This window comes from Hyalangium ruber (assembly GCF_034259325.1).
GTDB lineage: Bacteria > Myxococcota > Myxococcia > Myxococcales > Myxococcaceae > Hyalangium_A > Hyalangium_A rubrum.
In genome coordinates this window covers 283,371-341,041 of sequence record NZ_JAXIVS010000005.1, presented here as the reverse complement: position 1 = coordinate 341,041, position 57,671 = coordinate 283,371, and the positions used below count along the sequence as shown (strand labels likewise).

The following is a 57,671-nucleotide window of genomic DNA, read 5'->3' as shown; positions in this document are numbered from 1 at the left end:
CCACCGGCGGCGATCGGGAGCATTACAGCTCCAGCGGGCTCTTGTGGTGGAAGCTGCTCGGCTTGATCTCGAAGTGCATCCACTCGATGGGCATGTTGACCTGATCCTCGTCACGCGGCTTGTGCAGGTGCCGGTTGACGTACCAGAGCACCACGTCCTGCCCGTCCACGGACTGCCCGTTGACCATCGCGCTCACGTGGGAGGGCACCGAGGTACACGAGGGGGCGATGTGGGGCGGGACGTTGCCCACCGCGAGGCTCTCGCACCCAGCGAAGCGGGTGACGAACATCTCGTGAGAGGACCAGGGCTCCGACCCGGCCGTCATGCCGCTCCACACGCCGTGGACGTCGGGGACGATCTCATAGCCAATCTTCCGGCCGTCGCTGTTGTTGATGAGCTTGTCGTAGACGCGCCAGCTCGTGTAGGCGGTGGGGACGAAGTCCTGCGCCGCCTCGGTGAGGATGGGCGTCACCACGTTGACGGCGCACTGCCCGGGCGTGGCGCAGGAGGCGTTCGGTGACGCCACGTTCGAGGGCTGGAAGCTGAGCTGCTCAACGGCGTCATTGCCCGCGCCCGCCAGATCGAAGTCGAGCCGGTAGTAGATGTTGTGCATGTGCGAGAGCCCGATCAGCGGAGTCGCCTCCGACTGCGGGTTCATGCGGCCGCCATAGGGGGCATAGCCCGCGCCCGGCGAGACGATCTGGAGCCGGCCCGTGAGCCCCAGCCGAGGCTCGATGACACCTGTGTCGTGAAACTCCCACAGGTTGACGTAGGTGTACTCACCCAACTGCGAGGCCATGTACACCGAGACATTCTCGCTGTGCTGGTGGGTGTTGAAATACTTCCAGGCGTAGTCGTGATGTTCGATGTTCTTGCAGACACGGTTGCCAGCCAGCAGCGTGCCGCCCGCGCACTCCGCCGCGGTCAAGGGAATGGCGTTGGGGCCGAGCCCGCTCGTGGACTCGGAGATGTCCAGGAAGCGCGGAGTGCCAGCCAGGTAGGGAACGTGGATCTCCGCGATGCTGCCTCTGTTGAGCACCAGGCGGGGAGTGCCCCCCTTGGGCGTGAAGGTCGCCGAGGAGATCACCAATCCCTCACACGGGCATGTCTGGATATTGAACGTCCATCGCGTGCCAGCGCTGAAGGTGTGATCGACCGCCGTCGTATTGGTGCAGGCCGAATAGGTACAACCCGCCTCCGCGACCTGTACGAAACCAGGAAGCAGCAAGACACCCAGGAGCACCGGGAACCATCGAGACCAGGACATGTTCTTCCCCCATTGGGATGGACCGCGAAAGGCGGCCGAGGTTTTGGGGTGAGAGCGCCGGAACTGCATCGTACGCAGGGGCTCCCTGGCCGAGGGGGAACACGAAACCGCTGGAATGGACCTTCGGGGCGGGAGCACACGCGCCCTTGCATCAAAGTCCCTGCTCTCCAGGGCAACTTTAAACTGGCTTGCTCCCTCTCCACCCTCTGTCCGCTCGTCACAGGGGGGAGAGCCAATGGCGCAAGAGGTGTACGGAAGTGATCTGCCTGGGGTCGTGCGTTCAGGGGATCCGGTAGAAGGTCGCCTGCGGCGGTCTCCAGGGCTGCGCTCGTTGCTCATGCTGTTGCTGGACGCGGCGATCACCGCGGGCGCGCTCTTCTGGGCGGTGGTGCTGCGCTTCGATGGGCAGCTGCCCGAGCGGTGGCAGGGGGCGCTGGAGCGCAGCCTGCCGCTGCTGCTCGCGGTGCGCCTGGCCACCCTGGTCTGGTTCCGGCTGCACCGCTGGAGCTTCCGCAGCTCCGGCCTCACGGAAGCGGGCCGGCTCATTCTGGCCAATGCGATCGCCACCATCGTGTTCGAGGCGGCACGCTCCTTCTTCTTCCTCGATCCCCTGCCACGCTCGGTGGTCACCATCGAGTTCTTCTTCACCACGGCCCTGATGGGGGTCCACCGCTTCGCGCCGCGACTGGCGCGGCTGTGGTACCTCGATCAGCAGCGCTCGCGGGCGCAGGGGGTGAAGCGGACGATCGTCGTCGGGGCTGGCAGCGCGGGAGACCTCCTGCTGCGCGATCTGCTGAGCACCTCGGACAGCCCCTGGCACGTCGTCGGTCTGGTGGACGACGATCCCGGCAAGCACGGCACCTTCCTCAACGGCAAGCGGGTGCTCGGTGCCATCGAGGCGCTGCCGGAGCTGGTGACGAAGCACCGCGTGAGCCATGTGCTCATCGCCATCCCCCGCCTGTCCCCCGACCGCATCCGGAGCATCCTGGGCCTGTGCAAGCACCAGAGCGTGAGCTTCAAGATCATCCCCGCCTCGTTCGCCTACCTCGATCAGAAGATCACCGCCGCGATGCTGCATGACCTCAGCCCGGAGGACCTGCTGCCCCGGGACGCGATCTCGTTCGACCGCGAGGAAGTACACCGGCTCATCGTCGGCCGCCGCATCCTCATCACCGGGGCGGCGGGCTCCATCGGCAGCGAGATCGCACGCCAGGTGGCGGGGCACGCGCCCGCCTCGCTCGCGCTGCTCGACATCAACGAGAACGAGCTCTACTTCCTCGTGCGCCACCTGCAGGAGCGCTACCCCCAGCTCCCGGTGAGCTCCATCGTGGCGGACATCCGGGACGTGGATCGGCTGATGCGCCTCGGCAAGGAGCACGCGCCGCAGTACGTATTCCACGCGGCCGCCCACAAGCACGTGCCGCTGATGGAGGACTCGCCCGAGGAGGCCATCAAGAACAACGTCTTCGGCACCCGGAACGTCGCGCGCATGGCGGACGCCTGTGGCGCGGAGCGCTTCGTGCTCATCTCCACCGACAAGGCGGTCCACCCCTCCTCGGTGATGGGGGCCTCCAAGCGGCTGGCGGAGATGGTCATCCGGGACGTGGCGGCGAAGTCGCGCACGGCGTTCACCGCCGTCCGGTTCGGCAACGTGCTGGGCTCGGCGGGCAGCGTGGTGCCGCTGTTCAAGCAGCAGATCCAGCGCGGGGGGCCGGTCACGGTGACGCACCCGGACTGCACCCGCTACTTCATGACGATCCCCGAGGCGGTGGGCCTCGTGGTGCTGGCGGGGCTGGGAGGCTACGGCGAGCTCTGCATCCTCGACATGGGCGCCCCGGTGCGCATCGCCGAGCTGGCCGCGAACCTCATCACCATGGCGGGCCTGGTGCCCGGCAAGGACATCCCCATCGTCTTCACGGGGCTGCGGCCGGGCGAGAAGCTCGAGGAGACGCTGCTGAGCGAGGAGGAGGAGCTCACCCAGCAGGTCCGCAACCGCATCAAGGTGGCCCAGAGCCCGGCGCCGCCCGCGGACTTCCACGTCCAGCTCGAGCGGCTCGGGTTGGCGGCGCAGGTGGGTGACGACTTCGGCGTGAAGCGCTCCCTCTGCGAGCTCATCCCCACGTATACGCCGGGCGCGATTCCCCTCAAGAGCGCGGCCGTGAGCGATCAGCGCAGCTTCGCGCGGTAGGCCGGGAAGTAGTTTCCGTCGGTGTGGCCCTCCGAGAGGCGGGCATACACCGACGGCTCGCAGATGATCTCATGGGTGTAGAGGCGGGCGCTCGTGTTGGCGAAGCCCCGCTTGAAGTCCTCGAGGCTGTCACCCGGCTGCATGCCGCCCCCCAGGTTGAAGGCGAGCCCGAGCTGGGTGCCCAGCTCGGCGAGCGTCGCCAGCACGTTCTTGGCCGGCGAGCGCGCCAGGTACGCGTCCGCCGTCCCTCCGAGGTAGTAGTGCAGCACGCCGTCGCTGGTGACGCCGAGCGCCGAGGAGGCGATCTGTCCCTCCGGGGCGCGCGTCGTGGCGAGCCATGCGGATGGGGAAGAGAACAGCTCCTCGAAGTACGCATCCGAGAAGAAGTACCGGGCGCTGGCCCGATCGCGGACCATGGTCTGCCGGTAGACCGCCTTGAAGCCCTCGCGCTCCTCGGGCGACGTCTCCCGCGCCGCGTGGCAGGTGCTCACGAAGCCCTCCCGGAGGTTGCGCCGCACGTGCCGGCGGTGCGTCTCCCGGAAGCGGATGGGCAGGCGGGGATCGACGAAGAACACCTCGTTGCGCGGCGTGCCTCCCGCGAAGCAGGGAGGGCGGGAGACGCGGTCTCGCACGAAGATGCTGACCAGCTCGCTGCCCTGCCAGTCCACCGCGTCCTTGGGCAGCTCGCTCAACCCGGCCTGCACCCCGCTGGGGAAGCCATAGGGCGAGACGGCGTCGCGGTACGGTGTGCCCTCGATGACTCGAACGATGAGCGGCAGCCGCAGCGATCTGCCCTCGCCTCCGTCGATGACCAGGGTGTGCGTCACGCCCTCGGCGCGCAGGTGGTGGGCTGAGCGGAAGTAGTCCTCCGACTGCGCCGATTTCCCCTCGTCAGGGACCAAGACGGCCCTTAGTTTCACCATTGTCGTCATCCAGCGGCCCCCCAGGTCCCGTGCTCTCTTGCCGTACCTCGGGAGACTAGTCATAGAGGCAAGCGTGTTGTTATTCCCCCCAGGGCATAAGGGTGTTGTGCGCTGGGCGATGCGGGGCAGATGTACTTGTAGAAGGTGCGAAAACCGCCCCCAGGTGACAGCTTTCAAATCGGTGAATGCCAGTGCCGAACGAGCGCGCAAAGCCCAGGCTGGTCGTTTATGGCTGCGGTGGCCACGGCAAGGTGGTCGCCGACATCGCCTTGCTGTGTGGCCTGGTCGTGGTCGGCTTCGTCGATGATGCGATGCCGGAAGGCAGCAGGGTGCTTGGCCTTCCTGTTCTCGGCGGGGCCGCCTGGCTCGAAGCGCATCGCTCGGAGATCCTCGTCGCGCTGGGCGTGGGAGACAACCACGCGCGGCGCCGCATCTCCGCGCTGTGCGAGCGGCTGGAGCTGACGCTGGCCACCTTGATCCACCCGACGGCCGCCGTGGCCGAGTCCGCCCGCGTCGGCGCCGGGGCAGTGGTCATGGCCCAGGCCGTCATCAACCCGGACGCCCAGGTGGGAACGGGGGCGATCATCAACAGCGGCGCCATCGTCGAGCACGACTGCGAGGTGGGTGAGTTCGCCCACCTCTCGCCCAACGCGACGCTCGGCGGCGCGGTGCGCATCGGCGCCCTGGCGCACCTGGGCCTTGGCGCCTCCGTCCTGCCAGGCAAAGCCGTGGGGGATGAAGCGGTGGTGGGGGCGGGCGCGGTGGTCCTCGGCGATCTGCCGCCTCGCGTGGTGGCGGTCGGAGTGCCGGCGCGAGTGATTACCCAGCCCTGAGGGGCAGGGGAATTGTTGTCCGGCGCTGGCTGCCTATTTCATTCCAGACACCGACCCGTCGCTGAGTTGATCACGGGTTTGCACATCCTCCCTCGGAGCCGAACAATCCGCACGGCCTTGAGCCCGGAGGTTGTCCATGAGGCACGTCCTGCTACTGGCAGGGATGTTGTGCGCGAGTGCATGCGCGTGGGGCCCGGGTATGTATATGGACGAGGATGCGTTCCGGGATCGGTACGAGGGAAAGGCAGACGGGGGCCCTGATAACGCGTTCGAGATCGTCACGATCGATGCGGCACTGCTAGGCAAGCAACAAGCGGCGCGCGAGAAGGCACGGCCCGAGCCGAAACAGGATCCGCTGGCGCAGATCGCGGCGGACTACTACTACCGGATCACCCCGCATGACGTGCTGAGCGTCATCGTCTGGGACCACCCCGAGCTCACCATCCCCGCGGGCGAGTTCCGGTCCGCCGAGGCCACCGGCCACCCCGTGGCGGCCGACGGGACGATGTTCTTTCCCCACGCGGGCGTCATCCAGGTCGGAGGCAAGACGCTGCGCGAGGTGCGGGAGCTGCTGACCCAGCGGCTGGCCGATGTCATCGAGCGGCCGCAGCTCGACGTGCGCGTGGTGGGCTTCCGGGGGCAGAAGGTCCAGGTCACCGGCGAGGTCACCGCGCCCAGCACCATCCCCATCACGGACGTGCCGCTGCGGGTGCAGGACGCCATCAGCCAGGCGCGGGGGCTCACCCTGGAGGCGGACCTGCGCAACGTCACGCTCACCCGGGGCGGTAAGACCTTCACCCTCGATCTGCAGGCCCTCTATGAGGAGGGAGACATCAGCCAGAACTGGCTCCTGCAGGACGGCGACATCCTCCACGTCGCCGACCGCAGCCGTAACAAGGTCTTCGTGCTCGGCGAGGTCCGCAAGCCTTCCTCGCGCATCATGGTGAAGGGGCGGATGACGCTCGCGGAAGCCATTGGAGATACCGAGGGCTTCGACCCAATCACATCCAATCCAGCGAAGCTCTATGTCATCCGTGGGAACTTCGACAGGCCTACCATCTATAAACTCGATGCCCAGTCGCCGGATGCTCTGTTGCTTGCAACGCAATTCCAACTTCAACCCCATGACGTGGTGTTCGTCTCGCCGCACAACTTGACGCGCTGGAACCGAATCATCAGTCAAATCCAGCCAACAGTTCAGCTGCTCTGGCAGACGATAGATATTGGTGACAGATCCGTCATCTTCCAGGCCCAATGACTCGCACCTCTCATCGCAAGGCACCCGCCAGTTCCAGGCCGGGATCTCCAGATGACGAACTCGATCTGGGGCGCTACCTGGGCATCCTGCAGGAGCACCGCGGGTCGATCGTCGCGACCATGGTCCTGACGCTGGGCGTGGGGCTGCTCTACATGGCGGCCGCGACGCCCATCTACCGGGCCCATGCCGTCCTCCAGATCGAGAAGAAGGCCAATCCCCTGGGCGAGCTGGGAGCGCTGCTCGCGGACTTCTCGGGGGAGGCGCCCACCGAGATCGAGCTGCTCGGCTCGCGCGCCTTGCTGGGCAAGGTCATCGACGAGCTGCGCTTGGAGGTGTCCGCCACGCCGCGCTACTTCCCACTGCTGGGAGCGGCGCTGGCCCGCGGCCATGAGGAGGCGGGCATCGCCGAGCCCCCGTGGGCCCTGGAGCGGTTCGCCTGGGGTGGCGAGCGCATCCAGGTGGAGCGGGTGAGCGTGCCGCGCGAGCTGGAGGACATCCCCCTTCAGCTCGTGACGGGGGAGGGCGGTACGTACACGCTCCTGGACCCGGACTCCCAGCCGCTGCTCAGCGGAAACGTCGGCGTCCCGGCCGCCTCGGCTCCGGACTCGGTGCTGCGGGTGGAGCTGCTCGTCTCGGAGCTCCAGGCCCGCCCGGGGACACAGTTCTGGGTGACCCGCCGCTCCCGCCTCGAGGTGGTGGAGGGGCTCCAGCGCGCGCTGCGCCCGGTGGAGAAGGGCCTCAACACGGGAGTCCTCTCCGTGTCGCTGGAGGGCAGGGACCCGGTGGAGATCTCCGCGATCCTCACGGCCATCTCGAAGCACTACGTTCGCCACAACGTCGAGCGTCGGAGCGAGGAGGTCGAGCAAACGCTGGCGTTCCTCGACACGCAGCTTCCCGGCCTGCGCAAGGAGCTGGAGCGCGCGGAGGCGGCCCTGAGCGCCCACCGCGCGGGGAAGGGGAGCGTCGACCTGGGGCTGGAGGCCCAGGCGATCCTGGAGCGAAGCGTCGACGTGGAGAAGGCGATCTCGGAGCTGACGCTGGAGCGCTCCGAGCTGCGGCAGCGCTTCACCCAGAACCACCCGGTGCTCAACGCCATGAGCAGCAAGCTGGCGCGGCTCCGGGCCGATCGGACGGCCCTCAACGCCAAGCTCAAGGGCCTGCCGGACGCGGAGCTCACCGCGGCCCGGCTCGTGCGGGACGTGAACGTCGCCAACGAGCTCTACATCCAGCTCAACAACAAGGCCCAGGAGTACCGGGTGCTGAAGTCGAGCATCGTCGGCAACGCGCGCATCCTCGATGAGCCCGTGGTGACACGGCTGCCGGTGCGGCCCAGCAAGCCGGGCGTGCTCGCGGTCAGCCTGGTGCTGGGGCTGACGCTCGGTGTCGCGTTCGCCTTCACCCGGCAGGCGCTCCATAGGGGCATCTCGGATCCGGCGGCGCTCGAGGCGGCGCTGGGAGTCCCGGTCTATGCCACCGTGCCCCTGGGCGAAGCCCCGTCGCGGCGGGCGCGGCGCAAGCGGGGAGCGGACTCCGAGGGGCCCACCATCCTGGCGCGGACCCGCCCGCACGACCTGGCCACCGAGAGCTTGCGGAGCCTGCGGACCCGGCTCCAGATGGTCCTGGAGGACGCGCCCAACAACGTGATCGCCATCACTGGGACGAGTCCAGGGGTGGGCGCGTCCTTCGTCTCCGCCAACCTCGCCTGGGTGCTGGCGGACTCCGGCAAGCGTGTCCTGCTCGTGGACGCCAACCTGCGCGGGGGCGGGCTCCACCGCTGCTTCGGTGTCGCGCGCTCGCGTGGTCTCGCCGAGGTGCTCGAAGGCGCGCTCACGTTGGAGCAGTCCGTGGTCCAGGTTCCTGACCAGAGCCTGTTCTTCCTGCCCACCGGCGCGCTGCCCTCCAACCCCGCCGAGCTGCTGCTGGGCGATGCATTCAAGACGCTCGTGGCGCGGATGTCGCTCGCGTACGACCTCGTCCTCCTCGACACGCCGCCCATCCTGGCGGTGACCGACGCGGCGCTGGTGGGCCGGCAGGCGGGGGTGAACCTCGCGGTGGTGCGCGCGGGCGCTCATCCGCTGCGCGAGGTCGCCGCGGCCCTCACCCGGCTCTCGCAGGACGGCGTCTCGGTGCAGGGCGTCGTCTTCAATGGCGTGCCGCGCTCGCCGTCGGGTCGCGCCGTGCGCGGCATCTACCAGTACGAATACCCCACCGTGAGCTGAGCGCAGGCTGGAGCCAACCCGTGAGCTGGATCCGATGCGCAGGACTGGGCTTCATCGCCGCGCTCTACGTGCTCGCGGGCCGTTGGGGCTTCCACCGGCTGGCCTCCACGAGCCCCCAGCCGGACCCCTTCCTCGAGCTGCGGCTGTGGATCGTCATGGGCGGGCTGGTGCTCGCGACCATGGGGCTGGTCCACCGTGCCCACCGCGCGACGCGGCCGGGAGAGAGCCGGCTCGACCCACGGCTCTCGATGGCGCTCCTGCTGTTCTTTGGCTACCTGTGCGTCAGCGCGCTCTGGGCCCCCGACGTGGGCTTCGCCCTGGGCAAGCTCTACGAGCTCGTCCTGGTCGTGGTGATGAGCGTGGGCTTCGGGCTCGCCGCGCTCCGCCAGCGGGCGGAGCGGGTGCTGGATGCCTTCTGGGCGGTGGTGGTCGCGGCCACGGCCCTGCTGGCCCTCACCGGGGTGCGCCAGCTGCTGGGCGACGGCGGCGGCGCGCGGCTGGCCGTGCTGGGAGGCGGGCCGAACATCTTCGCCCGGCTCATGGGGCTGCTCGCGCTGGGGGCTCTCTATTTCTGGTACCGACGGGGGCAGGCCTGGCTGTGGATTCCGCTGGCGGCCACCGGGGTGCTCCTGGCGCTGCTCACCGGCTCGCGCGGGGGCACGGCCGCCATCATCGCGGGCGTCGCGACCTTCCTCGTGGTGGCGCGTGTGCCGCTGCGCCGCTTCGTCCTCTTGTCGGTGCTGGCCACGGCGGCCTTCGCGGTGGCCACCACGCTCTCGCCCCTTGGCAAGGCGCTGAATCGCTCCATGGAGGAGCGCTTCCTGCGGCTGACCCTGAAGTACGCGGGCAGCAGCGACTCGGAGAGCAAGGTGTACCTGTCGGGACGCGAGTCCCTGTATGCCGCCGCGTACGAGCTCGGGCTCGACAACCCGGTGGCGGGCGCGGGGCTCGCGGCGTTCCCGGCCCTGGGGCTGGGAGTCTACCCCCACAACCTCTTCCTCGAGGTGTTCTGCGAGGGCGGCGCGCTGGGCCTGGTGCTCCTGGCGTGGGTCCTGCTCGCCTTCCTCCGCTCGGTCTTCCGGGGCTGGCGCGACATCGACGGGGCGACCGTCGGCGCGGTGGTGCTGATGCTGCTCGGCAGCCAGTCCAGCGGAGACCTCTACGACACCCGGGCGCTCTTCCTGCTGATGGTGATGGCCGCCTGCACCTCTTCTTCTGCCTACCCCGCCGTTCAAGGAGCTACGTGAAATGAAGATCATCTACCTCCATCAGTACTTCACCACGCCCTCGATGCATGGCGGTACCCGCTCCTACGAGCTCGCCCGCCGCCTGGTGGGCATGGGGCATGAGGTCCACATGGTGACCTCGGACACCGAGCCCGCCGCGAACACCAAGGGCTGGCGCGAGACGAACGAGAGCGGCATCCGCGTGCATTGGCTGCCGGTGCCGTACTCCAACTCGATGAAGTACTCCGACCGGATGCGCGCCTTCGGCCACTTCGCCGTCGGCGCCGCCCAGCGGGCGATGCAGCTCGAGGGCGACGTGGTCTTCGCCACGAGCACGCCGCTGACCATCGCCGTCCCCGGCATCCTCGCCTCGCGCCTGAAGAGCAAGCCCATGGTCTTCGAGGTGCGCGATCTCTGGCCCGCCATCCCCATCGCCGTGGGTGCCATCAAGAGCCGTCCGGCCATCCTCGCCGCCCAGTTGCTGGAGAAGGCCGCCTACGCGGGCGCGGCGCACATCGTCGCGCTCTCGCCGGGCATGAAGGCCGGCGTGGAGGCGGCCGGCGTGTCCTCGGAGAAGATCACCGTCATTCCGAACCTGTGCGATCCGGAGCGCTTCCAGGTCCCCGTCACCGCGGGCGCGGAGTTCCGCCAGAAGTACCCGTGGCTCGGGGATCGGCCCATGGTCCTCTACGCGGGCACCCTGGGCCTGGTGAACGGGGTGGACTACCTCGTCCGGCTCGCGGCGGAGATGCTGCCGCGCGACCCGGAGGTGCGCTTCGTCATCATGGGGCAGGGACGGGAGGAGGGCGCCCTGCACGCGCTCGCCGATCTGCTCGGGGTGCGTGACCGCAACCTCTTCTTCCTGCCCAGCGTGCCCAAGGCGGAGGTGCCCGCGGTGCTCTCGGCGGCCACCATCGCCACCTCGCTCTTCACCGACGTGCCGGGCATGCAGGACAACTCGGCCAACAAGTTCTTCGACGCGCTCGCCGCCGGGCGCCCGCTGGCGCTCAACTACGGCGGCTGGCAGGCGGAGCTCCTCGAGCGGGAGCAGTTCGGCCTGTGCCTGCCTCCCAAGGACGTGGCCGCCGGCGCGGCGCAGTTGGCCTGGAGGCTTCGCGATCCCCAGTGGCTCGCCGAGGCGGGCGCGCGGGCGGGACAGCTCGGCCGGGAGCGCTTCTCCGCGGACTCCGCGGCCCGCCGGCTCGCCGAGGTGCTGCAGCGGGCGGTGGGCAAGGCGTGAACCCCACCTCGAAGCCACGGAAGACGGTAGGGGGGAACTTCGCGTGGACGCTCTCGGCCGGGCTCATGTACGGCTTCGCCCAGTGGGGCGTGCTGGTGGCGTGCGCCCGGCTCGGCACGATGGAGATGCTGGGCGAGTTCGCCCTGGGCCTGGCCATCACCGCCCCGGTGATGCTCCTGGCGCGGATGCAGATGCGCAACCTCCAGGCCACCGACGCCCGGAGCGCCTACGGCTTCGAGCACTACCTCGGGCTGATGGTGCTCAACGTGCTGGGGGGCGTGGTGCTCTGCTGCGCCATCGCGCTGGTGGCGGGGTACTCGGCGCGTGTGAGCCTCGTCATCGCGCTGCTGGCGCTGGCCAAGGGCTTCGAGGCCCTCAGTGAGGTGTTCTACGGCGCCATGCACCAGAAGGAGCAGATGGGCCTCGCCGCCCGCTCGCTCATCGTCAAGAGCGTGCTCTCGGTGGTGCTGGTGGTGGTCGCGCTCCAGGTGACCGCCAGCGCGGTCCTCGCGGCCGCGGCCCTGGGGTTCTCCTGGGCCATCGTGCTCTTCGTCTTCGACGCGCCCGCGTACCGGAGGGAGTTCGGCGGCGTGGGGCCCTGGCGCCTGCTGTGGCGGACGCGGTGGCGGGAGCAGGGCGTGCGCCTGAAGAGCCTGCTGGGGCTCGCCTACGCGCTCGGCATCACCGCGCTGCTGAGCTCGCTGCGCCCCAACGTGCCCCGCTACTTGCTGGAGGCGCACTTCGGCCAGGCGGAGCTGGGCATGTACGCCGCGCTCGCGTACTTCACGATGCTGGGGGGCCGGGTGGTCTTCGCGCTCGGGCAGGCGGTGACGCCTCGGCTGGGGCGCTACCACACGGAGGGAGATCAGCGCCGCTATGGCCGCGCGCTCATGGGGCTGGCGGGAGGGTCGGCGCTGGTGGGTGTCTGTGCCATCATCGGCTCCGCGCTGCTCGGGCGCTGGGCGCTGACACTCTTCTATGGCGCCGAGTACGCGCAGAATCTGGACCTGTTCGTCTGGCTCATGGTGGCCGCCGGGCTGGAGTACGTCTGCGTGAGCCTCCAGATCGGGCTCACGGCGGCGCGAGAGCTGAAGGCGCAGGCGTTGATGCTCGTGGCCTCCGTGGTGGTGGTCGGGCTGGGGAGCGCCTGGTGGGTGCCCACGGTGGGCCCGGTGGGGGCGGCGTGGGCGCTGGCGCTGGGCTGGCTCGTCGAGCTGGGCGCCAGCGCGTGGCTCACCTTTCGGGTGTGGAGGCGACTGGGACTCCAGGAAGCCGTCTCGGTGGAGGGCGGGTAGGAGCCCTCTCGCGGACACACGGCTGCGGCTCCGGGGGCAGTGGTGAGTGTTCAGGGAGGGCCCCTACGTTCCTGCGCGCTTCGTGTGGCCCGGCGCCGCCTGCTGTGAGCGGCGCCGGCCGCGCGAGCGCGTGGCGATCGACTTCGGGCTGAACAGGGGAGCGCGAACACATGCAGAGACAGGTTGGAGCGGGGTTGTTCCTCAAGCGGTGCATGGACCGGCTGGCCGCGGCCTTGGGGCTGGTGTGCCTGGCGCCGGTGATGGCGGTCACGGCGCTGCTCGTCTGGGCCTCGATGGGCAGGCCCATCTTCTTCCGACAGGTGCGTCCGGGCCGCGGAGGGAGGTCGTTCCAGCTCGTGAAGTTCCGCACCATGCTCAGCGCGCACGACGCGGAGGGCAAGCCGCTCCCGGATGCCCAGCGCATCACCCGAGTGGGGCAGTTCCTGCGCTCGGCGAGCCTGGACGAGCTCCCCCAGCTCTGGAACGTGCTTCGCGGTGACATGAGCCTGGTGGGGCCGCGCCCGCTGCTGGTGGAGTACCTGACGCGCTACTCCGCCGAGCAGGCGCGGCGCCACGACGTGCTGCCCGGCATCACCGGCTGGGCACAGGTGAACGGGCGCAACGCCCTGGGCTGGGATGAGCGCTTCCGGCTCGACGTCTGGTACGTGGACAACTGGAGCGTGGCGCTGGACGTGAAGATCCTCGCGCTGACGGTGCTTCGCGTGGTGCAGCGCCAGGGCATCTCCTACGCGGGAGACGCGACGATGTTCGAGTTCCTGGGCAACGCCGCGCATGCGGGGCCGCAACCCGCGCCGAGCCAGGCCGCCACCCGGCGCTGAAGGGGCGGCCTCGACACGGGAGCGATCGGCGGCGGGCTCAGCTGCCCGTCCGCCGGGCCAGGCTCTGGGGAACGGCCAGCATCACCTCCACCACCCGGGCGAGATCATCCAGGGTGAGGTTGGAGCCGGACGGCAGGCAGAGCCCGTGCTGGAACAGCTCCTCCGAGACGCTGCCTCCCCGCCGCTCGAAGCCGGAGAAGACCGGCTGCAGGTGCATGGGCTTCCACACTGGCCGGGCCTCGATGTTCTCCCGCTCCAGCGCGACGCGCACCGCCTCCCGGTCCGCGCCGAAAGCCACCGGATCAATCGTGAGCGTCGTCAGCCAGCGCGTGTGGCGGCCCCATGGGGCCTCGGGCATGAAGGTGATGCCCGGTACGCCGAGCAGCGAGCGCGTGTAGAACGCGTGGTTCCTGCGCCGCGCGGCGACCCGGTCCTCCAGCACCCTCAGCTGCCCTCGGCCGATCGCCGCCAGCACGTTGCTGAGGCGGTAGTTGTAGCCAATCTCCGAGTGCTGGTAGTGCGGCGCGGGGTCGCGCGCCTGGGTGGCGAGCTTGAGCGCGTGGCTGACGAGCGACTCGTCGGCCGACACCAGCATCCCGCCCCCCGAGGTGGTGAGGATCTTGTTGCCGTTGAAGGAGTAGATGCCCACGCGGCCCAGCGTGCCGGGGGCCTTGCCCTTGTATGTGCTGCCCAGGGCCTCGGCCGCATCCTCCACCAGGGGTACGCCGTAGCGCTCGCAGGCCTCCACGATGGGGTCCAGATCGGCGCTCTGTCCGTAGAGGTGGACCACGACGACGGCGCGGGGCAGCCGGCCGATCCGGGCGCGGCTCTCCAGCTCCTCGCACAGCAGGGCGGGATCCATGTTCCAGGAGTCGCGCTCGCTGTCGATGAAGACCGGAGAGGCCCCCAGGTAGCGAATGGGGTTCACCGTGGCGGAGAAGGTGAGGGTGCTCACCAGTACCTCGTCTCCGGGGCCGACGCCGACCAGCTGCAGGGCGAGGTGGAGCGCCGCGGTGCCAGAGCTCAACGCCAGCGCATACGGAGCCCCGACGCAGCGGGCGAACTCCTCCTGGAACGCATCGACGTGGGGGCCCAGCGGAGCGATCCAGTTGCTCGCGAAGGCCTCCTCGACGTAGCCGCGCTCGAGGGTGCCCATGTGCGGCGATGAAAGGTAGATGCGCTGAGACATGCAGGACTCCTGAGTGGAGGGGAGGGGCCGGGCGCTTGACCCGGCACCACCCCGGAGCCTGCTCACCGTCCCCCTCCCGCGCCCTAGGGCGGGAGGGGGGGGCATTTGTTCGCTGCCTAGGTGCCGGACAGGATGCGGGCGTTGAGCGCGCCGTTCCCGTAGTACTGGGTGTTGCGGCCGACGCCGTGCGCCTCGAGCCGCTTCTGCAGGGCGGCGTTGTAGCGGCCCAGCTTCATCAGGCCGTCGTTGAACCAGCCCGTGCCGCTGCCCGAGCCGTCGACGTAGGCGGCGTAACGGCTGGCCGAGGGCCAGATCACGCTGTTGAGCGTCGCGGTGAAGGCGCGGATGTCCGTATCCGTCCACTCCATGCCCGCGTCACGGGCCTCGACGATGTACGCCATCACACCGTTGCCGTGGGCCACGTCCTGGCCAGGGCGCGCGATGGAGCCCCAGTTGTCATCCCAGTAGTAGGCCGTCGCGTTGATCGGGCTGGTGCGCATCTGCCCGCGCAGACCGGTCGAGTAGTTCGGCAGCTTGCGGTTGATGTTGTTGAAGACCGTCAGGTAGGTGGCCTTCTTCGTCGCGTCCGTGGTCATGCGAGACAGATCCATCGCCATGTACGCCCAGTGCGAAGCCATGTGCGTGTTGACGCGATAGATGTTGGCGTTGGCGCCGCGCTTGAGCCACTTCTCGAACATGTTCCGCTCGGTGAAGGCAAGCAGGCGGTCGTACTGCGAGCGGTAGGTGGCGTTGCCGTAGAGAGCAGGCGTCTCACGGATGACGCGCAGCAGGCGAGTGACATAGCGCCAGCAGTAGCTCTCGAACAGCGGCACTTCCTGGCCCAGGGTGTCCGAGCGAGCCGAAGCCCAGCCCAGGTACGAGTCCTTGTACTGGCTCCTGGGCAGCGACGAGGAGACCTTGGCGTTGGCCACTACGTTGTTGACGTAGAGCAGGGCGCGGTCGAGGTACTGCGTCTTGCCCGTGGCACGGTACATCGCGGTGTTGCCGTCGATGCCATAGGCGAGGTTGTAGAACTGCCAGCTATCGAGCGACTTGCTCTTGGGCAGGAAGTCGCCCGTGTGCTCGGTGTTCCAACGGCCCAGGAACAGCGTCTCCCACTGCGCCACGGTGCGCATGCCCGAGGGCAGCGCCTGCGTCGTGACGTCGGGCTCCGAGGCCATGTCCTGGGCCAGCTCTCCATTGGCTGCCGCAGGGGTTTCATCGGAGTTCGCTTCGATGCTCCCACCGGGGACCTCCGAGGCGATCTCCTCGGCGGTGGTGGGGGCGGTCTCCTCGCCGGTGTACTCCTCCATGCCGGCGGCGTTGGGATCACAAGCCACTGCGGTCAGGAGGGACAGGGACAGGAGCGAGGCCATGGCCAGGCCGCGGGTGCTGCGATGACTGAAATCCAGCATCAATGATTGTCCTGAAGAGACCACCGGCCGACTGCCCGGATGGCCCCTCTGCAATGGGAACGCTGGAGTGCGTTCACGGTGCAATGGAACGTGTGTCTACAAATCAAATTCCGATTGCACGTCAGGACAATTGAGACGGGTTGGCCGCTCCCACTCTCAGTTCGGGTCGGCGGCCGACCCCGTGAGTCGATAATACGCGTGCGGGCGCTGCCAGCGGATGAAGGCCTGCGCGAGCGGATTCATGTCCCATTTGATGGGGACATGTTCCACCACGTATCCGAGATCATCCTTGAACTGATTCAGCTTGGGAGCCTCGCGTGAGTCGAGGCCACCCACGAGCGTGTGAACCTTCGCGAGCCTGCGACAAATCTGAGCGAACTCGAAGATGAGGCCGGTCGAGATGTTGGTCGGCAGGGCCCACGAGGCGTAGTACGCGTTGAGCCCATACGCGATACCGTCCACCACGTGGCCGTCGAGGTAGCCCCCGAGCTTGCCGTCGATCAGTCCCGCGAGGACGCACCAGTGCTTGCCCCGGAAGTATCGCTTCGCGTCGGAGTGGTAGCGCTCCCGCGTGGGGATCTTCTTGTGCTGGGTGCGTGAGAGCGCGTCGACGACCAGCTCGTAGCCCTGCTCCAGCAGGAGCGCGGGGCCGGTGAGCTGGACGATCCGGACGAGCCGTTGGCACTTGCGGAGCTTGTTCCTCCGATTGGAGGAGAGGCTGTTGAGATCGTAGCTCTCCAGGTTCGAGAGCTTCACCACGGGGACGGTGCCGTTCGCGGCGCCCGCGGCCTCCGGGGTCAGCGCCGCCCGGTAGCCCCAGCTCAGCGGCGTGGGCCGGGTGGCCTCTTCGGGCTTCAGGCGCGCCAACAGGTGGACGGGCTGGAAGAAGCCGGGAGCGCCGATCTGCTCCCAATAATGACCGCCGTGGTGGATGACGCGCACCCCTTCGGCTTGTCGGCGTTCGGCGAACTCCTTCTCGGTGAGTGTCTCGAAGGTTGCCTCGGAGGAGTCACGTACCTGGGAATCCAACATGACCATTCAGCCCCTTGCGTGGCGGGAAACGCGCCAAGATAGCCAGGGGGATCGGCGTCTCACCAAGGGACCGCCGGGCAGGGTTCAGTCCGGAGTCTCACGCTTTGGCAGTTCGACGCGCAGCTCGGTGAATTCACCCTCTACGGATTCCACGAGGATGCGGCCCTGGTGGCCTCCGACGATGATGTCGTGGCTGAGCGAGAGCCCGAGCCCCGTTCCCTCGCCCGCGGGCTTGGTGGTGAAGAACGGGTTGAACACCTTTCCAAGGAGCTCCTCGGGGATGCCCGTGCCGTTATCACGCACCCGCACCTCCACGTGCTCTCCGACATCCCGGGTACGGATCTCCAGCTTGGGAGAGAAGCTGTCTCCCATTGCATGTTTCTTTCGTTGCAAGGCGTAACATGCATTGTCGACAGCGTTGATGAACACGCGGCTGAGCTCCGGGGCCGCCACCTCGACCTCGCCGAGGGTCGGATCGTAGTCCGTCTGGAGCGTCAGCTCGAAGGTGGGCACCTTGGCGCGGAACCCGCGGTAGCCCAGCTCGAAGCTCTCCGCGAGCACGGCGTTGAGGTCGGCGGGGGCCTTCGCGCCAGAGAACTCCCGCGCGTGCATCAACATGCCATTGATGATCTGGCTGGCCCGCTGGCCGTGCTCCTGGATCTTCGACACGCTCTGCTGAAGCTGTGAGAGGACGTCTCCCAGCTCCTCCTGTGCCTCGGGAGTCCGCGGGGAAGCGATGCCCTTCGCCAGCTCCGCCGTGAACTCTCCCGACAGCTCCGCGAAGTTGGTGATGAAGTGGAGGGGGTTCTTCAGCTCGTGGGCAATGCCCGCGGTGAGCGCTCCCAGGGAGGCCAGCTTCTCCTGGACCACGAGCTGCTTCTGGGTGGTGCGCAGCTCTCGCGTGCGTTCCTCCACCCGCTGCTCGAGCGTGCGGCTGTAGTCCTCCAGTTGCGCGTAGAGGAGCGCGTTGTGGAGGGAGAGCGCGGCCTGCGCGGAGAGCAGCCGCAGCACCTCCATCCTGCCGGCGGTGAAGGCGCCCGCGGTGTGGTTGTTCTCGAGGTAGAGGATGGCCACCAGCTTGCCCTGGTTGAGCAAGGGAACGCAGAGGACCGAGCGGAGGCTGTGTTCGTGGACGTAGGGCTCCCGGGTGAAGAGCCCCTCCACGGAGGCATCGTCCAGCACGACGCTCTCCCGTGTTCTCGCCACGAAGTACACGATGGCCGTCGCCAGCCGCGTGCTGCCTTCCACGGGCTCGGAGGGGCGGGAGGGGGTGGCCGACTCCACCCGCTGCTCGGCCTCGATGATCCACTGTTCTCCCCGGGGCAGGAGGAGGAGACCTCGCTGCGCGCCAGCGTTCTCGAGCACGCTCCGCATCAGCCGCTCCAGCAGCCGGTCGAGAAGGATTTCGCCGGAGATGGCATTGGCGGCCTTGAGCACGGTGGCCAGATCCAGCTCGTCGCCTCTCGTGCCACTGGAGGAAGAGCTGCTCGACAGGGGCTTGCGGGCCTCCGCCAGGGCGCGTTGCCGCTCGAACGCCTCGGGGTAGCGCTGCTCGAGATCGGCCACCTTGGCCTCGGCACCCCAGCGGCGGTACGCGGTCGCCGCCTCCAGGAAGCTGTCGTTCGCGAGCCGGTCTCGGCCGATGGCGCGGAAGAACTCTCCGGCGAGCTCGTGGCACAGGGCTTCCTCATTCAGGTAGCCCTGCTTCTTCGCGCCCGCCGCCGCCTCCTCATAGAGCCGGGCCGCCGCGGGGAGGTCTCCCCGCACGCGAGCTCGCTCGGCCTCGACCAACTGATACCGGTGGAGTGAGTTCATGGGCGCGTACACAGCCCAGCGCTTCAAATTCTCCTGATTTATCTCCACCCTGGCGAGGAAGCGGGCCCGGTCTGTCTCGGATGCTCCTCCGGCCGCCGAGAGCAGCGTCAGGGATTGGAGGAAGTGGTGGAGCAGGTAGGAGACCTCTCCGAGCTGGCTGCTGAAATACGGCTCGGCTGCTCGAGCTGTCTCGAGCGCCAACTTCGTGTCGCGGAAGAGGCAGGCCAGCAGGTGCTTCTGGAGGTAGAGCTGCGCCAGGCCCGCGTTGTATCCGTAGGCCTGGAGCTCGGCGAACTCCAGCTCCTCGTCGAAGGAGTCGCCCACCATGCGACGGGGATCCTTGGAGCGGCCCATCAGGTTGAGGCAGAGCTGCCGCAGGGACCGGGTGGTGGAGGAGGCGACCCGCAGCTGTCGCGCCTTCATCAGCTCGACATAGCGCTCATGTTCCGGGAGCACCTCGTCGAGCGGCTGGCCGACATAGAAGAGGTTCGTGGTGAGGTGGATGACCGAGTAGGCCGCGAATGCCGTGTCCCCATTGTCCAGCCCTGCCTGGACGGCTTGCTTCAGCGGCGCCAATGTCTCCCGGAGGTGGCGCGTCCAGTGGAGGATGTAGGCCGCGTTGACCAGGTACACCTTGGACTTGAGCCGCTTCGCGTTCATGCGCTCCAGCAGCTCCAGGAAGAGCTCGCTGTGCGTGGCGGCGGCGGCCACATCGCCCAGGAGGGTCGAGTGGATCACGGCATAGTCGGCGTGGAAGTAGGGCGCCTCCGGCGCATGGCCATGTCGCAGGCACAGCTTCAGCATCTCCAGGGAGACCGCCATCGCGGTCAGCCCGTTCTTCACGTAGAGCGCGGGGATCAGCGACATGGCCACCTGACAGGCCGCCAGAGAGCGGCGGTCGGTCATGGGCGGCAGGTTCAGGAGTTCCTCCTTGCTCCAGCCCGCCATCAAGCCCTGGACCGAGCCCAGCAGCTCCATGAACGTAGGTAGCTCCACGCTGCGGGGCTGCTCGAGTCCCAGCAGGGCCAGGGCCGTGTAGCCGTCCTCGATGGCTCGGTCGAGATCGGCCCGCGTCGAGGCGAAGGTGATTCGGATGGCGTAGATCCTCGTCTTCTCCAGGGCGTCGTGGGTCCTGGCCAGCACGAGCTCGGAGAGCGCATCGCCCTGTTGAGTGTGGGCGTTGAGGTACTCCGCCTCCATGGCCTCCAGATGCAGCTCCCGGCACAGCGCGTGGCGCTGGTCCCAGGCGGCCTCCGGCAGGAGCGAGAGCCCCATGGAGAAGTAGCGCAGCGCGGGCTCGAAGGCGGCCGAGGCCATGGCCTTCCTGCCCGCCAGGAGGTTGAGCCGCGCCACCTCGTAGCGCTCCTCTTCCTCCGTCACGAGGGCGCAGCCCCGGTTGAGCTGGTGGACGACATCCAGGAGCCGTTCCTCGAGCTGCTCGGGTGCCAGACTCGCCAGCAGCATCCGCGCGATGCGCAGGTGGAGCTCCGCCCGCGCCTCCTCGGGGATGAGGGTGTAGGCGGCCTGCTGGACGCGATCGTGCAGGAACCGGTACGTGGCATCCACGGCGCCCCCGTGCTCCGCGAGCTGCCAGCGATCATCCAGGGGCAGGATGAGGCCCTCTTCGATGGCGGGGTACAGCCGGGTGGCCGCCTGGGCGGGGGTGACGCCATGCACGATGGCGAGGGAGGCGAGCTGGAACCGGTTGCCGATGCACGCGGCCAGCCGCAGCGCCTCCTGCGTCGGCGGAGGCAGCCGCTGGAGCTTGCCCGTCATCAGCTCGATGACGTCATCGGTCAGGCCGCGCGCGCGAATGGCCTCGAGGTCCCATACCCACCTGGCCGCGTCAGGCGAGAAGTCGATGAGCCTGTCTTCGTAGAGCGTGCGCAGGAGCTGCCCGAGGAAGAAGGGGTTGCCTCCGGAGCGCTCCCAGAGCAACTGCGCGAGCGGCGCCGAGCTGTCGGGACCGCAGCGGAGCGCGTCCGCGACGAGCTGGGCCACGTGAGCGGGCTCGAGCGGCGAGAGGGAGATGGAGGTGATCCGGGTGCCTGCCGCCTCCAGCGCCTCCAGCATCAGCCGCACGGGATGGGTGCTCTCTACCTCGCGCTCCCGCCAGGCGCAGACGAGCAGCAGGTGCTGGAGCCGAGGTTCCGTCAGGAGCAGCTGGAGCAGCTCCAGGGAAGGCAGGTCGGCCCACTGCAGGTCATCCAAGAAGAGGACCAGGGGGTGCTGCTCGGAGGCCAGGGCCATCACGAAGCGTTGGAAGACGAGGTGGAAGCGATGCTGCGCCTCCTTTGAGCTCAGCTCCGGCACTGGCGGCTGGGGCCCGAGGACCTGTTCGAGCAGGGGGAGCACGTCGGTGATCACCCGGCCGTTTTCGCCCAGGGCCTCGGCGAGCCGCTGGCGCCAGCGTGCCAGCTCCTCCTCGCTCGTGGTCAGCAACCGTCGGACGAAGTCGGAGAGCGCCTGGAGCAGGGGCGCATAGGGAAGGTCGCGCTGGAGCTGGTCGAACTTTCCGGAGAGGTAGTTGGCGCGGCGATCCAGCACCGGCCGCTGGAGCTCGTGGACCAGCATGCTCTTGCCGACGCCGGAGTCACCTCCCACCAACGCCAGCTCGGCCCTGCCGCGCGTCGCCCGCTCGAAGGACCGCATGAGCTCGTCCAACTGCGACTCCCGGCCGTAGAGCTTCTCCGGAACTTGGAACCGGATGGAGATGTCATGTTGGCCCGGGCGCAGCGCCAGCGCTCCCAGGGAAGCGTCCCGGGCTCCCGCGCGCCATGCGCCGAGACAGGCTTCCAGATCCGACTTGAGCCCGAGCGCGCTCTGGTAGCGATCCTCCGCGGTCTTCGTGAGCAGCTTCATCACGACGTCCGAGATCGGACGCGGCAGGCTCGGCTCCAGCTCGTGCGGAGGCACGGGCCGCTGGGCGATGTGCAGGTGGACGAGCTCGACGGCGTCCTTGGAGGTGAACGGGACCTGGCCCGTCAACATCTCGTAGAGGGTGACACCCAGCGAGTACAGGTCCGAGCGGTGATCGATGGCGCGGTTCATCCGCGCGGTCTGCTCGGGAGAGATGTAGTGCAGCGTGCCTTCGAGCTGGTGCGGGTTGACCAGGTTGGGGCTCTCCCGAGGCAGCAGCGAGGCCAGCCCGAAGTCGATGAGCAGGACTTCCTCGCTCACGGGCTCGACGAGGATGTTGGACGGGTTGATGTCCTTGTGGATGACGGTCCGTCGGTGGACCGCGGCCAGCGCGGCGGCCAGCCGGATGCCGAGTCGAAGCGCCTCCTCCAGCGACAGTCGACGCTCCTCGAGGAGGGCCCGGAGCGTTCGGGCCCCCCTGTCCTCCATCACGATGGCCCAGCTGCTCCGCACGGGCTCCAGGGCCAGCACCTCCACCGCCCCGTCTCCCGAGACCCTCCGGCCGATCTCGTACTCGCGCTTGAAGCGGCTGGCGTTCTCGAAGCTGGGATACTCCTCTCCCAGCAGCTTGAGGACGACCGGCAGGCCGTCGCTCTCGCGGCGGCCCCGGTAGACCCAGGTTCGAACGCTCCTGTGAAGCTGAGCGTCCAGCTCATAGCCGGTGATCCGCAGCATCAAGCGCCCCTTGGGGTGGGGCGGCAGGATACCGCTTCGTCCCGCTACCCAAGGACGGAGTAGCGCAGCAGCACCACTCCGTTCTTGTAGACCTTGGTGGAGAGCAGCTCGAGGTTCTTCACCTCTTTGAGCCGGGTGGCCAGCGGGATCCCCGAGCCCAGGAGCAGGGGGTTGAGCTTCACGAGCACCTCGTCCACGAGGCCCGCGGTGAGCAGCGTGGCCGCGAACTCTCCGCCGCCGCACAGGTAGAGGTCCTTGCCCTGTTGCTCCTTCAGCCGCCGGACCACGCCCACGCTGTCTTCGGTGATCAGCTTCACCCGTGGGTTCGGGCTCTCCTTCATCGAGTGCGAGAAGACGTAGGTCTCCAGGGCCGGGTAGGGGTCCGTTACGCCCAGCTTCAGGCCGACCTCGTAGGTGCGGCGGCCCATCAACACGGTGTCGTAGGACGCGAAGGAGGCGAGGTAGTCAGCGACGTGCTCGCTGTCCTTCACGAGCCGGTCTTGCATGAAGGCTTCGGCGGTGTGCTGCTCGGTGGCGATGAAGCCGTCCAGGGTGCTGGCGACGTGGTACTTGAGCTTTTTCATAAAGGATCTCCAGAGGTTGACTCGTAGCGCGCGGACACGCTCACGGCGACGCCTCGGCCAGGTTGCCGGGCGAGGGGAGCGGTCGAGGAAAGCGTGGGCTAGCGAGAGGAGATCATGAGAGACGCCGGGAAGCGTCGAAAGGAAGAGTAAACCTCCACCCGATGTGACGCAACCCGGGAGTTCTGACGTGTCACTGACGTGTCGCAGCACGGGCTGTCACGTCAGCGCCGCCTCCCGCGCGGGAAGGGAGCCCTGGGGGCAGGCACTTGGTCGCTGGTACGCTGCCTGCAGTTTCACCTGGAAAACGGAGGCAGTCCGCATGGCTACGCAGTACGTCGATCTCACCGACGAGGGCGTCAAGTACGATCCCCCTACGCTCTCCCCCTCGGTCCCGCCGGTCGTCAAACCCGGAGACACGGTGATCTTCCGGGTGATCAACATTCCGGCCACCTACACGATCTCCTGGGATAACAGCTCGCCCCTGCAGAACACGGGCAGCTTCCAGGTCAACGGCAGCAGCCTGACGCCCTACTCAAACCAGGAGGTGTCCACCACCGCGAGCGCGGCCACCTATCCGTTCACGGTGTCCCCTGATCTGCCGGTGAAATCCGGCGGGCCCCCGGAGTATCCGGAGGAGTCGGGCGGCTCCCACGGAGGCCTCGAGGTCTCGCCGAACTAGCGTGAAGCGAGCAGGGCACCCCACTCTGGAATGAGGTTGGGGTTGCGGGCGAGCGCCTGATCCAGCTGCGATCGGGCCTCGGTCCGCCATGCCTCTTGCTGCGCCGCGGGGGCCGGGCTGTCCGCCAGCATCAGGAGGATGCTGGCCCTCGTGGCGCGGGCCTGGGCCCACTGGGACCGCCGGGCCAGCGTCTCATCCACCAATGTCAGGCTCTGGCGCAGCAGCGGAGCGGGATCGCCGCCCACGGCCGCCAGCCACTTCGCCCAGTCGCGGTGGAGCACGCTCGTGGCGAGGCGGTACTCGGGCCAGTCGGGGTTGATCTCCAGCGCTTGCTGGAAGGCCTGCGCGGCCGCCTCGAAGTCCTCGCCGCGCGCCTTGCCCTGCCGCGCCAGCCAGCGGGCCCGGGTCGCGCGAGTCTCCGCCCGGTAGCGCAGCGCGGAGCCCAGGCGAGGGTTGAGTTCGAGCGCCTGGCGCAGCGCCTCCGAGGCCTTCTCCAGGTCCGCCGTCGGATCCCTTCCGGACTCCACCACCCCGACGGCCAGGGTGTGGTGCGCCTTGGCCACGTTCGTCCAGAAGACGGCGTCGCGGGGGACGCGCTCCACCGCCTGCCGGTAGAACTCCACGGCCAGTCGGGCGCTCGGGATGGAATCGACGCCCTTCCTTCTCAGGAACGCCGCCCGGAAGTCATGCACCTCGCCGAGGTTGTTGTAGGCGTGAGCCTGCTGCGGAGCCAGGGTACGGGCCTGCTCGAAGGCCGCCTGGGCCTGATCCAGCACCGGGAGGGCATCGCCTCCCTCGTCCCACACCAGCTGTGCCTGCAGCACCAACGCCAGGCCGAGGACATTGGGGAACTGGGGCAGCTTGCCGTTGATGGCCTGCCCCTTGCGGTACATCTCGATGGCCTGCGAGAGGTCCGGCTCGGTGGGCGCGTCCCGGTTGGCGCTCCGCCGGGCCCGCGTCTCGTACACCTGGCCCTCGTAGAAGTACGTCACATGGTTGCCGGGGTCGATGCTCCGCGCCTTCGCCAGCGCCTCCAGGGCCTTCTGCAGGTCCCCATGGGCGTCGCCGGCCCGTGGGGACGAGGCGCGCTTGAAGTACGCGGTCCCGAGGTTGATCCAGGCGTCCGCGTACGCGGGCTCGAGCTGGATGGCCGCGAGGTAGGCGTCGATGGCCTGCCCCCGGCGGGGCAACGAGTCCTCGCCGCGCTGCTCCTCGGCGTCCGCCCACACCTTGAAGGCCAGCCCTCGCTCGAGGTGGAAGGCATAGTCGCGGTCCTCGGGCTTGATGCGCTCCAGGGACTCGATGGTCTGTCGCAGCTGCTCGCCCGGGTCCTCGCTGTGCTCCTGGCGGTAGCGCGCCCACTGGCGGAGCACCTGCGCCATCTCCATATGGACCCACGGGTGCTCGGGCGCGAGCGCCTGCGCCGCGCGCGTGGCGGCCAGGGCCTTGTCCAGCAGGGGCTGCACCTCACCACCCTGCTGGATGCGCTGCTCGGCCATGCGGCGGTGGAGGCGCGACTCCACCAGCATGGACTTGAAGTGATCCGGCGAGGCGGTGAGCGCGCGGGACAGCGCCTCCAGGCCCCGCTGGTAGGCCGGTTCGATCTCTCCCTGGCCGTAGAGCTCCAGGACGAGGGAGGCGTGCTCCAGGCGCGCCATCGCGTAGTACACGACGGGCAGGCTCTCGCCGATGTCGGCGGCCACGGCCTGGGCCTGCCGCGCCGCCTCCAGGTCCGCCAGCGCGCCGGTGCGGTCTCCATTGCCCTTTCGCTGCAGGGCGCGCGCCAGGAAGATGTCGCCGCGCAGCAGGGGCGCCTCGTAGAACCAGGGGTTCGTGGTCCGCATGGCCTCCAGGCCGGACAGCGCCTCGTCATAGCGGCCCTCGTAGAAGGCCAGCAGCGCCGCCACGTACTCGGGCGACAGCTCCTCGGCCCCCTGGCTCTGGCGGAGATAGACCAGGGCCGGATCCCGATAGTGGCGTTCGATCTCCCGGCGGCGGGCCTCGCGCTGATCCGCGTTGCGGATGCGCTCCACCTCCAGGAGGTGCTCCTGGTAGAGCTGGCCCAGCGCCAGCGCCAGCGCATAGGCCACGCGCGCCTCGCGGTAGCCGCGCTGCCAGGCGGACTCGAGCTGCGCGCGCGCCCCCTCGGTGTCTCCCAGGGCGAGCAGGGCCCGCCCCACGGCGTAGTTTCCTGGCCCCTCGGCGCGGGCGCCGCCCTGGCGCACCTCAGTCTCCAGCTCGCCCATCCGCGAGAGGATGGCCTGCCGGTCACCGCGCGTGTCATGCAGCGGCGCCATGGCGGAGTAGCGCGCCATGGCCTCGATGCGCTCCACCAGCTCGGTGAAGCGGCGGGACAGGCGCTCGCGCAGCGTCACCTCGCGGCGGGCCAGCACCGATTGCCCCAGGGCCAGCATCACCACCAGCAGCGCGGCGGAGCCCAGGGCCACCGCGATGCGGTGCTTGCGGACCTTCTTGCGCAGCCGGTAGAGGACGCCGGCCGGCCGTGCCTGCACCGGCTCTCCGCCAAGGAACCGCTCCAGGTCCTCGGCCAGGGCCCGCGCCGAGTCGTAGCGGGCCGAGCGCTCCTTCTCCAGGCACTTGAGGGTGATGGCCTCCAGGTCCACCGGGATGTCCGGGTCCAGCGCCCGGGGCGAGCGGGGCTCCTCGGATTGGATGCGGCTGACCACCTCCAGGGCGTTGATGCCGGAGAAGGGCGGCTGGCCCACCAGCACTTGATAGAGCGTGGCCCCCAGGCTGTAGACGTCCACCCGCCGGTCCAGGCGCGACACCTCGCCCCGGGCCTGCTCGGGGGCCATGTAGTGCGGCGTGCCCAGCACCGCGCCCGTGGCGGTGTTCTCCCCGCGCCAGTCGCGCGCCAGGCCGAAGTCCATGACGTAGGGCTTGAGGCCCCCGTCCTCGGTGCGCTCCACGAGGATGTTGGAGGGCTTCAGGTCGCGGTGGATGAGCCCGGCGCGGTGGGCGGCGTGTACGCCCTCGGCGACGTCCCTCATCACCAGGATCTTCTGCTCCAGGGTGAGCTCGGAGGCGAGCTGGCCCAGGTGCCGGCCCTCCACGTACTGCATGGCGATATAGGCCCGGCCCTGGACCTCGCCCACCTCGTACATCTCGCACACGCGCTCGTGGTGGACGCGGGCCTGGGCGCGCGCCTCGGACAGGAAGCGCTGCGAGAGCTCGGGGGTGCCATCGCGCACGAACTTGAGGGCCACGTTGCGGCGCAGCCGCGGGTCATAGGCGAGGAACACCTGGCCCATGCCGCCCTGGCCGAGGAAGCGCACCGGCTGGTAGCGGTCCCAGTGGGGCAGGGGGAAGACCGGCTCCGAAGGAGTGGCGGGCGCGGAGGACCCGGGCTTCTGGGTGGCGGGCTCCTGGGTGGCGGCTCGGGCCTGACGCTGGACCTCCTCTCGCAGCGAAGAGAGCGTCTCGGGGGAGACTTGCCCCCGCTCCAGCATCAGCTCCAGGGGGCTGCGCTCCAGGCGGACGGCTTCCGCGCGCAGGTGCTCCAGCTGTTCCCGGGACAGCACTCCCTCGATCAACGCGAGGTGCAGCTCGTCTTCGTACTCCGCGGGTAACGGACTCGGCGGTTTCACGCCCCGATCATACGGTTTTGCTCCCAGCCAGGGCAGCGGGCCCCTAACCCTCGACAAGCGCTTTCAGGCGGCCGAGCGCCTCATCCCACTGTCGCGAGATGTGATCCAGGCACCGACGCGCCTCCTCCAGCCGCTGGGGCTCGAGCTCCCAGAGGCTCTCCCGGCCATGGCGCGTGCCGCGCACCAGCCCCGCATCGGCGAGCACGTGCAGGTGCTTGGTGATGGCCTGGCGAGTGACTCCCGAGCCGTCACTGAGCCGCGCGATGGACATGGGCCCCTCCACGCACAGGCGCGACACGAGCCGCAGACGTGTCTCGTCCCCCAGGGCCGCGAAGATGGGCGCGGAGGCGTTCAGCTCGGAGGGGTTCGCCCCGCCCTCAAGCGGTCTGCCCGACATAGCGCTCGATGTTCTTCATCTGGATGCCCCAGCCCTCCTCGTTGCCTCGGTACGCCTCGGCGCGGCGCGCGAGCGGGAGCTGATCGAAGCCGGCCTCCACCAGGGTGAGCATCGTTCCTCCGGGGACCTCCTCCAGCTCGAAGATGACCTGGGTGGTGGGCTCGGCGGAGTAATCCGCCCCGGGCTCGACGGGGTGGGGGTGCGAGCGCCAGGAGAAGTGTCGCTCGGGCTCCATCCGCTCGACGGTGAGCTCGAACTTGACGTGCTCGTAGCCCGGGTTGGTGACGGTGCCCTGAACGCGAGCACCGGGGGCGAACGGGCTGGCGAGCTTCACGCCGAACCACTGGCCGAACTCCTCGGCATTCGTGATTGCCCGCCAGACGCGGGAGCGCGGAGCGCGCAGCAGGATCTTCTTCTCGATGCGGTCGGTGTTCGTGGCAGCCATGTGCAACCTCCTGGTTGCACTTTAAGGACAGGGTGTCCAAAGTGCAACCAGAAGGTTGCTATTCGCGGGCCGCCTGGCCGCCTACTGCAGGGAGGGCGGGCGCTGGGTCGGGACGCAGAGCCGCAGTGTGGGCTCGCACGTCACGGAGAAGTCCGGGTTGATGCTGCCGGCGTTCTGGCAGATGTCGTTGTCCGGCTCTCCGTCCTCGTTCTCGCACGAGACGCTGGGCCACATGCCCCAGACCTCGTACTCCGCCGTGCAACCGTTCTCGGTGTACGTCAGGTCCGCCACCATCTGCGTGCCCGGGGCGCGCGGCGTCGCCAGCACCCGGACGTTGTTCCACTGGTAGACGAGGTCCCGCGGGGCCACGCCGTCACCGCCCGGCACGTGCTTCTCGGTCGGGGGAAAGTCGGTGGCGGAGCAGAAGCCCTCGGCGTCCGACGACTTGGCGAGCGCGCCCAGCGAGTACGAGAGGCGCTCCGGGTCCTGCTCGTCGAGCTTGGCGAGCGTCTCCGGCTTGATGACGAGCCGCTCGTCGCCCGTGGGCGTGGAGAACTTCTGGATGCCGAGCTGCTCGCCGACCTTCACCGAGCAGATGCTGGGGCCCTTGGGCTTGTAGGTGGCGGCCCACTCGAGGCTCTGCACGGGGCAGCCGATGGGAGGCTGCTCCGTGTCGCAGCCGGCGGTCAGGGCGGTGGCCAGCACCAGCCCGAGGATTCGTGGAGTCATGAGTTCGTCCTTTCCTGGTGGCAGTGCCTAGAACGTCACCCGGGCGCCGAAGCGGAACGAGCGCGGCGACTGGTAGGCGAGGGGCTTGCCGAAGTTCTTGTTCACCGCCTCCGCGGGGATCGGGTTGCCGTCCGGATCCACCAGCTTTCCAGACAGATCCGCCGGAGTGCCGCCCTCGATGGGGAGCACGGCCGAGAAGGTGTAGTTCTGGTCGTACATCGTGGCGGTCTGGAAGTTGAAGAGGTTGAACACGTCCACGCTGAGCGAGGCGGTCATCTCGCGCGTGAGCTTGTAGTTGAGCGCCAGGCGGCTGTCGAAGCGGTGGACCCAGGGCAGGCGGCCCCCGGAGCCACGCGGCAGGATGTAGGCCTGGGCCGCGCCGTAGTCGATGTGCGCGCCGAGGTAGCTGTAGGGCGTGCCGGAGACGCCGCGGTAGGACAGGCCCAGGTTGAGGCTCAGGTCCGGACGGATGACGAACTCCCGGGCGCCGAACGCCTTGATCTGGTGCGTGCGGTCGGCGGGCAGCAGGCCCTTGCGGTTGGGCAGCAGCGACACCAGGTCGAAGTCGGAGTTGATGTTCGGGTCGAGCTGTCCGTTGTCCGAGCGGAACAGGCCCTCATAGTTGCCGTACAGGCGGGACCACGTGTAGCTGACCTGCGCCAGCCACAGGTCGGCGAAGTTGCGCTGGAAGAAGAGCGTCACCGCGTCGTACTTGCGCGTGGGCAGCACGAAGTCCGTGGCGAAGCCATAGCCCGGGTTGCCGATGAAGTAGGTGGAGCCGTCATCGCGGCTCATGTCTTCGATCACGCGGTTGATGGAGCGCCGCGTATAGGAGAGGCCCAGGCGCGCGTTGGAGAACAGCTCGTACTCGCCGCCCAGCACGTACTCGTCCGTGGACTGGGGCTCGATGTCGGGGTCCACGATGGTGGCGCCAGCGCCGATGGTCTCCCACAGCCGGTTGGAGTCCAGCTCGGGGCGGTAGGGCAGGCGCGACTCGTCGCTGGAGCAGATGCCCTGCTGCTGGGCGGGATCCAGCGGGTTGCACAGGGTCGAGTCCCGGCGCGAGCGCAGGCCCGGCTCGCCGGGGAAGGAGCGGTCCACCATGTCCAGCGGGACGCTCTCGTAGTAGCGCGCGTAGCTGCCGAAGAGCTTCATGCGGCCGCTGCGGGTGGGGTCGACGATGATGCCCAGGCGGGGCGACCACTGGTTGCCCAGCACCAGGGCCAGCTTGTCGCCGCCGGTGAGCCGCTGGGTGTCGTAGCGCACGCCCACGTTCAGCGTGGCCCGGTTGTCGAACAGGCTCCAGCTGTCCTGCGCGAAGACGCCGACGGCGGTGGACTTGGACAGCGCCGACTGGAAGTCCTGGACGAGCACCTCGTCCGGCCCGAGCAGGTAGCCGTACTGGCGGAAGTCGCGGAAGTAGCTGCCGTCATCCGCCTCCAGGTACATGCGGCGGCCCGACAGCGAGCGGATGTGGTCATAGACCATGTGCTCCAGGTCCACGCCCGCCTTGAAGTTGTGCTGGCCGGCGGCGTTCACCAGCAGCGTGCCCACGGCCTTGGCCTGGTAGCGGTCCAGCGAGCTCTCATCCAGACGGCCCGGGCCGCCCGTCAGGTAGTTGAGCACCGGGCAGCGCGTCGGCTCCCGCGCGGGATCCGGCGCCACGCTGGGGTCGGCGGCGGCCACGTCACAGATGGAGGGGTCCGGAATGGCCTCGAACTCGGAGATCGAGTGCTGGTACGGCAGGCTGTACTCCACGTCCGCGAAGGTGACGGTGCGGGTGGTGCGCTGCCAGTCGACGTTGGAGACGCCCGACAGGCCGTCCTGGCTACCGCCGACGGTGCCGTCCATGGGGCGGACGATGACGTCCTGGTGGTGCCAGCCGCCGGTGACGTTGAAGAGCAGGCGCTTCTCCAGGAAGGAGGAGGTCAGCTTGATGCTGGTGTCCAGGCTGTTGGCGGTGCGCTGGGTGGCGAGGGCGCCGAGCTGGCCGTTGAAGCGCTCCGTCTCGGGCAGACCGGTGCGCTCGCTGATGGCCAGGCGGCCGTTGCCGCCCGCGGAGGAGGGCGCGCCCGACACCGACACCGACACGTTGTGGTCCTCGTTGATGAGGTAGGTGAGCTTGCCCAGGTACTGGAAGCTCTGCTGATCGGCGAAGTAGCGCTGCTCGGTCCCGGGGATGAGCTCGGTCCGCGGGATGCCCTGCTCATCGACGATCCGGTGCCCGTTGTCGTCCAGCACCAGCGCGTTGAAGTTGCGCTCCAGCTGGTAGCGGGTGAACGAGGGGGCGATGCCCGCGTAGAACCAGAGCCTGTCCTTGATGATGGGGCCGCCGAGGTCGGCGCCGAAGTCTCCCAGGTTCCACAGCGAGGCCTGGCTGGAGACGGTACCGCCCGACTGGATCGCGGTGGCCCGGGAGCCCAGCGAGCCGGGGCTGAAGTTGCCGAACACCGAGCCGTGGAACTCATTGGAGCCGGACTTGGTCACCGCGTTGACGACGCCGCCGGTGGAGCGGCCATACTCGGGCAGGTAGCCGCCGCTGATGACGTTGACCTCCTGGATGAACTCGATGGAGAGCGGGGTGCCGTTGATGCCGAAGCCGGGGTCATTCACCGACACGCCGTCGACGATGTACTGGTTCTCCGGCGAGGTGGCGCCACTGACGGAGACGCCATAGGTGTCGGCGTTGGCGCCCGGGGCCAGCTCCGCCAGCGACTCGAAGGAGCGCGACGCGGCGCCCTTGCCGGTGGGGGAGACGACGGCCACGTTGCGCAGGAAGTTCGTGTCGACGTTCACGCCGGTGGAGGTGGAGCCGATGTCCACCGTGGGCGTCTGCCCGACGACGAGCACCTCCTCGGTGAGGGCGCTCTCGGGGATGAGCTCCACGTTGACGCGCACCGAGTAGTCCAGGCGCAGGGTGATGCCCTCACGCGCGTAGGGCTTGTAGGCCTGGGTCTCGAAACGCAGCGTGTACACGCCGGAAGGGAGCTGGGGGAGGCGGTAGGTGCCAGCGGCATCGGTGACCACCGTCTGCTCGCCCTGGAGGTTGGGAGAGGTGGCGGTCACCACCACGTCCGGCACGGGCTTCTTGGTGGTGGTGTCCACGACGGTGCCGAGCAACACCGAGGTGCCTTGCGCCATGGCGGGGCCTGCCACCAGGCACAGGGCCAGGACCAGCAGACCTGACTGCCGGAGGTTCCTTCTGTCTGTCATAGGGCTTCTGGCCCGGGGGGTTGGGGGATTTCTCCACCGGGCGCTCCTCGCGGGGGGCGAACTAAGCGCCCACGGCAGGACATAATCAAGCTTTCGTTTCCGCCCTGGCACATTGGGTAGGATTTGCGGCTGTTCACCCCCCCCGCTGGAGTTCCCTTGCGCCTCTCTTTCCATCGCCGCTTTGCCCCGCTGCTGACGTGCGCCGCCCTGGCCCTGGCTGGTTGCAGTGACGATCGCCTCCAGGATCCTCCCGTGGAGGCCAAGGTGATGACGCGCAACATCTACCTGGGCGGCAACATCTTCCTGCTCGCGCAGGCGCAGTCGCCGCAGCAGGTGCCGGTGGTCGCGGCGCAGCTCTTCGCGACGGTGCAGGCGACGGACTTCGCGGCGCGGGCCGAGCGGCTCGCGGAGGAGATCCAGGCGACGGACCCGGCGCTGATCGGGCTCCAGGAAGTCTCTCGCTACCGGACGCAGCACCCCAGTGACTATGTGTCCAGCAACCGGGCGGTGAACGCGCAGGACACGGCGGTGGATTTCCTCGCCATCCTGCTCGAGGAACTCAAGGAGCGCGGGCTGGACTACCGCATCGCGGCGATGGTGCAGAACGCGGATGCGGAGCTGCCCGCGGCGCTGTCGGGGAACGCCAACGATCTCACCGACATCCGGCTGACCGACTACGACGTCATCCTCGCGCGGGGGGATGTGGCGACGACGGAGGAGGTGGAGCAGAACTACACCTTCAATGCGCAGGTATCGGTGGGCGGCGGGGCGGTCACCTTCACGCGAGGCTTCACGAAGGTCGCCGCCACACTGGACGGGGCGAAGTTCACCTTCGTGAACTCGCACCTGGAGGGGCTCATGCCCGCCAACCCGGAGCAGGCCAACGAGCTGGTGGGGATCCTCCAGGGCTATGCCGAGCCGCTCATCCTGGTCGGAGACCTCAACACCGGGCCGGGGAGCTCAACGCCAGCCTACGGGATTTTCACGGACACGGCCGGACTCGAGGACGCCTGGCCCGAGGTCGGCACGGGCCCCGGTTTCACCTGTTGCTTCAGCGAGAAGGTGAACGACACGCAGACCACGGGGCTCGATGAGCGCATCGATCTGGTGCTCTACCGGGGGCAGGGAATCCGTCCGACCGCGGCCGAGGTCGTGGGCGACGAGCTCGCGAATCGGACGGCTTCGGGCCTCTGGCCCTCGGATCATGCCGGCGCGGTGGTGACGTTCAGCATCACGCGCTGAGCGGGGAGGCTAGGGCGTCGGGGCGGGCTGCTCGTCTTGAAGGAGCGGGTCCAGCCCTCCCCGGGCGTCCAGGGCGTAGAGATCATCGCATCCGCCGATGAAGCGACCGTTGATGAAGATCTCGGGAACGGTGGTGCGGCCGGAGCGTTCGATCATCTTCTTGCGCCGCTCGGGGTGGGCCGAGATGTCCACGGTCTTGACCGACACGCCCTTGCTCCGGAACAAGGCCATCGCCCGGTGGCAGTAGGGGCACGTCGGCTTCGAATACATAAGGATGTCCGGCATGGGGTCTCCTGCCCGTGGCGCTTGTGCGCGCCTGTGACAGAAGAGTGGGGATGCGCATGCGCGCGTGCTCGGTAGGCGCGGCGAGGAGCAACAAGGCAGGCAAGGCCTCTCTCGCAATGTTGGCGCCATGGAGGCGCGAGGAATGGGCTTGTCCCTTGGGGAGAGGTAGCAACACGCCCGCCCTATAAGGTAGGTTCCCTGGCCCCCAACCTGAAACGAGACCACCCATGACCAAGCCTGCTGGTCCTCAGGCCCCTCGCTCTGGCGAAGTCCTCGGGCGCTGGCGCCTCTGTGGGCGCGCCGGCCGAGGCTCCTTCGGCACGGTGTTTCGTGCGGAGCTCACCGCGGAGCCCTCCACCCAGGCCGCGCTGAAGGTTGCCCGGGGGCCTGACGATCCGCGCTTCGCGCGGGAGGCACACCTCCTGGCCACGGCAAGTTCGCCACACCTTCCGCGCTTGCTGGATAAGGGGGAGTGGTGCTCGCAGGATGGCTTCTGCTACCCCTATGTCGTCATGCAGTGGGTGGAGGGCATGCCTCTCTACGCCGTGCGCAACGAGCGAGCCCTCACCAATGCCTTTGCAGCTCGCGTCCTGTGCCACGTGGCGCGGGCTCTCGCCGAACTGCACCGCCTCGGTGGGATGCACCGGGATGTGAAGGGCGACAACATATTGGTGAGTCCCGAGGGCGACGCCGTGCTGGTGGACCTGGGCGCCTCATGGCATGCAGGGGCCAACCCTCTCACCGACACCTCCATTCCTCCTGGTACCGAGGCCTACCGAAGCCCGGAGTTGCTGCGCTTCCGGCGCCGCTACCGGCGCAAGCCAGATGCACACTACCAGTCTCATCCTTCCGATGATCTGTACGCCTTGGGCGTGACAGCCTACAGACTGGTGACGGGCACATATCCCGCACCTCTCACCGACGCGGATACTTCCTCCGTCGAACCACCGCCCTTCCTTTCTCCCAGTGAGCTGGCCACGGTGAGCCCTGAGTTGGAGAAGCTCATCCTGCAAGTTCTCTCCAAGGATAAAGAGAAGCGCGGGTCTGCGGCCGAGCTGGCCCAATCCCTGGAAGAAGTGGCGACCCGGGTAGGAGCAACTCCCATCGAAGCGTCTCCTTCCGTGGTCGACACGGAGAAGACGGAACGGCCAGGTCCGCGCAGACGGCCCAAGGCGCCCGCGTGGCTCCCTTGGGTCAGCATCGGAGTGGGGGTGGGTGGCATCCTCGTGCTCTTCGGCGTCGTGCTCTACCCGCCCCAACCGTCTCGGCCTTGGATCGCCGAGGGATGGGAGGCGCACCCGCCTCCATCTGTGACGCCGGATGCTGGCGTGGGCGAGGAGGCTGTCGTATCCGTGGTTCAGGCCCCGCGCATGCCCTCTGCTGCCTCGGTGCTGGGCTTGCCGATGCCCAAGGCACCCCTGCCAGGGCAGAAGAAGCCACCTTGTTCAAAACGTTCCGAGAGAGAGGCGCTGGGGGCCTGCTGGACCGTTCTCAAGGTGGACCCCCCTTGCGAGAAGGAGGGGTATGAACTGGATGGGCTGTGTGTACGTGCATCTTTTGATGCGCCCCGCCAGCCCACCTCGGAGCAGCCATGAGACTGAGCAGGCTCTGTCATTGGCCCCTTGCGTACCCATTGAGGCGCCATGCGGTTCTACCTGCTGCGTGAGATCCAGGGGCTTCGTTACTCGGGCGAATACAGAGCCTCCCGCAAGTGGAGCCTGCCAGGTGTTCATTGCCCACGGTGTGATGCCAGATGGTCTACGGCCGTGGATTCCTACCCTTCGGTGGATCTGTCCCATCTGCCAGACGTGAAGAAGTATGCGGCTCGGCTGGAGGAGGACTATGCGGAGTTCGAGCGGCTGCGCGAGCAGGTGCGTCCGTTGGCACCTCCAGGAGTTCCCCTCTGGCCAGGGACCCTGTTGGGTCCACTGGTGGGTACGGCTCGGGGAGAGTTTGGTCCCGTGCTCATTCAAGACCCATGGACGCTGTTGATGAGACGTGAGGTGCTCGAACGTCTACAGGCCGAGGGTGTCCGGGGGCTCAAGGGCTGCCGTACGGAGTTCCAATTCCGCAAGCAGGACCCGCCAGAGTTGCTGGAGTTGGAGTTGATGCCCCATGGCGGATTGCACCCGGACTGCTTGCCCGTGGATCGTCCAGTGCCATGCACCAAATGTGGACGTAAGGGGTTGAAGCTCCCGGAGGAGCCCGTCCTGGATGCGGCGACGCTGCCACGTGAGGTGGACGTCTTCCGGTTGGAGGGTTTCCTGACGATGATCATTGGCAACGAGCGCTTCGTGGAGACGATGCGGCGACTGGGTTACGAGCAGGACATCGCCTTCCGTGAGCTGCCCCTGAAGTAGGGGAGGGCTACTCCAAGCGTCCGGTCTTCTCGATCTGCGCCCGGACCAACTCCGAGTAGACGCCGCGCTGTGCGAGCAGCTCCTCGTGACGGCCCGACTCCACCAGCTTTCCGTCATCCATCACCAGGATGAGGTCCGCGTCCACCACCGTGCTCAGGCGGTGGGCGATGACGACGCGTGTGCAGCGCAGCGAGGCCAGCGCCTGCTGCACCTGGTTCTCCGTGATGGAGTCCAGCGCGCTCGTCGCCTCGTCCAGCAGCAACACCGCTGGGTTGTGGACCAGCGCTCGGGCGAGGGCCAGACGCTGGCGCTGGCCACCGGAGAGCGAAGCGCCCCGGTCCACCAGCGGCGTGTCGTAGCCCATGGGCATGGCCGACACGTCATCGTGCAGCCTCGCCAGCCGGGACGCCTCCAGAATGGGCTCCAGCGGGAGCGTTGGATCCCTCAGCGCGATGTTCGCGCGCAGGGTGGTGCTGAAGAACGCCGGCTCCTGGGGCACCACGCCCATCTGGCTGCGCACCGACTGCAGATCCAGGTCCGCCAGATCCGCGCTGTCATAGGCCACCCGCCCCGAAGTGGGCAGGTACAAGCCCAGGAGCAGGTTCGCCAGCGTCGACTTGCCCGCGCCCGATCGCCCCACGATCGCCACGAACTGACCGGGGTCGATGCGCACCGACACATCCTTCACCACCAGTGGCGCCGTCGGCGCGTACCGGAAGGAGACCCGCTCCAGCTCGATGCCGCCCTTCAGCTTCGCCACCTGCCCGGGCTTGCTCGGATCCCGCTCGGGAGGCGTGTCGAAGATGTCATCGATGCGCTCGATGTAGCTGCCCAGCAGCTGCAGCTGGCTGGCCGTACTCACCAGATTGGACAGTGGCACCAGCAGCGCGCCGGCCAGCGCGTTGAGTCCCATCATCGTCCCCAGCGTCACCTTGCCGCTCATCACCTGCAGCGCGCCGAAGCTCAAGAGCAACAGCGGCGCCACCATGCGCAGGCTCCCATTGAGCGCCTCCACCCACGCCATCAGCCGTCCCCGCCGCAGGCTCACGTTCAGCACGTTCACGAACAGCTCCGAGAAGCGGTTTACCGCCTGGTGCTCCACCCCGAACGCCTTCAGCGTCTGGATGCCCGTCAGCATCTCCACCTGGTAGCTCTGGCTCTTGGCCTCCACCTCCAGGCTCTCGGAGAGCAGGGAGCGCTGCCGCCTCGCCGACAGCACCAGGATGAGGACCTGCAGCAGCCCCAGTCCCAGCACGAACAGCCCCAGCATCGGGCTCACCGCGAACATCAACCCCAGGTAGAGGACGACCAGCGCCCCGTCCAACAGCGCCGACAGCGCGCCCGAGGAGAGGATCTCTCGCACCGTGGCATTGCTGCCCATGCGTGCCAGCAAGTCTCCCGCCGCGCGCACCTGGAAGAAGGACCAGGCCAACCCCATCAGGTGCTCCACGAAGCTCAACGTCATGTTGGAGTCCAGCCGCGTGCGCAGCTCCAGCAGCAAGTGCCCGCGGATCAACGTCGTCAGCAACTGGAAGCCCGTCAGCGCCAGGAGCCCCGCCGCCACTACGCCCAACAGGTGGACATCCCCCCGAGGGACGACACGGTCGATGACCAACCCCGTCAACACCGGGATGGCCAGCGCGAAGAGCTGGAGCACCAGCGACATGACCAGCACCCGCGTGAGCGTGTGCGACTGCTGGAGCACCTGCAGCGCGTACCGCGAGGCGCGCCGGGGCCGGGCCTTGCCCGTCTCGAAGTGCTCGCCCGGCTCCAGCAGCAGGGCGACGCCCGTGAACGCCTGCTTGAAGCGCTCCAGCGTCACGCGCCGCCGCCCCTGGCCCGGATCCGCCAGATAGACGTAGCCCCGGCTCATCCGCTCGAAGACCACGAAGTGGGAGAACTGCCAGTGCAGGATGGTGCCCATCGGCAGGTACCGCAGGGCCTCTTCATCGATGGAGACGCCTCGGCCCCTCAGCCCGAACGAGCGCGCCGTGCGCAGGATGTCCAGCGCCGAGACGCCATCCCGGGCGGCGCCCATCGCCTGCCGCACCTCCTCGAGGCGCGTGGGCTTGCCGTGGAACCCCAGGACCATGGCGACACACGCCGCGCCGCACTCGAGCTCCGAGAGCTGGCGCACCAGCGGGACGCGTCCCCGCACCCGCGTTTGGAGGTTGTGCAGGGCCGGAAAGCGGTCCGCCAGCCCCGGAGTCTTCGTCTCAGCGGTTCTCATGTCCCAGCGCTCCCTTCAGGCCCGGTACCAGCGCCACGAGGATGCGCTCCAGGCGCACCCGCGCGTCCGCTTTCGCCAGCATCCCGTCGAAGTAATTGAAAGTCCGGCCCTTGCTCATGAACGTGGAGGAGGGCACTCGCGCCTTCACCAGCACCATGGGGCCCGCCAGCTGCACCGCGTCCGCGATCTCCGGGCCCAGGAAGCGGCGCACCTCCGCAGGACCGACGATCTGATCCCCCACCGACTCGATGGTGAGCGTGTGGTACTCGTGACGGAAGCCATCCAGCTCCACCCGCAGCGAGCCGCCCGGCTCCAGCAGAGGCCGCTGGCCGCCCGGCAGCAGCGCCACCAGGGACACCTTCACATCATCCCCCACGATGGAGATGACATTCTCGCCAGGGGTCACGTACTGGCCCGGGCGGATGCGCAGGCCGCTCACCACGCCCGCGTGCGGCGACCGCAGGGTGCGCGCCTGTTGTCGGGCCTCGGCCAGCTCCCGCTCCGCGCGCAGCGACGTCAACGTCTGCCGGGCGGCCTCGTCCGCGGGATCCCTCAGCACCCGGATGAGCTGCAGCTCGAACTCGCGCTGGATGCGCTCCAGGGAGACCGTCTCCTCCTGGGAGCGGAAGCTCACCAGCACCTCGCCCACCTCCACCCGCTGGCCGGGCTTCACCGCCACGGTGGACACGACGCCCGGCAGATCCACCGTCAGGTGGCTCTGGCCCTCCACCTTCACCACCGCGGGGCCGGAGGCGTACTCGGGCAGGGTGCCCACCAGGGAGTACGTCAGCGCCGACACCAGCAGCGCGAGCAGCGTCCAGTAGGTCCACCGCGTCCAGGCGGGCGAGATGCGCAGGACGTCTCCGTCCTGCTGTGCGCCCTCGTGGTGGCGCAAGGCTTCCTCTCGGAAGATCTTCGTGCGAGGTGCATCCATGTCGTGAACTCCTGGTCGAGCGCGCGAGGACACACCCCCGCCCGTCTCGGAGGGCTACCGCCCGCTCCGCGTCGGTATGGGATCGCTGGATTCGCGCTGGCCGATCGCGCCCTGCCGGGGACCCGGCTGGACGTGGACCACCATGCCGGTGGAGACCGTCTCGGGTGGGTGCGCGTCGAAGGCGGCGATGGCGAACACCATGCGCGCGGCCGCGTCCACCTCGGGGGCGATGCTCTCCACGTGTCCCGCCAGCGTCTGCTGGCGCTGCTGCAGGGAGAGCTCCAGCGGCGAGCCGGGCTCGAGCTGGCGGGCCTCCTCCTCGGGCACCGCGAAGCGGACCTTCCAGCCGCCCGTTCCCAGCAGCCGGAGGATGGGCTGCCCCGCGGCGACGCGGGCTCCCGGGCTCACGGGGCGCGTGGCGACGATGCCGTCGAAGGGCGCCACGAGCGCCGCCTCGTTCACGTTCCGCTCCAGCTCCGCGACGCGGGCCTGCTGCTCCCGGGTCCGGGCGCGAGAGGCCTCCAGGCGCGCCAGGGCGGTCCGCTCCTGGTAGCGGAGGGTGGCCAGCTCCTCCTTTGAATAGACACCGAGCTCCAGCGAGCGGGGCGTGAAGTGCCGACTCTTCTTCTCCCGGGCCTCCGCCAGCGCGAGGCCCGAGGCCTGCTCCTCGGCGCGAGAGCTCTGGAGCGAGGCGCGTGCCGCCGCCAGCTCCTGGACCACGGGGTGGATGTCCAGCCGCGCCACGACCTCCCCCTGGCGGACGGTGTCCCCGACATCGACCTCCAGGCGCTCCAGCCGGCTCTCGAACTTCGAGCTCAGGTCCACCGAGTCGTGCGGGATGACGACGCCCAGGAAGGGCGCCGTGGCCTCCAGGGAGCTCTCGGATGCGTGAGCCAGAGTCCCCACGCCGCTCGCGCAGAGGAACACCAGCGCCATCGCTCCCCGACTCCATCCCCATCGCTCCATCCGACGCGCTCCCTGGAAGGTCCATCAGGGAGGAGGGGATTCCATCGGGTTGTGACGGAAGCCTCGGGAACCTTTGGCTCGGGAGTGGGGCCTGCCAGGCAGGAGAGGGGCGCGTCGCCTACTTTCGACGGCTCGCGCTCGCCCGCCATTGCTCCAGATGGGCCCGGGCGGTCTCGGCGTTCGGGTCACGCTCCGCGGCCGCCTTCAGCGTCATTCCCCGGTTCATGAGTTCGCGGGAGATCTGCGCCCAAGGCGATGGGCCTGTGATCTCGTTCTCGCGCAGCTCGCGGACGACCTCGCAGAACTGCTCGCGATCGCCGGGCGCGTCGCGCACCAGCCCTTCATCGCGGACGAAGGCCCACGCCGTGGCCTCATCCTTGAGCCCCACGGCACTGAGGCACGCGATCAATCTGTTCCAAGTGTAAGGAGCTTCCATGGAGGAGCCATGCTGCTATGGCGGCTCCAGGTCGTGTCAAGGAGGCCTCCGGGTGGCGCCGCGCGAGCTAGTGAGACGCGGAATATTCCGTCTCGTGCTCCGCGCGCATCTGGAATGACTCATGCGCCAGGTACGCGTTCTGCTTCGGAGCGGCCGGTGGGCCGCAGGACTCCTGGCTGCATGGAGCGCTCGGTTGTCGCGAGTACGCGCTGGCCAGCAACCTGCTCACCAGAGCCTCGAACTCTTCGAGGGCACAGCTCTTGGGCACGAACTGAACTCCCGGAGCGTGGGGGTTGCCCGCGGAGCTGTGGAGGATGATGGGAATGTCTCGCAGTTGCTCGTCCGCGTGCAGCTCGTGGCACAGCTCCAGCCCCGACATGCGCGGCATGTTCCAGTCCGTCACCACCAGATCCGGGGCGGCCGTTCGCGCCAGGCTGAGCGCCTCACAGCCGTCGCGGGCGCCGAGGACATGGTGATTCATCTGCTCGAGCACCTCGGTGAAGAGGTCCAGCATTTCCTGTTCATCGTCGACGAGGAGGATGGTGCTCATGGTGTCGCCTGCCTTTGTTTCCAAGTGGTTCTATCCGGATCGAGTCCAGGGTCCCCCTGTGTGATGACGGGCCACCGCGTCGGGTATTGAAGGCATTTCAGCGTCCCATTCGCTGAACTCGGGGGTTGCCCAGGGAGGGACAGGCTGCCGTCCGCTCGTGTGTTCGCGACCGCTCCCTCGCCCTGGGGGGCAGGGCGCGTTGCTGGGCTCTGGGACGGACCTTAAGGTGAATCGAGGCGCTGCGCCGAGGTGCTTCGGCAGGGAGCACCGGGGGGCGAAGACATGCGTCAAGGCGACGAGCATCCAGACGAGCGAGCGGAAGGGATCACGCCCGCGGAGGAAGAAGAGTTCGAGGAAGGAGACCTCGAGGATTCCCTATTGCAGCAGGTGGCCCAGGTCTCGGTCCCGCTGCGCGTGCCCGGGCGGGGGGAGCACATGGGCGGCCTGGATGGCCGCCGCTTCGAGATCCTCGAGGAGCTGGGAGGCGGTGCCATGGGCCTGGTCTTCCGGGCCCGGGACGAGGAGCTGCAGCGCGTGGTGGCCCTCAAATTCCTGCTTCCGCGCGAGGGGGCCGCCGAGGCACCCATGAGCAACCTGCTCCGGCAGGAAGCGCGGGCGGTGGCCCAGCTGGACCACGACAACATCGTCCGAATCTTCGACGTGGCCGAGTGGAGCGGTGCGCCCTGGGAGCCCAAGGTGCCCTTCCTGGTGATGGAGTGCCTGGAAGGGGAGGCGCTCTCGTCGGTCGTGAGGCGGGAGCGGCCCTCGCTGCGAAAGGCCGTGGAGATGATGGGCGCCATCGCGGCGGGCCTGGCGCACGCCCACGAGCACCACGTCATCCACCGCGACCTCAAGCCCGGCAATGTCTTCATCACCCGGAAGGGCCAGGTGAAGATCCTCGACTTCGGGCTGGCGTACCTCACCGCCGCCATGTTCCCGGCGATGCCGCATATTCCGATCGCGGGGACCCCCACCTATATGGCGCCGGAGCAGTGGCGGGGGGAGGACCAGGGTGAGCGCACCGATATCTGGGCCGCCGGCGTCATGCTGTACGAGCTGATCACCGGAGAGCCGCCTTATCCCGAGGGGAGCATCGCCGAGCTGCGCCAGAGGGTGCTGTCCGAGGAGCCGGTGCCTTCGGTGCGCGCGCTGCGGCCCGAGGTTCCCGAGGAGCTGGCGCAGCTCGTGGCCGCCATGCTGGTCAAGCAGCCCTCGGGCCGACTGCAGACGGCGAACGAGGTCCGTGAGCGGCTGCGTCGCATCGAGGAGACCCTGGCGCCCTGGCGGGACGAGCCGCGCAGCCTGGGGCCGCAGCGCAGGCAGGTGACGCTGGTGGCGTGCTGGCTGGCGGATCTCGCCGGCCTCGCCGAGCACCTGGATGCGGAGGACTTCGGCGAGCTGGAGGGCGCCTTCCACCAGAGCTGCTCGGAGCTCCTCCAGCAGCACGGCGGCTCCATCACCACGTGCGTCGGAGACGAGGTGCTCGCCTGCTTCGGCTACCCGCAGGCCCGGGAGGAGGACGCGGAGAAGGCGGCCCGCGCGGCGCTGGCGCTCACCACGCACCTGGGCACGGCCATTCAGCAGAAGCTGCCCTACCTGCCGCGCCGCAAGCTCACCGTGAAGGTGGGGCTGCACACGGACACCGTGGTGCTGGACAACCTCCCGCCCGAGCTCCGAGGACACACCTCCGCGCTCCAGGGCGAGGCCCCGAAGATCGTCCACTGGCTGGCCCGGCAGGCCGCGCCCGACACGGTGTGCCTCAGCCACACCACCTGGAGGTTGGTGCGCGCCGCCTTCCGGACCGAGCCGCTGGGCCCGCACTCCTTCCAGGGGTTGGCCGGGGTGGCGAAGCTGGAGCTGCACCGCCTGGTGCGGGAGACGCCGACCTACAGCCGCTTCGAGCGGACCCATGCCGTGGAGCCGGTGACGCCCCTGGTGGGTCGGGAGGCCGAACTGGGCCAGCTCCACGAGCACTGGGAGGAGGCCCGTGGAGGCCGAGGCCGCTTCGTCCTGGTGCGCGGCGAGGCCGGCATCGGCAAGTCGCGCCTCATCCAGGAGCAGCACGAGCGCATCCTTCCCGGGGAGGCCCTTCGCCTGCGGTGCCAGTGCTGGGCCCAGTTCAGCACCAGCGCCCTGCACCCCATCCTCGAGCTGCTCCAGCACCTGCTGCGGCTCGATCCCGAGGGCAGCCCCCAGGAGAACCTGCGCAAGCTGGAGCGGCGCATGCGCGTCTGGGGCCTGCCCCCCGAGCACATTCATCTGCTGGCCACCTTCCTCTCGCTGCCCGTGGCCGAGGAGTCGCCCCACCTGCGGCTCACGCCCGAGCGCCTGAAGGAGAAGACCTTCGAGGCCCTGGCCACGCTGCTGCAGCGCACGACCGAGGAGCGCCCCGTCTTCGCCGTCGTCGAGGATCTGCACTGGGCCGATCCCTCCACCTTGGATCTGCTGGGCTTCCTGCTGGAGCGGACCGAGAAGGCCCGGCTCTGTGTGCTGCTGAGCGCCCGCCCGGACTTCCGCCCCTCCTGGCCCCGGCGCGCCTGGCTCCATGAAGTGGCGCTCGAACGGCTCGCCCCGCACCAGACCGCGGATCTGGTGCGGCAATCGGCCAGCGGCAAGAGCCTGCCCGAGGAGACCATCGAGCACCTGGTGGCGAAGACGGACGGCATCCCTCTGTTCATCGAGGAGATGACGCGCATGGTGATGGAGAAGCCCTCCACGCCCACCACGACGGAGGCCTCCTCGGTTCCCTTGACCTTGAGTGGGCTGCTGTTGGCCCGCCTGGACATGCTGCCCCGGCGGCAGAAGTCGCTGGCGCAGCTCTGCGCCGTGGTGGGCCGCGGCTTCAGCCATGCCCTGCTCGCCACGCTCTCGGCGCGCAACGAGATGGCGCTCACCCAGGATCTCTCCGGGCTGTTCCAGGCGGGCCTGCTCCACACGGTGGAGGACTCGAGCGGCCCTCGCTACCAGTTCCGCCACGCGCTGCTCCAGGACGCGGCCTACCAGTCCCTGCTGCGCCGCACCCGGCGCGAGTACCACGGGCGCATCGCCCACGCCTTGTCGGCCCAGTTCCCCGAGCTGGCCGAGACCCAGCCCGAGATGCTCGCCCACCATTATACGGAGGCGGGGGAGGTGGAGCTGGCCATCCGGTATTGGGCCAAGGCGGGAGAGCGCGCCAGCCTGCGCTCGGCGAACGTGGAGGCCATCAGCCACCTCAACCAGGCGCTGCGGCTGCTGCGCGGCCAGCCGGATGCCGCCCAGCGCACGGAGGAGGAGCTGCGGCTGCTGGTGACCCTGGGAGTGCCGCTGATGCAGACGCGCAGCGTGCGCTCGCGCGAGGTGGAGCAGACCTATGACCGGGTGATGGAGCTGCTGCGCCAGGTGGAGGACGCGCTGCCGCGCCTGCACGTGCCCACCTGGGGCTCGTTCGCCTACTACTTCATGCGCGCCAAGTTCCACGTGGCCCAGGAGCTGGCGGAGCTGGTCGTGGCTCAGGGGGATCGGCAGCACAGCGCGGAGCTGATCGCGCTGGGCCACCGGATGATGGCCACCAACTGCTTCAACCGGGGCGACATGGCGAGCGCCCTGACGCACGTGGAGCGCGCGCTGGAGTTCTCGGACTTCGATCTGGAGCACCACCGCGTCCTGTCCGTGAAGGAGTGGATCAACCCGCGGGTGGCCGCGCTGGCCTATGGCTCCGTCGTCCAGTCCGCCACCGGCCGCGAGGCGCAGGCCCGCGCCTACGGCGAGGAGGCGGTGCGGCTGGCAGAGCAGATCGGCCATGCGCACACCCTGGCCTTCGCGCTGACGTATGTGGCGCTGGGCTGCCAGCTCCGCAACGAGCCGGAGTGTGCTCGCGACTGGGTGGAGCGCTGCATCGCGCTCTCGAGCGAGCACCGGTTCCGGCTCTGGCTGGGCTGGTCCGTGTTCATCAAGTGCTGGGTCATCTCCGAGCGGGGCGCCCCAGCCGAGGCCCTGAAGCTGCTGCAGGCCAACCTGGGCCGGTGGCGCAACGCGGGCGTCCGTGCCGGCATGCCCCTGTTCCTCGGCATGCTCGCGGAGCTGCACTTCAAGCTGGGGCAGTTCCAGCAGGGACTGGCCGCGGTGACGCACGCCCTGGGGTGGGTGGATGCCCTGGGCGAGCACTCCTATGAGGTGGAGCTGCACCGAATCGAAGGCGAGCTGCTCCGCGCGCTGGGTCACGAGCCGGCTGCCACCGTGTCCTTCATGCACGCGCTGGACGTAGCGGATCGCCAGGGCGCCGCGGGCTTCGCGAGGCGGGCCCGGGAGAGCCTGGAGCGCCAGTTCCGAGAGTTGGGGGGGGACCGACCACCCGTCAGTCCCGCTTGAGCATCACAAACACCGGCTCGTCACTCCTGCAGAGAGGGGCAAGCCATGAACACGCAAGGGATGACGATGAGCACCGATCGGGAGCGGGTGGAGCAGGAAGTTCGGGAACTGTGCCAGAGCGGAGACATCGGGCGGGCGGTAGAGCGCACGCTGCAGGGCTATGGCATGGAGATCATGCGGTTGATGGCCTCGGTGCTCCACAACCCGGAGCTGGCCAAGGATGCCTTCAGCGTCTTCTGTGAGAGCCTCCTCAAGGGACTTCCGGCGTTTCGCTGGGAGAGCTCGCTGCGCACGTGGTCCTATCGCCTGGCGCGCAACGCCTGTTACCAACTGGCGCACGCCCCCGCCGCGCGGGAGACGCCGGTGAGCTCCTCTGGCATTCCGGACGAGGCCCTGAAGCACCGCTCGGACACGCGCCCCTGGCAGCGCACCTCGGTGAAGGAGCGCTTCCGCGCCCTGCGCGAGAGCCTCGAGCCCGAGGAGCGCATGCTGCTGCTGCTGCGCGTGGATCAGCGGCTGGCCTGGACCGAGGTGGCGCGCGTCATGTGGGATGAGGACACGGCTCCCACCTCCGCCGCCCTCAGCCGCAAGGCCACCGCCCTGCGCCAGCAGTTCCAGCGCATCAAGGCCCACTTGCGCACGCTGGCCCTGCAGCAGGGCCTCATCGATCAGGACGAGTCCATGGAGCCCGCACAGTAGGTCTATGTAGGCAAAGGGCCCAGGATTGCTCCCAGGGTGGATGCTCCTGTTGTGTCACCAACGTAATGATTTAGTGGGATTGCAGCTGGGGCGTGAGCACCGCTATCAGTGAGTGCGGCGAGGAGGGCTCATGTTCCAGCAGGTCGTAGAAGACGAGGTGATGCGCCGGCGGAAGCAGACGCTGCTGGTGTTCGCCGTCGTGATCGTCGCCCTCTACGGGCTGGACCTGGTCATCCTCCAGCGCCTGAGCCTGGCGCCGCTGGGGATCCGGGTGCTGTGGTCCCTGGCGCTGGTAGGGACGACGCTGGTGATCGCCCACCTGCGCCCGCCGTACGCGCGGGTGCTGAGCGCCAGTTATGGCGTGGTGGCCACGGTGTGCTTCACGGGGCTGATCCTCCTGACGGGGCACACCGAGAGCCCGTACTTCTATTTCTTTCCCAGCCTGCCGCTCATCATCGCCATGGTGAGCGTGACCTACCTGGAGGCCGCCTTCACCAGCGGCGTACTGAGTGCGCTGTCCGGGGGCTGGCTGCTGCACCAGTCGGGTGAGCCGGTGATGCAGGGCGTCATGTGGGCCGCGATGGTGGTGTGCATCATGTTCTTCGGCATGTACGGGGGCGTGCAGTTCCAGAAGGCTCAGCACCTGGAGGACGAGATGCGGCTGGAGCGCACGCGGCGCGAGGCGCTGGAGAAGCTGGCCATGAGCGAGCGCCGGCGGACGCAGTCGGAGAAGCTGGCCACCATCGGGCGGCTGGCGGCCAGCGTGGCGCACGAGCTCAACAACCCCATCGCCTATGTGCAGTCCAACGCCGGCTTCCTGGAGCGGGAGGTGCTCAGCCAGCCCGTGAAGTCCAAGGAGGAGCTGCGCGAGGCCTTCCAGGACGTGAGCTCGGGGCTGGAGCGCATCCGGCAGATCGTCTCGGATCTGCAGGGCTTCTCGCGCATGGACGCGGCGGAGGTGCCCACGGAGTGCTCGCTGGCGGAGGTGGTGAAGGACGCGACGCGGCTGGCCTCGGTGCGGCTCAAGCACGTGGCGCGGCTGAAGGTGGAAGTGCCCCTGGAGTTGCCGGGCGTCTACGTGGTGCGGCGCAAGCTGGCTCAGGTCATCCTCAACTTGCTGGTGAACGCCGGGGACGCGCTGGAGTCGCGTGGGGGCGTGGACGGCGAGGTGCGGGTGTCGGGCCGGGTGGAGGATTCCTCCGTGCTGCTGTTGGTGGAGGACAACGGCCCGGGCTTCCCGCCGGAGGTGCTCGGCCGGCTGTTCGAGGCGTTCTTCACCACGAAGGGGCCGGAGAAGGGCACGGGCCTGGGGCTGTCGCTGTCGCGTGAGTTCGTGGAGCAGTTCGGCGGCACCCTGATCGCCGAGAACCGGCCCGAGGGTGGGGCGCGGCTGCGCATCGGCTTTCCGGCGCGGGTCTGCGGGGAGCTCGTCGCCCGGGGCATGAGCGAGGCCGTCGCCGCCGCGTGAGGGCTCACCGCCGCGTGGCGATGACGACGCTCAAGGAGCTGAAGGGTGGGGGCATGAGCCCGTTACGTACTTCCACCTCGAAGCCGTGCGCCTGGAGCAGCTCGCGGGCGCGCGGCACGAGGAAGGTCAGGTAGTACATGACGAAAGGCGGCTTCCAGAGCGCGTTGCGCACGCGCATCGCCGCGTTGAAGCCCTTGGCCATCCAATACACGGGGTGGAGCTTCGAGGGTGGGTGCGCGGTGACGAAGACGAAGCGGCCTCCAGGGCGCAGCGCGCGGGCGACGGATTGCACCATCCGCGGCTCGTCCTCCTTGAGGATGTGACCGAAGGCACCGAAGCTCGTCACCACGTCGAACTCGGCCTCGAAGGGCAGCTCCAGCGCGTTGGCCTGGACGAAGGTGAGGCGGGCCTGCCCGGGCGCGTCCGCCAGTTGTTGGCGCGCCTCGTCGAGCATGCCCTGGCTGAGGTCCACGCCCACCACCTCCTGGCGGCAGAGCGGACGCAGGTAGCGCATCGCCGCGCCGGTGCCGCAGCACAGGTCCAACGCACGATCGATGGAGCCCGGCGGACCCACCTGTTCCAGGGTCGTCTTCACCACCGGGTCCGGGGTGCGGAAGGGCGTGTACTCGAACTTGGGCGCGAGCAGATCGTAGCCGCGCTCGACGGAGGACAGCGCCTGCTGCGCCAGCTCGAAGAACGTGGGCCCCTTGCGGTGGAACATGTCCTCCCGTGTAGCATCCGCGCCCTCGGCCGGGAGGGGAAAGATGCTGCGTCGAAGCGCGTGGATGTTCGCTGTCGTAAGCGGTGTATGGCTCGTGTCCGGTTGTGGTGGCACGGAAGAAGACGCGCTGGAGTCCGAGCGGGTGACCGCGAAGCAGCGCCTGGTCGCGGGGTGCGCGGAGTCCTCGGTGGACGCGGATGCGGACGGGCTGGATGACGGGGTGGAGAACTGTCTGCTGCAGCGCCACGCGCCCGTGCTCTACCTGCCGTGGTCGCTCGATTGGACGAAGCCCGCCAACGTGGATTGGTACCTGTCGCGCGTCCACATGCGCTTCCATCACGACAATTGTCCCGACTGCCAGATCCTCGAGCTGGGCGCCGTGACACAGACGAACCTGATCAATCGCTCTCACAGCGAGAAGGACTGGATCTGCGCGCACACCAGCACGACGCGCAACTCGTTCGGGGATGGCTTCAACGAGAACGAGTCGTTCTTCCTCCAGCCGCCGAATGACGTCACCCACAACGGCAGCACCACGCCCGCCGACTGGAAGGTGTACGGGCACGTGTACAAGAACTCGCTGGGCGGAGTGAATGTCCAGTACTGGTACTTCTTCCCGTACAACGACGGTCCCGCGGGCTTCAACCATGAGTCGGACTGGGAGCACATCAACGTGCGGCTCGCGGCGGACTACTCGGTGTCGGGCGTGCATTACGCGCACCACAGCAAGGTGGACTACTTCGCGAAGGCGGACGTGCAGTGGTTCAACACGACGCACCCCTATGTGTGGATCGCCGACGGCAGCCACGCCAGCTACCGCTCCGAGCAGATCTGCGACTCCACCATCGAGGAGGTGGGCATGGGCTCCAGCAGTTGCGAGACGAACGCCAGCTACCGGTGGTTCACCTGGGCGGGCGGCAAGGGCACGGCGGCGGGCTTCCAGGGAGGTGGCGTCATCAACGTGGGCGAGAAGACGCGGCCGCTCAACAACCAGCAGTTCATCAAATACAACGCGCGGTGGGGCGAGCTGGGCAGCACCCGCATCACGAACGGGATACGGACGCCCTCGTTCCAGGGGAACTGGCTACGCGACGCGTGAGGGCGGCGGAGGGCTCGGGTAGGGTAGGGGCATGTCCCGCTCCCCCCAGTCCTGGACGCTGCCGTGGCGAGGCCTTGGCCTGAGCAGCAACCTCAGCGCCAGCGATCAGCCGCACCCGTATCGGCTGCTCCAAGAGGATCCCGAGCTCTTCGACTTCGTGGAGTACAGCGCTCCGCTCTCGCTGGCGGAGACGAAGGAGCACGCCTCGCTGTTTCCGGAGATGTACCGGAACCGCGAGGTGGTGCCGGTGCTGTTCCACCCGGTGCATCTCAACCTCTATGGGCCGGAACTCGAGAGCAGCGAGGCCCTGGCCGATCTGGACGCGCACGCGAGGGAAGTGGGCAGTCCCTGGGTGGGCAACGACGTGGGGTGGTGGCACGCGGGGGGGCAGGCGCTGCCGGGCTACCTCTACATCTGTCCGCCGCTGACCAACGAGGGCCTGCAGGACTGCGCGGCGCACGCGCTCCACGTGCAGGCGGGGCTGAGCGTGCCGTTGGCGCTGGAGAACCCCTCGGTGCTGGCACGGCGCGGAGACATGCACGTGCTGGACTTCATGGCCCGGCTGCAGGGGCGCACCGGGCTGCCGCTGCTGATCGACATGGGGCACCTGCTCAGCTACCAGCTCGCGGCGGAGCTACCGCTGGACGCCGGATTCGAAGGCTTCCCGTTCGACCGGGTGATTGAGCTCCACATCGCAGGTGGCGTGGTGACGCGCCGGGGGCCGCGCCGCTTCTACGTGGATGACCACACGCAGCCGGTGCGCGAGGAGCTGTTCCTGATGTTGGAGAAGGTGCTGCCGCGCTGCACCTCGCTGCGTGCCGTCACCTTCGAGGGGGACGGACACCCGCCGGAGGTGGCGATGCTCACGTTGCAGCGCCTGCGCCAGTTGGTGCCGTTGGAGGAGAGGGAGCCCCTGACGCTCACGCCGGTGGAGACCCCTCCGCCGCCGCTGGGCAACGTGAGCCGACCCTGGGAGCTATTCGATCTGGGCTATGGCGCGCGGCGACCGGTGGTGGCCGATGACGTGGAGGGCAGCCAGGAGGAGACGAGCTTCCGCCTGGCGGTGGTGGCCGAGCAGCTGGATCGAGACTTTCCGATCTCCCGCCTGCTCCTGGCGGGGACGCGCGAGGGGCTGTTGACCTTCACCGCTTCGTCGGAGTTCCGAGAGCTGTTCCAGGGACTGGGGCGCTCGTTGGGGCAGACCTTCATGGCCTTCGCCCGGCGGTACCTGCGCGAGCAGCCCGACGATGGAATGGCGGCGGCGGTCTCCTTCGAGACGTTCCTGCCCTCGGTGATGCAGCGGCCGGTGGTTCCTCCGAAACCGGGAGAGGTGGGGCTGGTGGAGGCGGTGCGGGTGGGCACGTTCCCAGCGGATCTGTCTGAGTTGATCTACGCCGCGCGCGCTTTGCGTCGCCACCTCACGGGACGGGCGTGGGCGGGGGGCATGTTGGAGGTGAGCGGGCTGGAGGCGCTGGCGCAGACGGCACGGCGCACGGTGGCGAGGCCCTGGCGCTTCGCCGTTCGCCAGAAGCGTACCGGAGGGCTGGAGGTGCAGACGGTGCCACCGCGCCTCACTGACGTGCTGCGCTCGCTCTCCCAAGGTCCGGTGCCGGAGAAGGACATCGCCCCAGCGCATCTCGCCGAGGCCCTGGGCCGTGGGCTGGTGCGTCGCGGCTGAGGCTTGCCAATCCCTCCCAATGCTGGAGCGGATAGTCGAGAAGCTGGAAATAAAAAAGCGGCGCCGGCCTCTTCGCGAGACCAGCGCCGCCGTGAGTCAGAACGGACGCGCGATTACGGGGTGGTCGCGGTCAGCGACACGCCCGAGAACGCCGAGTAGCCACGCACGGAGACGTACCAGGTGCCGGCGACCGGGTTGCTGAACGAGCAGGTCTCGGCGTTGCCGCCCAGGTACGGGCGGCAGTTGTACGTCGTCGTCGTCGGCTGCGAGCCGCTGCGGACGTAGAGGTCCGCGTCGCCCGTGCCGCCCGCCTGCGTCACCGTGAGGCTGGTGGTGCCCGCCGGGACGGTGATGGCGAAGTGCTGGAAGCTGCCGGTCGCGCCCGACAGGCCGGTCTTGGAGAGCAGCGTCGTCGTCGGAGGCGTGACGCCGTTGATCTTCCCGGTGATCCACGTCTCGAAGTGCGAGACGCGGGCGTACATGCCCGGGTAGCGCGCGTCAGCGCAGCCGTAACCCCAGCTCACGACGCCGGCCAGCGCGCGGCCGCTGCCCTTCACCACGGTGAGGGGACCACCGCTGTCACCCTGGCACGAGTCCTTGCCAGGAGCAGCCGCGGCCAGCTGGTCCGCACCGATGGTCTCGCTCGGGTAGGACGACTGGGCCGAGCTGTTGCTCACGATGTTCACGTCCACGGTCTGCAGCGTGGTGGGCAGCGTGCTGCCGCCGCTGGTGAGCGTACCCCAGCCGGTGACGCGCGAGACGACGCCCGCGTTGGTCAGGCCCGCGGACGCGTCAGCCGAGGTGACCATCGGGATGGCCTTCACGGTCGTGCTGTTCAGGGTGAGCGGGGTGGTAAGGCGGAGCAGCGCCACGTCCTTGCCGACGTTGGCATCCACGTAGCCCGGGTAGACGACGACTTCGGCGACCGTGCTGGTCTGGCCGGAGCCGGAGCGCGAGGTGCTGCCGGCCAGGATGCGGCCCGGCTTGGAGATCGTGCCGCCCGAGTTCACGCAGTGCTGCGCGGTGACGACCCAGTTGGCGTTGAGGATGGAGCCGCCGCAGAAGTGCGAGCCGGAGGAGCTCTGTAGGGACACCTGCCAGGGGTTGGCCTCGATCGTCGTGTTGGTACCGCCGACGATCTCCTGCTCACTGGACGTTACCGGCGTCGGGTTCTCCTCGACGAGCTCGGGACCACAACCGGCCAGCAGCGTCAAGCCGCCGGCGAGAGCCCAGCGACGCACGATCATACCTGAAATCATTTGAAACCTCGGGGGATGGTGAAGTGAAGCGGATGCACTGTGAACGCACTCGGTATCAATGGTCAACAGGGAGTTCACACTGTCCGTCACATACTTTCTTTTTTCGTGAAGCCCAGAGGGAGCAATGACTAGGTTTTGATTGAAAGACTAATAAAACACGTGTTTCGACAAAGTCTGTTTTGTCGGGTATTGGGTCGCCGAAGGGTTCAGGGTTCGAGATCCTTTCGGGCCGCTGCGCGCACTTCATCGATCAAGGTGTCCTCCGGGCCGGTGATCTGCCGCTGCACCATGACGACGACCCAGGTGCGCGCCTTGGGGTCGACCCAGAACGTCGTGCCGCCCACGCCGCCCGTCCACCCGTAGGCGCCGACGTTCAGGCCCCCGGGACGAACGCTCTGTGGCGTCTCGATGCAGATGCCTCCACCCCAGTCCGCCCGATCGAGGACGAACTCGGGGTGCTCGATGCCGTCGGGGATGAGGTTCGTCCGTTGCAACCGAAGGGTTTCGGGCTGGGCGATCCGCACGCCGTCCAGCTCGCCCTCGTTGAGCAGCATCTGGCAGAAGCGCGCGAAGTCACGGGCGGTCGAGACGAGACCGCCGCCACCGGACGGCACTCCTGGCGGCGTGGTGAACAGGCTGGCCTTGCGATCATCCTGCACGGCCAGCGCGCCATTCTTTCGCACGTAGTTGGTGGCCAGGCGCGGCAGCTTCTCGGCGGGGACGTAGAAGGCGGTGTCGACCATGCCGAGCGGCTCGAAGAGGTGCGTCCGCAGGAAGTCCTCGAAGCGCTGCCCCGATGCGCGCTGGATCACCAGGCCCAGCACATCCAGGGCGAGCCCGTAGTCCCACTGGGTTCCCGGGTCGGCGGCGAGTGGCAGGCTGGCGATGCGCGTACCGAACTCCTCGAGCGTGCGCGGCGGCGGCAGCTCTCCTTCGTGCGGTGGGGTCAGGCGGAAGTTGCCCAGACAATCGAGGCCGTTTCGCCGGTAGAGCTCCGCGGCGGGTCCCTCTTGCCAGACGTGCGGAATCCCAGCGGTGAGGGTGAGCAGGTGGCGCACGGTGATGGGTCTGCTGGCAGGTCGGGTCTCGGAGCCGTTTCCGGTCGCGACCCGCATGTGCTTGAAGTCCGGAAGGAGCTCCGCGATCGGCTGGTCGAGCCCGAGCGCGCCTTTCTCGATGAGCTGCAGGGCCGCCAGCCCGGTCACCGGCTTGGTCATGGAGGCGATCCGGCAGATCGTCTCCGGACCGAAAGGGAGCTCGGTGTCGAGCGCGATCTTGCCGGCCGCCAGCCAGCTGGGCGCGGCGTTCGGAATCTTCACCGCCGCTGTGATTCCCGCCTGCTCTCCGTCGCGGACGACTCGGTCCAGCAGCGCCTGGAGGTGTGGGTACCGCGCCAGGTTCGCGGTGTGCGTTTCATTGACCGACATGTGTGCGCTCCCAGGGCTGGGACTTGTCAGCTGCGAATCGACTGGTGCCGATTCGCAACTGGTTTCAATCTAGGAGCGGTGGACGCGAAGATGCAAGGGATTACGCGACCAGCACGGTGAGCCCCTGGAGCAGGTTCAAGGCCTGCTCCCGAGAGGGGACACCCGCCTCGCGCACGAGCCGCGCGGGAGGAGTCTGGCTGCTCACCTCTTGCTCCAGCGCGCTCAGCGTCTCGCGGCGAGCCTGGAGCAGGAGTTCGCGCTGCGCGGGGGTGAGGCGTCCGGCGGCCCAGGCATCGACGGCCCAGGCCAGCTCCGCGTGGCGCAACTCGTCTCGCGAGATGGGACGCAGCGCGCGGCGCACCTCCTCGTCACCGGCGGTGCGCGCCTGCCAGCCCGTGACCAGGGCGCCAAAGGTCTCGCGCACGCAGCCCTCGACGGCGTTCTCGGTACACATGGCCTCCAGGGAGCGGGGCTCGAAGGGGCGGATGTCCACCTCGGGCATGCGCGCTCCGTGGCGCAGGGCGAGCGCCTGCATGGCGCGGGTGTGATGGACCTCATCTCCGGCTGAGCGCCGCGCCGCCTGCACCAGAGCCTCCGGGGCGCCGTGGGCGGCCAGCTCGTCGGCGAGCCGGAGGAAGGCGGGAACGGAGGCGGCCTCCAGCCATGCCACGTGTGCGAAGAGGGCGCCCAGCTCACAGTCCGCTCCTTCGTGCGGATGGGCTTCCTGGAGTCCCTCGGGCCGGCGACCATCGTTGGAGCAGGTGATGTAGCTACAGGAGAGGTACTTCGTGCCTCCGTCCGGAGTGCGGGTGCCGCAACTGGTCAGCGGGGCTCCCTCGGGATGCTCGGGGCAGGTGTCGCACGACACGCCTCCGTCCGGCTTGAGCTGGATGTTCTCGGTGGTCAGCGTGATCGGCCCCCGGACACATTCGGGGTCTCCGTTGCAGGCCGCCAGTGGGAGCGAGGGTGCGGTGAGCAGCAGTCGGTACAGGGTGCGCCGCAACACGCGATTCTTCGGGAACAGCTCGCTCTTTCGGTGATGGTTCATGGAACCCCCCTTGGGTGGTTCCAACCCCCGGCCTGGTTGGAGTGGCCCGCCAGCAATGCCAGGCGAGCCATGCGCGGGAGTATAGCTTCGCCAGCCTTGACTCAGTGGTGTGAAGTCTCCGGAATGTGCCGCCATGCGATACTTCCTGCTGGTCGCGCTGTTCTGGGCGTGGGGCGCCTCTGCCGCTGAGCCCTCCAAGCCTCGGGTCCTCAAGGCCGCACGGCTCTTCGACGCGAAGGCCGGCAAGCTCGTCACTCCGGGGCTGGTCGTGGTGGTGGACGGGAAGATCACGGCGGTGGGCGCGCGCGCCACCGTGCCCGCCGGGGCCGAGGTGCTGGACCTGGGAGATGCCACGCTGCTGCCCGGCTTCATGGACGCTCACACGCACCTGACCGGTGAGCCAGGGGAAGACTGGCGGCAGGACGTCATCGATTACATGCAGCGCACCACCGCCGAGCGCACGCTGGATGCGCTGCCGTACGCGCGAGCCACGCTGAGGGCGGGCTTCACCACGGTGCGCAACCTGGGCGCCGAGGACTTCATCGACATCGGGCTGCGCAACGGCATTCGTCGGGGCAACGCGGAGGGGCCTCGCATCATCGCTGCTACCACGGGGCTGGGGACCACTGGCGGCCACTGTGATGAGGGTAACTCGTGGCGCAAGGGCTTGCTGGCCGACGAGGTGGGGCGGGGAGTGGCGGATGGCCCCGAGGCCCTGCGCGCCAAGGTGCGCGAGAACATCAAATATGGGGCGGACGTCATCAAGGTGTGCGCCACGGGTGGGGTGCTCAGCCTCAACGCCGACGTGGACTCGCCACAGCTCACCCAGGCGGAGCTGGACGCCATCGTGGACGAGGCCCACGCGCGCAAGCGCAAGGTGGCCGCGCATGCCCACGGGGCGGAAGGCGCCCGGCGCGCGGTCCGCGCGGGGGTGGACTCCATCGAGCATGGCTCCTTCCTGGACGACGAGGCGCTGGCGTTGATGAAGAAGAAGGGGACGTACTACGTGCCCACGGCCATGGCGCTGAGGGGCGTGCGTGAGCGCTTCGAGAAGGGGCTGCTGGCGCCGCAACAGATCCCCAAGTTCCAGGCGGCCTACGCCGCCTCGCGGCGCACCCTGGCCACGGCGATCACCAGCGGCGTGCGCATCGCTTTTGGCACGGACGCGGGAGTCTTCTCCCACGGCAAGAACGCGGGAGAGTTCGCGTTGCTGGTGGAGGCGGGCATGACGCCGGCCAACGCGCTGCGCACCGCCACCACCGTCAACGCGGAGCTGCTCGGGGTGGCGGACACGCTGGGCGCGCTGGAGGCCGGAATGCTGGCCGACGTCATCGCGGTGCCGGGCGATCCGCTCCAGGACATCCGCCGCACCGAGCAGGTCTTCTTCGTGATGAAGGAGGGCGTCATCTACCGCAACGACCGTGCGGCGGGCGGGCGTTGATCACGAGCGAGGAGGAAGACGCATGTCCTCGATCCAGAATCTGCCTGCTGTGGATGTGTTGGCGCGCGCGGAGGAGGACTTCGCCGGAGCCGAGCTCACGCTGCTGTATGACCGTGTCGATGCCGAGGACAAGCGCCTCCTGGTCTTTGCGGTCGTCGAACTTCTACACGAGAACCTGGAGTTCGGCCCTGAGCTTCCTGTGGACCATCGAGACAAGGACTCGTACGTCCGGCTTGGCAAGTCAGGGCACGAGCTCAACCTGCGCCGTGTCCGGCTCCCGGTTCGTGAGGCGCTCGAATGGTACCGGCGCTGTGCCGCGGGGCAGGGGACGGTTCCTCGCACCGCTTACGAGAAGGAACGCTCGCCAGACAAGGCGCCTTTCACACTCCATCTCCCATCGTTCGCCGAGGAACCGCCCTGGCCTCATGTGGTGCTCGAATCAGAGTCGTCCTTCTGGAGCCAGGCTCCTTTCTGGGGACACCGTCCAGGCGGGACGCGGCGCCACCAGCTCATCGCCGAGAGCAAGAATTTCACGGTCTCGGCCTGGGATGAGCGGTCCGAGGATATGGCTCGGGAGTGGCTGAAGGACCGCTTTCCTGTCGATATCTTCGAGCGGCCGCGTCTGCTTGGGTCGATCCACCTGGTGCTGACCAATCCGGTGTTCGGGAAGGTCCACACGCGGCTGAACGCGGAGGATCCCTCCCAGCTCTTTCTGCAGGTGCAGCGATGGCCAGGACGGGCTCTCTCGGGGCTCCGCTTGCACATACGGCAGGAGCGGCCCACGGGCTCCATGGCCCTTCATGTCGTCCCGCTCGAGCACTCGCTCACGACGCTGCAACTGGCATGCGATCCGCACACGGTTCCCTATGAGATCGTCAGTGAGACCCATGGGCTGCTGTATGCCAGCACGCCCTCGGTGTTCGCCCGCCAGGTGCAACTGAGCGTGCATGTGGAGCGCACGGTTCGCCAGGTCTCCGTTCCGGCGAGCTCGCGCAAGCGGGGGAGCGAGACCTATTCGGTATCCATCGCCGGTGCCGGCGAAGTCCTTACCAGCACCAGCGAGGAGGTTCTCCGCCCCGCACTCGATGCGATCCTCGAGGATGACCAGGACTTCCGACGGCGGAAGCATGCTCTCCAATTGGGCCAACGGTGGTTCGACGGCCATGTGGAAGAAGCCACGAAGTTCATCCGAGGGCTCATCCAGAATGCGAGCCAGGATGTCCTCGTCATCGACGCCTACTTTGGCTGGACGGAGCTCCTTCGGTACGCACTCGCGCTCAGCGTCCGTGGGGCGAAGATGCAGATCATGACTTCGAAGGAGTATCTCGAGAAGAAGCCCGAGGAGGACAGCCCCTTCACTCATGGCGTTTTGCTCGCGGATGCGTTGCGCCAGGTGCGCGCTCAGGACCCCTCGTTGGATATCGAGATCCGGGTGGGCATGGGGGACAAGCCGCCTGTTCACGACCGATTCCTCGTGCTGGATGAGGATACGG

General features: G+C 68.4%; 42 protein-coding genes (2 of these 42 cut by a window edge). 20 read left to right on the top strand and 22 right to left on the bottom strand.

Annotation, left to right across the window (positions count from 1 at the left end):
• Positions 1 to 66: the 3' portion of a lipid II:glycine glycyltransferase FemX gene (locus SYV04_RS17000; RefSeq protein ID WP_321546844.1), read on the top strand. 1,068 nt of this gene lie to the left of the window's left edge; only the last 66 of its 1,134 coding nucleotides appear in the window; its start codon lies off the left edge, out of view; it ends in the stop codon at positions 64 to 66.
• On the opposite strand, the gene SYV04_RS16995 is transcribed toward SYV04_RS17000, so the two are convergent.
• A complete protein-coding gene (locus SYV04_RS16995) occupies positions 23 to 1,267 on the bottom strand; it encodes a copper amine oxidase (RefSeq protein ID WP_321546843.1) in 1,245 nt (414 codons plus the stop codon). The two genes, SYV04_RS17000 and SYV04_RS16995, sit on opposite strands and share 44 nt — an antisense overlap.
• Positions 1,268 to 1,541: 274 nt before the next feature.
• On the opposite strand from SYV04_RS16995, the gene SYV04_RS16990 reads away from it, so the two are divergent.
• Positions 1,542 to 3,455 carry a nucleoside-diphosphate sugar epimerase/dehydratase gene (locus SYV04_RS16990; RefSeq protein WP_321546842.1) on the top strand — a complete coding sequence of 638 codons (1,914 nt, stop codon included), beginning with the start codon at positions 1,542 to 1,544 and terminating at the stop codon, positions 3,453 to 3,455.
• On the opposite strand, the gene SYV04_RS16985 is transcribed toward SYV04_RS16990, so the two are convergent.
• Complete coding sequence (locus tag SYV04_RS16985) at positions 3,434 to 4,357, bottom strand: GNAT family N-acetyltransferase (RefSeq protein ID WP_321546841.1); 924 nt, start codon at positions 4,355 to 4,357, stop codon at positions 3,434 to 3,436. The two genes, SYV04_RS16990 and SYV04_RS16985, sit on opposite strands and share 22 nt — an antisense overlap.
• Before the next feature lie 212 nt (positions 4,358 to 4,569).
• On the opposite strand from SYV04_RS16985, the gene SYV04_RS16980 reads away from it, so the two are divergent.
• The 7 genes from SYV04_RS16980 to SYV04_RS16950 all read left to right on the top strand — a co-directional run bounded on the left by SYV04_RS16980 (position 4,570) and on the right by SYV04_RS16950 (position 13,288).
• Positions 4,570 to 5,211: an acetyltransferase gene (locus tag SYV04_RS16980; protein WP_321546840.1), complete on the top strand. Its 642-nt coding sequence runs from the start codon at positions 4,570 to 4,572 to the stop codon at positions 5,209 to 5,211.
• A 136-nt stretch (positions 5,212 to 5,347) separates the two neighbouring features.
• Entirely contained in the window at positions 5,348 to 6,469 is a 1,122-nt protein-coding gene (locus SYV04_RS16975) for a polysaccharide export protein (protein ID WP_321546839.1), read from the top strand.
• The gene (locus SYV04_RS16970; RefSeq protein ID WP_321546838.1) at positions 6,466 to 8,688 is read left to right on the top strand and encodes a polysaccharide biosynthesis tyrosine autokinase; all 2,223 of its coding nucleotides are present in this window, start codon (positions 6,466 to 6,468) and stop codon (positions 8,686 to 8,688) included. The genes SYV04_RS16975 and SYV04_RS16970 overlap by 4 nt, the downstream gene beginning before the upstream one ends.
• Before the next feature lie 20 nt (positions 8,689 to 8,708).
• A complete protein-coding gene (locus SYV04_RS16965; protein ID WP_321546837.1) occupies positions 8,709 to 9,935 on the top strand; it encodes an O-antigen ligase family protein in 1,227 nt (408 codons plus the stop codon).
• A 1-nt stretch (position 9,936) separates the two neighbouring features.
• On the top strand, positions 9,937 to 11,154 hold the full coding sequence (locus SYV04_RS16960; RefSeq protein ID WP_321546836.1) for a glycosyltransferase family 4 protein: 1,218 nt from the start codon (positions 9,937 to 9,939) through the stop codon (positions 11,152 to 11,154).
• Positions 11,151 to 12,449, top strand: a complete 1,299-nt coding sequence (locus tag SYV04_RS16955; RefSeq protein ID WP_321546835.1) for a lipopolysaccharide biosynthesis protein — start codon at positions 11,151 to 11,153, stop codon at positions 12,447 to 12,449. Before SYV04_RS16960 ends, SYV04_RS16955 begins: the two co-directional genes overlap by 4 nt.
• A 170-nt stretch (positions 12,450 to 12,619) precedes the next feature.
• Positions 12,620 to 13,288, top strand: coding sequence for a sugar transferase (locus SYV04_RS16950; protein WP_321546834.1), 669 nt, complete (start codon positions 12,620 to 12,622; stop codon positions 13,286 to 13,288).
• A 37-nt stretch (positions 13,289 to 13,325) separates the two neighbouring features.
• Here SYV04_RS16950 and SYV04_RS16945 read toward each other — a convergent pair whose 3' ends face one another.
• The 5 genes from SYV04_RS16945 to SYV04_RS16925 form a co-directional block, all read right to left on the bottom strand.
• A complete protein-coding gene (locus SYV04_RS16945; protein WP_321546833.1) occupies positions 13,326 to 14,477 on the bottom strand; it encodes a DegT/DnrJ/EryC1/StrS family aminotransferase in 1,152 nt (383 codons plus the stop codon).
• Between the two features lie 116 nt (positions 14,478 to 14,593).
• The gene (locus SYV04_RS16940; protein ID WP_321546832.1) at positions 14,594 to 15,892 is read right to left on the bottom strand and encodes a hypothetical protein; all 1,299 of its coding nucleotides are present in this window, start codon (positions 15,890 to 15,892) and stop codon (positions 14,594 to 14,596) included.
• 156 nt (positions 15,893 to 16,048) lie between these two features.
• Positions 16,049 to 16,924 carry a hypothetical protein gene (locus tag SYV04_RS16935; RefSeq protein ID WP_321546831.1) on the bottom strand — a complete coding sequence of 292 codons (876 nt, stop codon included), beginning with the start codon at positions 16,922 to 16,924 and terminating at the stop codon, positions 16,049 to 16,051.
• 84 nt (positions 16,925 to 17,008) lie between these two features.
• On the bottom strand, positions 17,009 to 22,333 hold the full coding sequence (locus SYV04_RS16930; protein ID WP_321546830.1) for a trifunctional serine/threonine-protein kinase/ATP-binding protein/sensor histidine kinase: 5,325 nt from the start codon (positions 22,331 to 22,333) through the stop codon (positions 17,009 to 17,011).
• A gap of 44 nt (positions 22,334 to 22,377) precedes the next feature.
• Positions 22,378 to 22,917 carry a dihydrofolate reductase family protein gene (locus SYV04_RS16925; RefSeq protein WP_321546829.1) on the bottom strand — a complete coding sequence of 180 codons (540 nt, stop codon included), beginning with the start codon at positions 22,915 to 22,917 and terminating at the stop codon, positions 22,378 to 22,380.
• Positions 22,918 to 23,236: 319 nt separating this feature from the next.
• Between SYV04_RS16925 and SYV04_RS16920 the strand changes: the two genes are divergently transcribed.
• Positions 23,237 to 23,596 carry a hypothetical protein gene (locus SYV04_RS16920; RefSeq protein ID WP_321546828.1) on the top strand — a complete coding sequence of 120 codons (360 nt, stop codon included), beginning with the start codon at positions 23,237 to 23,239 and terminating at the stop codon, positions 23,594 to 23,596.
• On the opposite strand, the gene SYV04_RS16915 is transcribed toward SYV04_RS16920, so the two are convergent.
• The 5 genes from SYV04_RS16915 to SYV04_RS16895 form a co-directional block, all read right to left on the bottom strand.
• Positions 23,593 to 27,204 (bottom strand): protein kinase domain-containing protein, encoded by a 3,612-nt coding sequence (locus SYV04_RS16915; protein ID WP_321546827.1) that lies wholly within the window; start codon positions 27,202 to 27,204, stop codon positions 23,593 to 23,595. The genes SYV04_RS16920 and SYV04_RS16915 overlap by 4 nt on opposite strands.
• Positions 27,205 to 27,247: 43 nt before the next feature.
• A complete protein-coding gene (locus SYV04_RS16910; protein ID WP_321546826.1) occupies positions 27,248 to 27,601 on the bottom strand; it encodes an ArsR/SmtB family transcription factor in 354 nt (117 codons plus the stop codon).
• Positions 27,582 to 28,046 (bottom strand): SRPBCC family protein, encoded by a 465-nt coding sequence (locus SYV04_RS16905; RefSeq protein ID WP_321546825.1) that lies wholly within the window; start codon positions 28,044 to 28,046, stop codon positions 27,582 to 27,584. The genes SYV04_RS16910 and SYV04_RS16905 overlap by 20 nt, the downstream gene beginning before the upstream one ends.
• 81 nt (positions 28,047 to 28,127) lie before the next feature.
• Entirely contained in the window at positions 28,128 to 28,775 is a 648-nt protein-coding gene (locus SYV04_RS16900; RefSeq protein WP_321546824.1) for a hypothetical protein, read from the bottom strand.
• Between the two features lie 27 nt (positions 28,776 to 28,802).
• A complete protein-coding gene (locus tag SYV04_RS16895; protein ID WP_321546823.1) occupies positions 28,803 to 31,988 on the bottom strand; it encodes a TonB-dependent receptor in 3,186 nt (1,061 codons plus the stop codon).
• Between the two features lie 156 nt (positions 31,989 to 32,144).
• Between SYV04_RS16895 and SYV04_RS16890 the strand changes: the two genes are divergently transcribed.
• Positions 32,145 to 33,230: an endonuclease/exonuclease/phosphatase family protein gene (locus SYV04_RS16890; RefSeq protein WP_321546822.1), complete on the top strand. Its 1,086-nt coding sequence runs from the start codon at positions 32,145 to 32,147 to the stop codon at positions 33,228 to 33,230.
• Between the two features lie 9 nt (positions 33,231 to 33,239).
• Here SYV04_RS16890 and grxC read toward each other — a convergent pair whose 3' ends face one another.
• A complete protein-coding gene (grxC, locus tag SYV04_RS16885) occupies positions 33,240 to 33,515 on the bottom strand; it encodes a glutaredoxin 3 (RefSeq protein ID WP_321546821.1) in 276 nt (91 codons plus the stop codon).
• Between the two features lie 227 nt (positions 33,516 to 33,742).
• Between grxC and SYV04_RS16880 the strand changes: the two genes are divergently transcribed.
• Positions 33,743 to 35,110, top strand: coding sequence for a serine/threonine-protein kinase (locus SYV04_RS16880; protein ID WP_321546820.1), 1,368 nt, complete (start codon positions 33,743 to 33,745; stop codon positions 35,108 to 35,110).
• Positions 35,111 to 35,158: 48 nt separating this feature from the next.
• Positions 35,159 to 35,875 (top strand): SitI6 family double-CXXCG motif immunity protein, encoded by a 717-nt coding sequence (gene sitI6 / locus SYV04_RS16875; protein ID WP_321546819.1) that lies wholly within the window; start codon positions 35,159 to 35,161, stop codon positions 35,873 to 35,875.
• Between the two features lie 7 nt (positions 35,876 to 35,882).
• Here the strand turns inward: sitI6 and SYV04_RS16870 are convergent, their stop codons facing one another.
• The 5 genes from SYV04_RS16870 to SYV04_RS16850 all read right to left on the bottom strand — a co-directional run bounded on the left by SYV04_RS16870 (position 35,883) and on the right by SYV04_RS16850 (position 40,991).
• Positions 35,883 to 38,105 carry a peptidase domain-containing ABC transporter gene (locus SYV04_RS16870; RefSeq protein ID WP_321546818.1) on the bottom strand — a complete coding sequence of 741 codons (2,223 nt, stop codon included), beginning with the start codon at positions 38,103 to 38,105 and terminating at the stop codon, positions 35,883 to 35,885.
• Positions 38,092 to 39,039, bottom strand: a complete 948-nt coding sequence (locus SYV04_RS16865; protein ID WP_321546817.1) for an efflux RND transporter periplasmic adaptor subunit — start codon at positions 39,037 to 39,039, stop codon at positions 38,092 to 38,094. Before SYV04_RS16865 ends, SYV04_RS16870 begins: the two co-directional genes overlap by 14 nt.
• 54 nt (positions 39,040 to 39,093) lie before the next feature.
• A complete protein-coding gene (locus tag SYV04_RS16860) occupies positions 39,094 to 39,975 on the bottom strand; it encodes an efflux RND transporter periplasmic adaptor subunit (protein WP_321546816.1) in 882 nt (293 codons plus the stop codon).
• Between the two features lie 148 nt (positions 39,976 to 40,123).
• Positions 40,124 to 40,414, bottom strand: coding sequence for a hypothetical protein (locus tag SYV04_RS16855; RefSeq protein ID WP_321546815.1), 291 nt, complete (start codon positions 40,412 to 40,414; stop codon positions 40,124 to 40,126).
• A gap of 94 nt (positions 40,415 to 40,508) precedes the next feature.
• Positions 40,509 to 40,991, bottom strand: a complete 483-nt coding sequence (locus SYV04_RS16850) for a response regulator (RefSeq protein ID WP_321546814.1) — start codon at positions 40,989 to 40,991, stop codon at positions 40,509 to 40,511.
• Between the two features lie 282 nt (positions 40,992 to 41,273).
• On the opposite strand from SYV04_RS16850, the gene SYV04_RS16845 reads away from it, so the two are divergent.
• The 3 genes from SYV04_RS16845 to SYV04_RS16835 all read left to right on the top strand — a co-directional run bounded on the left by SYV04_RS16845 (position 41,274) and on the right by SYV04_RS16835 (position 47,505).
• A complete protein-coding gene (locus tag SYV04_RS16845; protein ID WP_321546813.1) occupies positions 41,274 to 45,338 on the top strand; it encodes a protein kinase domain-containing protein in 4,065 nt (1,354 codons plus the stop codon).
• A 45-nt stretch (positions 45,339 to 45,383) separates the two neighbouring features.
• Positions 45,384 to 46,037 carry an RNA polymerase sigma factor gene (locus tag SYV04_RS16840; RefSeq protein ID WP_321546812.1) on the top strand — a complete coding sequence of 218 codons (654 nt, stop codon included), beginning with the start codon at positions 45,384 to 45,386 and terminating at the stop codon, positions 46,035 to 46,037.
• A 130-nt stretch (positions 46,038 to 46,167) separates the two neighbouring features.
• Positions 46,168 to 47,505, top strand: a complete 1,338-nt coding sequence (locus tag SYV04_RS16835; protein ID WP_321546811.1) for a sensor histidine kinase — start codon at positions 46,168 to 46,170, stop codon at positions 47,503 to 47,505.
• 4 nt (positions 47,506 to 47,509) lie between these two features.
• On the opposite strand, the gene SYV04_RS16830 is transcribed toward SYV04_RS16835, so the two are convergent.
• On the bottom strand, positions 47,510 to 48,226 hold the full coding sequence (locus SYV04_RS16830; RefSeq protein WP_321546810.1) for a class I SAM-dependent methyltransferase: 717 nt from the start codon (positions 48,224 to 48,226) through the stop codon (positions 47,510 to 47,512).
• Positions 48,227 to 48,269: 43 nt separating this feature from the next.
• On the opposite strand from SYV04_RS16830, the gene SYV04_RS16825 reads away from it, so the two are divergent.
• Together SYV04_RS16825 and SYV04_RS16820 are read left to right on the top strand one after the other, a co-directional pair.
• The gene (locus tag SYV04_RS16825) at positions 48,270 to 49,325 is read left to right on the top strand and encodes a hypothetical protein (RefSeq protein ID WP_321546809.1); all 1,056 of its coding nucleotides are present in this window, start codon (positions 48,270 to 48,272) and stop codon (positions 49,323 to 49,325) included.
• A gap of 31 nt (positions 49,326 to 49,356) precedes the next feature.
• A complete protein-coding gene (locus SYV04_RS16820) occupies positions 49,357 to 51,003 on the top strand; it encodes an MbnB/TglH/ChrH family RiPP precursor modification enzyme (RefSeq protein WP_321546808.1) in 1,647 nt (548 codons plus the stop codon).
• Positions 51,004 to 51,116: 113 nt separating this feature from the next.
• Here SYV04_RS16820 and SYV04_RS16815 read toward each other — a convergent pair whose 3' ends face one another.
• The 3 genes from SYV04_RS16815 to SYV04_RS16805 all read right to left on the bottom strand — a co-directional run bounded on the left by SYV04_RS16815 (position 51,117) and on the right by SYV04_RS16805 (position 54,737).
• Positions 51,117 to 52,250, bottom strand: a complete 1,134-nt coding sequence (locus tag SYV04_RS16815) for a trypsin-like serine protease (RefSeq protein ID WP_321546807.1) — start codon at positions 52,248 to 52,250, stop codon at positions 51,117 to 51,119.
• 218 nt (positions 52,251 to 52,468) lie between these two features.
• Complete coding sequence (locus SYV04_RS16810) at positions 52,469 to 53,689, bottom strand: serine hydrolase domain-containing protein (protein WP_321546806.1); 1,221 nt, start codon at positions 53,687 to 53,689, stop codon at positions 52,469 to 52,471.
• 100 nt (positions 53,690 to 53,789) lie between these two features.
• Positions 53,790 to 54,737 carry a hypothetical protein gene (locus SYV04_RS16805; protein ID WP_321546805.1) on the bottom strand — a complete coding sequence of 316 codons (948 nt, stop codon included), beginning with the start codon at positions 54,735 to 54,737 and terminating at the stop codon, positions 53,790 to 53,792.
• Positions 54,738 to 54,870: 133 nt separating this feature from the next.
• Between SYV04_RS16805 and SYV04_RS16800 the strand changes: the two genes are divergently transcribed.
• Complete coding sequence (locus tag SYV04_RS16800) at positions 54,871 to 56,178, top strand: metal-dependent hydrolase family protein (protein ID WP_321546804.1); 1,308 nt, start codon at positions 54,871 to 54,873, stop codon at positions 56,176 to 56,178.
• A protein-coding gene (locus tag SYV04_RS16795; RefSeq protein ID WP_321546803.1) for a VPA1262 family N-terminal domain-containing protein crosses the window boundary here: on the top strand, positions 56,159 to 57,671 show its 5' portion. The gene runs 167 nt beyond the window's last position; the window shows 1,513 of its 1,680 coding nt (coding positions 1-1,513); the start codon lies at positions 56,159 to 56,161; the stop codon falls past the right edge of the window. Before SYV04_RS16800 ends, SYV04_RS16795 begins: the two co-directional genes overlap by 20 nt.

Coding starts and splice junctions, on each gene's coding strand:
- SYV04_RS16970 (WP_321546838.1), top strand. CDS start 6,466: ATGACTCGCACCTCTCATCGCAAGGCACCCGCCAGTTCCAGGCCGGGA.
- SYV04_RS16865 (WP_321546817.1), bottom strand. CDS start 39,039: ATGGATGCACCTCGCACGAAGATCTTCCGAGAGGAAGCCTTGCGCCAC.
- SYV04_RS16945 (WP_321546833.1), bottom strand. CDS start 14,477: ATGTCTCAGCGCATCTACCTTTCATCGCCGCACATGGGCACCCTCGAG.
- SYV04_RS16935 (WP_321546831.1), bottom strand. CDS start 16,924: ATGTTGGATTCCCAGGTACGTGACTCCTCCGAGGCAACCTTCGAGACA.
- SYV04_RS16930 (WP_321546830.1), bottom strand. CDS start 22,333: ATGCTGCGGATCACCGGCTATGAGCTGGACGCTCAGCTTCACAGGAGC.
- grxC (WP_321546821.1), bottom strand. CDS start 33,515: ATGCCGGACATCCTTATGTATTCGAAGCCGACGTGCCCCTACTGCCAC.
- SYV04_RS16850 (WP_321546814.1), bottom strand. CDS start 40,991: ATGAGCACCATCCTCCTCGTCGACGATGAACAGGAAATGCTGGACCTC.
- SYV04_RS16830 (WP_321546810.1), bottom strand. CDS start 48,226: ATGTTCCACCGCAAGGGGCCCACGTTCTTCGAGCTGGCGCAGCAGGCG.
- SYV04_RS16940 (WP_321546832.1), bottom strand. CDS start 15,892: ATGCTGGATTTCAGTCATCGCAGCACCCGCGGCCTGGCCATGGCCTCG.
- SYV04_RS16910 (WP_321546826.1), bottom strand. CDS start 27,601: ATGTCGGGCAGACCGCTTGAGGGCGGGGCGAACCCCTCCGAGCTGAAC.
- SYV04_RS16900 (WP_321546824.1), bottom strand. CDS start 28,775: ATGACTCCACGAATCCTCGGGCTGGTGCTGGCCACCGCCCTGACCGCC.
- SYV04_RS16895 (WP_321546823.1), bottom strand. CDS start 31,988: ATGACAGACAGAAGGAACCTCCGGCAGTCAGGTCTGCTGGTCCTGGCC.
- SYV04_RS16860 (WP_321546816.1), bottom strand. CDS start 39,975: ATGGCGCTGGTGTTCCTCTGCGCGAGCGGCGTGGGGACTCTGGCTCAC.
- SYV04_RS16810 (WP_321546806.1), bottom strand. CDS start 53,689: ATGTCGGTCAATGAAACGCACACCGCGAACCTGGCGCGGTACCCACAC.
- sitI6 (WP_321546819.1), top strand. CDS start 35,159: ATGCGGTTCTACCTGCTGCGTGAGATCCAGGGGCTTCGTTACTCGGGC.
- SYV04_RS16880 (WP_321546820.1), top strand. CDS start 33,743: ATGACCAAGCCTGCTGGTCCTCAGGCCCCTCGCTCTGGCGAAGTCCTC.
- SYV04_RS16995 (WP_321546843.1), bottom strand. CDS start 1,267: ATGTCCTGGTCTCGATGGTTCCCGGTGCTCCTGGGTGTCTTGCTGCTT.
- SYV04_RS16925 (WP_321546829.1), bottom strand. CDS start 22,917: ATGAAAAAGCTCAAGTACCACGTCGCCAGCACCCTGGACGGCTTCATC.
- SYV04_RS16800 (WP_321546804.1), top strand. CDS start 54,871: ATGCGATACTTCCTGCTGGTCGCGCTGTTCTGGGCGTGGGGCGCCTCT.
- SYV04_RS16815 (WP_321546807.1), bottom strand. CDS start 52,250: ATGATCGTGCGTCGCTGGGCTCTCGCCGGCGGCTTGACGCTGCTGGCC.
- SYV04_RS16835 (WP_321546811.1), top strand. CDS start 46,168: ATGTTCCAGCAGGTCGTAGAAGACGAGGTGATGCGCCGGCGGAAGCAG.
- SYV04_RS16805 (WP_321546805.1), bottom strand. CDS start 54,737: ATGAACCATCACCGAAAGAGCGAGCTGTTCCCGAAGAATCGCGTGTTG.
- SYV04_RS16840 (WP_321546812.1), top strand. CDS start 45,384: ATGAACACGCAAGGGATGACGATGAGCACCGATCGGGAGCGGGTGGAG.
- SYV04_RS16920 (WP_321546828.1), top strand. CDS start 23,237: ATGGCTACGCAGTACGTCGATCTCACCGACGAGGGCGTCAAGTACGAT.
- SYV04_RS16960 (WP_321546836.1), top strand. CDS start 9,937: ATGAAGATCATCTACCTCCATCAGTACTTCACCACGCCCTCGATGCAT.
- SYV04_RS16950 (WP_321546834.1), top strand. CDS start 12,620: ATGCAGAGACAGGTTGGAGCGGGGTTGTTCCTCAAGCGGTGCATGGAC.
- SYV04_RS16905 (WP_321546825.1), bottom strand. CDS start 28,046: ATGGCTGCCACGAACACCGACCGCATCGAGAAGAAGATCCTGCTGCGC.
- SYV04_RS16975 (WP_321546839.1), top strand. CDS start 5,348: ATGAGGCACGTCCTGCTACTGGCAGGGATGTTGTGCGCGAGTGCATGC.
- SYV04_RS16870 (WP_321546818.1), bottom strand. CDS start 38,105: ATGAGAACCGCTGAGACGAAGACTCCGGGGCTGGCGGACCGCTTTCCG.
- SYV04_RS16825 (WP_321546809.1), top strand. CDS start 48,270: ATGCTGCGTCGAAGCGCGTGGATGTTCGCTGTCGTAAGCGGTGTATGG.
- SYV04_RS16845 (WP_321546813.1), top strand. CDS start 41,274: ATGCGTCAAGGCGACGAGCATCCAGACGAGCGAGCGGAAGGGATCACG.
- SYV04_RS16820 (WP_321546808.1), top strand. CDS start 49,357: ATGTCCCGCTCCCCCCAGTCCTGGACGCTGCCGTGGCGAGGCCTTGGC.